Here is a 57,671-nt window from a genome sequence, read left to right on the forward strand (position 1 = left end):
TGCAAAAGGTGTGAAATACAGCCATGAAGAGATAGAAAAAACACTCTCTTCAACAGATTTTTCTGTTATGGCAAAAGGGTTTGAAATGGCTACAGAGGAAATTAAAGCCTCTGGTGGAAAGATTCCTGAAAGTTTGCAGAAAGCAATTTCACAGGCAGTGGAAAAACTGAATAATTTAGGACCGGCTGGCAAAAAGTCACTTGCTTGGAGTTTGTCAGAAATGATGCAGGGAATGGAAGAAAAAATTCCAGAGTTTAAAGGTACTGCATCTATGACGTCTGATGAAATTATAAAAACCTTTGCTACATATTTAAAAGATAGTGGGGCACTTGGTGATGTTGGAACAGAGGCAATTGAACAGCTGATTCAAGGAATTGATGAAGTGGACACACAGACCACTCCGGCACAAAAAGCAAGAGATGCTATTGACTCTACAACAAATCAACTTGAAACCGGTGAAGATTTCATCCGGGCAGCGGCAGGAAACAGTGCAGGTGCAATTACACGAGGATTTACAGAAACAGATTATTCCGGAGCAGTGTTTGCGGCGGCAAAAGCGTGCGGAATGACAGTAGAGGAAGTGCTTGCGCATCAGGAAGAACTGTATATGGCGGCATTAACAGTTGCTCAGTCTGGCGCAACTGGATTTACGGCGGCAGACATGCCGGCAGTGTTTGGCTCAAATGCATCTGCCGCCGCATCGGCAGCGAATACATATTTGTTAAGCAGTGCGGAATCTATGCAGTTGTCAGCATCAGCCCTTGGAAATGCAGCAAATACCGGGATTGTTGCCGGAAATATGCCAGGAACATTTTCAACTCAATCACAAAGCGCAGTATCAGGACTTGTAAATAGCTTGAACAGTGGAGCAGGTAGCGCTTCATCGGCAGCATCAGCTCTTGGAAATGCGGCGAAATCTGGTCTTGGAAATATGTCTGTTGCTGGAAACTATCAGACCGCAGCGACATCAGCAACACAAAATTTTGCAAGGACATTATCTGCAGGGCAGGGAAATGCAAAATCATCAGCATCCGCACTTGGAAACTCTGCAAAAAATTCCTTAAAAGGAACGAACATTCCGAGTAATTTTACTCAGCAGGCAAAAACAGCGACAAATCAGTTTGCGGCTGGAATCCGGAATGGAACAAATAGTGCTTCATCGGCAGCAAGAGGACTTGGAACAGCAGCGACAAAAGGCTTAAGTAGTGTTAATGTAGCAAGTTCTGCAAAGACACAAGGAAGCAATTTAGCATCTAATTTCGTATCAGGAATTAATAGTGGAAAAGGTTCAGCGGATTCCGCAGCGGCATCGCTTGGAAGAACAGCGGTTTCGGGCTTATCAAGTAATTCTGGTGGCAGTTATTCGATTGGAGTAAATTTCTCAAATGGCTTTGCGAATGGTATTCGTGCTGGTAGTTATGGAGTTGCCAGTGCAGCGGCATCCGTAGCAGCAGCTGCAGCTAATGCGGCAAAGGCAAACTTACAAATTCATTCTCCATCACGAGTGGGCGGCTGGATTGGTAAGATGTTTGATTACGGTATCAGTGGAGGAATGGAAGATAATACTTCTGTTGTAACACAGGCTGCGGAAATGGTAACCGATGCCATGCAGGTGGATGTAAAGTCTCTGCTTGGAATGATGAGAGGAGCAGTAAGTGAAACAGTTTCCAGAATCACGACAAACAAAATGCTTGAAAGAGCGCCACAGGCTTACGGATATGCAGCTTCTCAAAATACAGAAGTGAAACAGGAAATTAATTTCTATCAGCCAGTTCAGTCTCCGGTAGAGATGAGCCGTGCACTTAGAAAAGAAGCAAGGAGGTTGGCATTAACTTGAACAGGATAGAGTTTCGTTTTTCAAAAGGAGAAGAGACGCTTGTGTTGGATGAACCGGACTTTGGTGTAACAGAATATTCCGGAATTGAAGCAACAGATTATGAACTGGAAAAAAGCGTAAATTCGAACTTTATTGGAGAACGGTTAAAACGAAAAAAAGTTCTTTCAAGACCGATTGCTATTTCTGCGGATTATCTCGGAAATGAAGATAAATCTGATAAGCGTCAGGAGTTAATCCGTTTTTTTAGTCCGTTCTCTTCCGGAACCTTAACAGTGAATCATCTTGGTGTAGAAAGAGAAATTGAATACGAAGTAGAGAGTTTTCATTTTACAAGCCAGAATATTTATGATGTTCTTGAATTTGAAATAGAACTTTCCTGTATGGATCCAATGTTCCAGGACATTGTGCAGACTGGTGAGGCAATTTCTACATGGGTAAAAGGGTGGGCGTGGAAATTCACGCTCCCTTTTAAACTCAAAGAGAGAGGAGAACCTAAAAAGAACGTCTTTAATTCCGGACATACAGAAGCACCTCTTGAAATTTATTTTCACGGACCGGCAGTTAATCCTAAGATTACGAATTTGTCTACAGGAGAATTTATCCGAATTAAGAGGGAACTGACTTCAGATGATATTTTGTATATCAATACTGCTTTTGGACAGAAGAAAGTTGAAATTATAAGAAGTGGAGTAAGCACAGATGCATTTGATTACATTGATCTGCAGTCTGTATTTTTCTCCTTGCAAGTAGGTGATAACATGCTTGAATATACGTCTGAAAACGGTTTAGACCCTCAGTCCGTGGAAGTACGATATAAAAACAGATATATAGGAGTGTAAAATGGAATATTATGGATTTTTTAATGGGGGTACGGAATATGGTCAGGAAGAATTTAACCGGTATTTTGATAATATCTACGAATCCGGAATTGCAGTAAATTCAGATGGTTCTATGCAGTATCCGATTACAATCTCTTCCGGAAAAGTGACAGTAGGAAAAGGGTTTGCTATTTTGAAGGGTTTTTATCATTATAATGATTCGCCAAAAGAGTTCCAACTTTCTCCGGATGCAAATTATCCAAAAATTTACAGAGTGATATTACAATTAAATGTATCACAATCATCTGTAAAGCTGCTTGTAAGAGCAGGAGGTGCATCTAGTGCACCAAATACACCAGCGCTTACAAGAACAGAAACTATTTACGAATTGTCGCTTGGACAGTATAGAGTTGCTAAAAACGGAGGAATTACGCTTTATAGAGATGAGAGGTCGAATAATCTTGTATGCGGTGCAATTCGACCGAAAACTTTAACTGCTTATAATGCCGCAATGAAAGAAAATCAGCGTCTGTTTGACGAGTGGTTTAAACAACAGCAAGGAACAGGATGGCGAAACATCTATACACAGAGCACAACACCATCAGGGGCGGTGAGTGGAAGTATATGGATAAACGAATTAACGTAAGATTTTTTGATAAAAACTTGAAATTTATCGGTGAACTAGATGCTTATGAGGGTTTGGAATTTATTACACGCTGGACGAAATACGGAACATTTCAGATTTTTGTCTATAAAATTACTGAGCAAATGAAAATAGGCAATTATATTATGTTAGATAATGACAGACGAAAAAGCGGAATCATTAAAAGAATTGAATGCTCGGATGATGATAACAATGTAACTGCAACAATCAGCGGCTATACATTGTTACATTTGTTAACACAACGTATTACATACCCGCCGAGTGCTCCGGCAATGTCACATTATCGTTTTCATGATAGAGCAGAAACAATAATTTGCAACTTAGTAAAACTAAACGCAACAAATGCGGCAGTTGCAAACAGAAATATTCCGTATTTGCGAGTGAAAGAATCAAAAAGAAGAGGCGATGTTGTTTATTTCCAAACCCGATATGACAATTTAGACGAGGCAATAACGACACTATGCGAAGCTTCAGGTTTAGGTGTGAGCATTTCTTTAATACCAGAAGAACAAGAACTTTTGTTTGAAGTTTTAGAAGGTGTAGATCGCTCAGCAAATCAAACGAAACGTCCGCCGATGATTTTTAATGTCGACTATGACAATGTTTCGAATCGTGAATTTATTTCCGATATCACAGAGTATAAAAATACTGCAATTGTGGCAGGACAGGGCGAAGGTGTCAATCGTCGAATTCGTTACGTCGGAAATGAAAATTCCGGCATGAATCGCTATGAACTTTTTGTAGATGCACGAGATATTGAAGATGATACAGCACTTCCGGATAGAGGTAAATCTAAGCTTGCAGAGTGTGCATGTAGCGACACATACTCTTCCGAGGTAGATGCTGCACAGTATAAAACAAAATGGGATTTAGGAGATATAGTTGTTACAATTGACCGTGAATATGCTGTAAACATAAACGAAAGAATTGTTGAAATAACAGAAATGTTTGATGAAAACGGCTATGCCATTTCGCCTACTTTTGGAACAACACAAAAAACAATTTTAGAAAAAATCTCAGGTTCTATGATGGGCTTTGCGGAAAGTAAACAAGGTGAAAAAGGCGAAGATGGAAAAACACCTCAGCTAATGATAAACGCAGACGGACATTTAATTGCAATTTATGAAGATTAGAAGATTAAAGGAGCAAATAATGAGTACAGTTGATTTAGGTAAAGTAATTGGTCCACAAGGACCGCAAGGAGCACAGGGTCCACAGGGACCTCAAGGAAAACAGGGGCTAAAAGGTGACCCAGGAGAGCCGTTTAAAATCGCTAAAATTTACAAAAGTGTATCAGCCATGAACGCTGGATATTCTACAGATGGAGTAAGTGTAGGAAGTTTTGTCATGATTGATACCGGAAGTGTAAATGATGTAGATACCGGTAAATTATATTGCAAAAGTTCAAGTGCCTATACTTATATCGTTGACTTATCTGGTGCACAAGGTATTCAGGGACCGAAAGGTGATAAAGGAGACCAAGGCATTCAGGGACCACAGGGTATTCAGGGTGTAAAAGGTGACAAAGGCGATACTGGTGCGACTGGACCACAGGGACCGAAAGGTGATAAAGGTGAACAGGGTGTTCAGGGACCGGCAGGAAGTACAGAAAGTTATATTCGTTTTGAGAAGATTTTTACCTCTACAGAGGGACAGACTTCTTTTTCTTGGACAGATTATCAGTTTCCGTTAAAAAGAAATGCTCTGGAAGTATATGTTAATGGTGTACGACAGGATGGAACGACATTTACTGAAAACTCAGACGGAAAGGGAATTAAGTTAAAAGCGGGACTTCCGGCAGGGTATAAAGTACATATCTCCGGTTTCCAGATGGTAGTTGACTTACAAGGACCAAAAGGTGACAAGGGTGATAAAGGTGATACCGGTGCAACCGGAGCGACAGGTGCAAAGGGGGCAACAGGTGCAACCGGAGCTAAGGGCGCAGATGGCGCAACATGGTTAACTGGAACGGCTGCTCCAACTACATCGCAGGGAAAAGACGGAGATTTCTTCTTAAATACATCGAATTTTGATGTGTATAAAAGAGCCTCTGGTGCATGGTCGAAGACCGGCAATATCAAAGGAGCAACAGGAGCTACCGGAGCGACAGGTGCAAAGGGTGATACTGGTGCGCAGGGACCGATTGGAGCGCAGGGACCGCAGGGGGCACAAGGTGCAAAAGGTGTGAGCATGCGCTTAAAAGGCGCATGGGCATCTGGAACCGCTTATGTCAATGATGGAACGTATATTGATATTGTAACTTACAACGGCAGTACCTACGCTTGTGCAAAAGGTCATACTGCTTCTTCCAGTATTGTTCCGACAAATACTACATACTGGATTCAAATTGCGGCAAAAGGTGTAACCGGAAATACTGGAGCGACAGGCGCAAAAGGAGATACAGGCGCAAAAGGTTCGGCTGGTGTCAGTATGAGACTGAAAAATACATGGGCATCTGGGACAGCTTATGTGAATGATACATCTTATATTGATATCGTTACATACAATGGCAATACTTATGCCTGCATCAAGAGCCACACAGCTTCTTCTAGCATTACCCCAGCAAATGCTACGTATTGGCTCAAAATCGCTTCAAAAGGCGATACAGGGGCTAAAGGAGATAAAGGTGATAAGGGCGATACAGGAGCAAAAGGTGCGACTGGAGAAAAAGGCGCAACTGGTGCAAAGGGTGATAAAGGTGATAGCCCGACGTTTCAGATTGATTCAAATGGGCATTTAATTGCAATTTATCCGTAAAATGGAGGTAAAAAATGGCAAGCACAGTTGATTTAGGTAAAGTAGTTGGAGTGACTGGACCGAAAGGAGATACTGGACCAAAAGGAGCAACAGGACCGGCTGGTCCTAAAGGCGCAGATGGAACAAAAATTTATACACAAACATCTGCTCCAGTCAGAGTCGCAACTGGAACTGTTTGGATTAATATATAGTAGGAGGCAAAAGAATGGCAATTAAGAAAGCGATTTTTAAAATTTTCAATGGAAGTACATGGGATGAATATCATCACAAAACAGATTCAGCGCAGGTGGCACATACAAACTCAGATAATTCTGCAACAACAGCGGAAGCGATTTTTAACGGAACAACAGCAAAAGCAACATTAGCAAGCGGAAACACAGGAGATATCACACTTAGAAAGCATGGTAATATTGTGGTTGCGCTAGGAAGATTAAAAACAAGTGCAACAGCGGCAGGTGCAACACTTGCAACAATTCCGGCGGGTTATCGCCCGAATCGCTATGTGCGTCTCCTTGCTCCTCGATATGATTTGCGTTACGGAAACATCGGAATTAATACAGATGGAGTAGTAGCTCTTGTAAATGACACACAATTATCAGAGGCTAACAAAGAATATTATATTAATCTTTGCTGGGTATTAGCATAGGAGGTGGCACAATGCAACCAGAGATTGTAGTTGCTGTCTGCTCCTTGCTTGGCACGCTTGCAGGGTCTCTTGCGGGGATTATGACAGCAAATAAATTGACAATTTATCGAATCGAGCAATTGGAAGAAAAGGTAAAAAAACACAACAATTTGATTGAGCGCATGGTAGTAGTGGAACAGTCTACACGCTCTGCTCATCACAGAATTGATAGCTTGGAAGAATTAGAAAGAGAGGTTCAGAATGGACATTAACTTTTTGCTAGAATATATTAATTTACCAATTTTAGGAATTTGTCTGATGGTTGGCTATGTATTGAAAACAGCTTTTGTTAAATTTCCTAATAAATATATTCCGCTTGCCGCATTGACACTTGGAACAATTATTGCAATTGTAGTTAATGTGAAATCTGGAATTAATATAGATGTAGTCCTTGGAGGTATGATTTCAGGGCTTGCATCGACAGGGTTATATGAAATGTTAAGAAATTTATTGAATAAAGATGAAAAGGTTGGATAAAAATATGAAAATTAATGTACACGCAGGACACAACTTTAAAGTTCCAGGCGCAAGCGGAATCTTTAGCGAAACGGTAGAGGATAGAAAAGTAAAAGATTTAGTGATTACAAAGCTTAGAGCGCTCGGACACACAGTCTACGATTGCACGGACGAAACTGCAACAACTGTGCGTGGCAATTTAGAAGCGATTGTTGCAAAATGCAATGCTCACAGCGTAGATTTAGATGTGAGTATTCATTTCAATGCATTTAACAGCTCAGCAAATGGAACAGAAGTGTGTATTTACAGTGAAAATTCTGCATCAAAAAGCACGGCGCAGAAAATTGCGAATGAAATCGAAAAGCTCGGCTACACAAAGCGAAATGGTGGAATCTCTATCCGTAACGGTTTGTATGTGTTGAGGCACACAAATGCGCCAGCACTGCTTGTTGAGTGCTGTTTTTGCGACAATAAAAAAGATGCTGCACTTTACAGTGCTGAGAAAATGGCAAATGCAATCGTAAAAGGTATCACAGGGCAGACTGTAAAAGCATCAACTAACGCATCGGCAAATACAACAACTAAGGAGGAAAAGTATATGTTTAGTCCAGCAACCTGCAAAGTCGGAGATTCTAGCACTAGTGTATTGCTCTTGCAGGAAATTCTGAAAGCGAGAGGATATTATTCCGGAAAGCTTGACAGAAAATTTGAAAAAGAATTAATGACAGCGGTTAACAAGTATCAGATTGAGCGCATGAAGCAAGGTAAAAAACTTGGCAATGGAAAAGGTGACGGCATCTGTGGACAGGACATGTGGCATGACTTGATTGCAATTTGAGTTAAGCTTCTGCTTAGACTAATCTTAGACTACAAAGTCGAGTTTCTACCTATTTAAATAGACGTTTTCAAATAAATTTTTGAGTGAATTGTCTGACAATAGTTGCCAGCATAAAAATTCTGTCAATATGCTGGCAACTAAAAATTGTATCATCTCCGTGTTGCATTTCGTGTTGCATAGTGTTATATTTTAACATAAATAATCATGTTAAAACGGAATTGAAAATCATGAAAATACTGTATTTACGGTACTTTTACGGCTTTCAAATAATTAGTTAAATTTAAACAATATCGCTGTTATGGGTTCGAATCCCTCATCCCCTGCTTTAAAAGTACTGTATTTACAGTACTTTTTTTATTTCGTGTTGCATTTCGTGTTGCATAGTAAAAAAACAGTATTATTATGCAAATTGTATGTGAAATTAGAAAAATTCACATAAAGTTTGTAGAACTTAAAGTATTATATAGTGCATAAAGTTTTGGTATAATAGAACCACGACGTGCAGTTGCAAAACGATCGCAAAATCCTTTGCAACTGCACGTTTTTTTGTTTTTATATATTTTTTGTAGAGAATTGAACGAGAGAAAGGAATTAAAATTATGCCAAAAACAAAGTTTCAGGAAGTAGTATTTACAATTATGATGGTGTTCGTTATGGTTTATGCAATGATTATCTATAACATTGCGCTTAACAAAGGTGGAATGACAAATGAAGTCTTTTTACTTGCTTTTCATGAATTAGTGATTATGGGACCAATTGCGTTTATTTTAGACTTCTTCTTATTTGGATTTTTATCAAAAAAAATTGCATTTGGATTTGTAACACCGGGAAAAGATGCGCAGATTATGATTGTGCTTGCAATTTCAGCGGTAACAGTATGCCTGATGTGTCCAAGCATGAGCCTTGCAGCTACGTTATTGTTTAAACATGCCGGGAAAGATATAATTGCGGTATGGGCAGAAACGACTGCATTAAACTTCCCAATGGCACTCTGCTGGCAGATTTTCTTTGCAGGTCCGTTGGTAAGAAAAATTTTCAGAATGATGTTTAAAGAAGCTTAAGTAAAGAAAAAAAGTAAAGAAAAAGAAAAGGATGTCAGTGTAAATATGGCATCCTTTTGTGGTATACTAAGGGTGTTTGAACGCAGATAAGCATTCCCCCGCTTCAAGTGCGCAGAGCACTAAGCGGCGGGTGAGGGGGATGCTTCTGTCAGTGGGAGCTTTCAACTCCCACTGACAGATCGCAAAGCGACTGCGTTCATGAGCAAGTAGCGAAGCGGATTGCGAATGTCCGCTTTACTGCAGATAAACATTCGAGGATGGCAAAAAATCAAAAGGGTTGCTTTACTATTTCTGATACGCTAGTTATTACAAATTTCTTAACTTTTATTTAGGTTTCGTTAATTTTACCAATAAAGGAAAATTTGTGTTATAATGTACAAGTGTCGAATTTGGATGGAAAAGAAAAGTAGTAGTTGCAGGAGTAGTAGATAATGAAAGATACAACAAAAAAGAATAAAAATCAGCAGCCGTTTCGTTCAGAAGCCCGAAGAAGAAAAGTGGAAGCTGCAAAAAAGCGGGCAATGGAAAAACAAAAGCAGGCACAGCAACATGCTGGTGAAAATCCTGAAATAGAAAAACAGATTGATTCTGCAATGGAAAAAATCATTCAGGAAACAATAGGGGAGGAAATTTCCAAGGAAGAGGCGGTAAGGGAAGCTGTTTCAGCGAAGGAAGAAGCCGGAAAAGAAGAAAACGCAAAACAAGAAGACGAAAACGTAAACCAAGAAAACGTAAAACAAGAGGAAATTTCAAAAGAGGAAATTTCAAAAGAGGAAATTTCAAAAGAGGAAGTTTCAAAAGAAGAAATTCCAAAAGAAGAAGTACCTGTAGAAAAAGAAGAACAGGAAGAAAGCGTTCTCAAGGAAGATGAATATGTTAAAGAAGAACCATCTTCAGAAGAGTCATTTATAGAAGAAGCCGTGGCTTCCTCTATAGCAGTTGAACCAATACCGGTAACAGCAGAACAGATAGTAGATTCCGAAATTTCTGATGAGACAGGTAACGCAAAAAAGAAACTGAAACCTTCGATGATTGCAGGTGCAGCAGTAGCTATTTTGGTTGTGGGATATGCAGCAGGAGCGCTTTATTATACCAATCATTTGTTTGCAGGCAGTAAAATCAATGGAATGGACTGTGCCAATATGACGGAGAAAAAAGCAGATGCGGCATTGAAAAAACAGGTTGAGTCTTACGAAATTGAATTGGATTTCAGAAATAATGAAAGCAGAACGATTTCAGGCAGTGATATCGGATATCAGTATATAGGCAGTGGAGATGTAAAAGATGTAATGAAAAAACAAAATCCGCTGTTATGGGTAAGTGGTCTGTTTTCAAAGAAAAATTATAATGTTGAGATTGATGCAAATTTTGACAAAACTGCGCTTAAAGCGCAGTTAGATGGTCTGGATTGCCTGCAGGAGGCAAATATGGAGGCACCGGCAGATGCACAGATTGCGTTTGTGGACAATCAGTTTGTGATTCAGGATGAGACACAGGGAACAACCATTGACGAAGGAACGCTGCTTACGGCATTAGAAGAAGCTGTTTGTACAAGTCAGACAAAGCTGTCAGTGGAAAAAACAGGAGCTTATGCAAAACCGAGTGTGACAAAAGATGATGAAACATTGATTCATCAAAAAGATATCTGGAACAGTTGTGCAACTGCAACCATTACATATACATTTGGTGATGAGCAGGAAGTATTAGACGGTATGCAGATTAAGGACTGGTTAAGCTATGATGAAGAGGGAAATTATGTAGAAAATAAAGAGGCAGTCATGGCACATATCAAAGAATATGTTTTAGACTTGGCGACAAGACGAAACACGATGGGACGTGACCGTACAATTACAAGTACGATGACCGGAGAGCCTGTGACAGTCAGTGGCGGAAGCTATGGATTTCGAATTGACCAGAGCGAAGAGGCAGAGCAGATTTATGAAAATATTGTGAATCATGATGTGGTAACAAGAGAGCCGGCTTATGCATCAAGAGCTGCTATTTATAGTATGACAGGTGATGATATTGGAAATACTTATGTGGAAGTTGACCTTGGAAATCAGCATTTATGGTATTACAAAGAAGGAACGCTTATCATGGATACTGATTTTGTTTCTGGAACCTACACAATTTCCGATAGAAGAACTCCATCTGGAACTTATTCTTTGATGTATAAGCAAAAAGACCAGGTATTAAGAGGTACGAGAAGGTCAGATGGCACTTATGAATATGAATCACCTGTAAAATACTGGATGCCGTTTAATGGAGGAATTGGATTCCATGATGCCAGTTGGAGATATTCCTTTGGCGGAAGTATTTTTATGTACAGCGGTTCTCATGGATGTGTCAACCTTCCGAGCAGTATGGCATCAGAACTTTATGAAAATATTGAAGCTGGATGCCCGATATTATGTTTTTATTAAAGTGAAATTTTAAATTTGGTAAAAAATAGAAGGAGGCAGAACGGACGAAACTCTTTAAATTTTAGTTTCATTCGTTTTGCTTCTTTTTTGGTAAGCTGGTAAAATAGGATAAATCTTATAGAAAAAAATGGAGAAACGAGCAGATTGAAAGATAAAACAGGCAAAACAGCAGAACGTTTAAAATCAAAAAAACTATATTTGTTGGATATGGATGGAACGATTTATAATGAAAATGAAATTTTTGATGGAACACTTGAATTTTTAGAGGAAATCAGACAAAGAGGAGCACAGTATATTTTTATTACAAATAATTCTTCAAAATCGGTGAAAGACTATGTAAAAAAAGTTAATGACATGGGGATTTTTGCGGACGAAGAAAATTTTTATACATCGAGTCAGGCGACAGCAGCCTATATTAAAGAAAATTATCCGGGACAGATTGTCTATTGTATGGGAACACAGTCTTTAGTGGAAGAACTTCGGAGTGCAGGAATTGAAGTGGTAACAGAAGCAGATGACAGAGCAAGTATTGTCTTAATTGGGTTTGACACGGAGAATACGTCAGAAAAAATAAGAAATACCTGCATTATGTTAGGAAAAGAGGTGGCATATCTGGCAACGAACCCGGATTTAGTTTGTCCGGTTAGTTTTGGGTATATTCCAGATTGTGGTTCTATGAGCATTATGCTAAAAAATGCGACGGGAAAAGAACCGTTTTTTATTGGAAAACCAGAGCCGATTATGGTAAACTGTGTATTGAAAAAGCTGGGTGTCGATAAGGAGGATGCAGTGATTGTCGGTGACCGGCTTTATACGGATATCAAAACCGGAATTAATGCAAAGATAGATACCATTTGTGTCTTATCAGGAGAGGCAGAAATGAAAGATATTTTGGAAGGTGAGATAAAACCAGACTATATCTTTGACAGTGTAAAAGAAATTTATGAAGGACTGATAGAATAAAAATATAAAACGGTTGGAGATAAGTTTCTGGCTGTTTTTTAGGAGAAACTGAAATGTTTGAAAACAGAGCAAAGCCACTGCTTGAATGGTACAAAAAAGAGAAACGGAGCCTACCCTGGAGAGAAGATGCGACTCCTTATCATATCTGGGTATCGGAAATTATGCTTCAGCAGACAAGAGTAGAAGCAGTAAAGAGATACTATGCGCGATTCTTAGAAAAACTTCCTACAATAGAAGCACTTGCAGAGTGTGAAGAAGAAATACTTTTGAAGTTGTGGGAAGGACTGGGATATTATAATCGGGTCAAAAATATGCAGAAAGCAGCAAAAGTCATTGTAGAAAAGTATGACGGAGAAATGCCTTCTGATTACGATAAAATTCTGGAGTTGCCTGGAATTGGAAGTTATACGGCAGGAGCAATTGCGTCGATTGCATTTGGAGTCAGAAAGCCTGCCGTAGATGGAAATGTGCTAAGGGTTCTGGCAAGGCAGGAAGAGTGGGAAAAAGATATTGCAAAGACGTCAACGAAAAAAGAAGCTGAGTATATTTTAGAAGAACAGATGCCGGAAAATGATGTCGGTGAATTCAATCAGAGTCTAATGGAACTTGGAGCAACCGTCTGTCTGCCCAATGGGATGCCAAAATGTGAAAAATGTCCGATTTTAAACTGTTGTAAATCAAAAAAACATGGTACAATTGAACAATATCCGAAGAAGAGTGGAAAAGTAAAACGGAGAATTGAAAAAAAGACAGTACTGTTGATTCAGAAGCAAGAATATTTTGCAGTTAGAAAACGTCCGGATGAGGGACTTTTGGCAGGGTTATATGAGTTTCCGAACCAGGAGGGATTTCTGTCTGAAAAAGAAGTGCTTTTTTTTGTAGAAAAACAGAATCTGGTCCCCATTCAGATTAAGAAAATTGAAAATGCAAAGCACATTTTTTCACATGTGGAATGGCAGATGCAGGGATACTTTATTTTAGTAGAAGATACAGAGCTAAAAAAAAGCAAAGATTTTATTTTTATTGATAAAGAAGAAGCATCTGAAAACTATCCGATGCCATCTGCATTCTCGGTATATAAAAAATATATGGATAAAAAATTAGAATGAAAATACAGCAAATGCCAGATGAAGGATGAAAGGAGTTTATTATGAAATTACTGTCAATAGCAGTTCCGTGTTATAATTCACAGGATTATATGAGAAATTGTGTTGATTCATTATTAAAGGGAGGAGAACTTGTCGAGATTTTGATTGTTAATGATGGTTCAAAAGACGATACTGCAAAGATTGCAGATGAATATGCCGAAAAGTATCCGACCATTGTAAGAGTCATTCATCAGGAAAATGGAGGACATGGAGAAGCCGTTAATACAGGAATCCGCAATGCAACAGGATTTTATTTTAAAGTAGTAGACAGTGATGACTGGGTCAACGAAGAAGCCTTTGAGGCAATTTTGAAAAAACTGCAGGAATTGATTGCAGGTCCGCAGACTCTGGATATGATGATTAGCAATTTTGTGTATGAAAAACAGGGCGTAAAACGAAAGAAAATCATGCGTTATCGTAAATATCTTCCTCAGAATCGTATTTTTACATGGGATGAAGTGTCGAATATGCCGGTCGGAAAATATATCTTAATGCATTCTGTTATTTATCGTACAGAATTATTAAGAGAGTGTGGACTGGAACTTCCAAAACATACATTTTATGTAGATAACCTGTTTGTGTATCAGCCATTAATGTCCGTAAAAACAATGTATTATATGGATGAAAATTTCTATCGTTATTTTATTGGACGTGAAGACCAGTCAGTACATGAGGACGTCATGATTCGCAGGATTGACCAGCAGTTGTTAGTGAATCGTCTGATGGTAGATACCATTGCCGGAAAGAAAATTTCAAATAAACATTTAAGACAGTATATGTTGAGATATCTGGATATCATTACGACTGTTTCTTCTGTTATGCTGATTCGTTCAGGCACAGAAGAAAACCTGAACAAAAAGAAAGATTTATGGAAATATATTAAAAATGCAGATATAAATATTTATAGTAAATTAAGACTTGGAATCTTAGGAAGGGCAGTCAATCTTCCGGGAGCAGGTGGAAGAAATATTATTATTGCGGTATATCACGTAGCACAAAAATTTTACGGATTTAATTAGATTTAAAATTAGATTTTTAATTAAAAGAAAAAGCAAGAGAGTTGTAAATGATACAGTTCTCTTGCTTATTTTTGTTTGTCATTATTTTAAAAAAATCTGTTCCGGCTGTTTCTGACGGACAGGATGTGGTTTATAGAACATCTGGTAAGCAACGATATTCAGCGCAAATGCAGAAAATACATCAATTAACGTATGTTGTTTTAAGAACACAGTTGCCAGTATAATTAAAACGGATAAGACAAATGTAACTATTTTTACCGTACGTGGATGTTTAAAGGAGTTATGTCTGCAAATTGCGATACAGCAGGCAACTGAGTTAAACACGTGAATACTTGGTAAAATATTAGTTGGTGTATCAATCCGGTACAGATGCCGTACCAAACTGATAAAAAATCCATCTCCGGTTAAGTGTGGTCTTAAATCCTGACCATTTGGATAAAAATAGGAAACAACTAAAAACAATGTCATTCCGAGTCCTAATGTAAAGATAAGCTGGTAATATTCCTGCTTATTTTTATTGATGAAAGCAAAATAACCAACGGTTAATGCAATATAAAGAAACCACATTAGATAAGGAATAATAAAATACTCACAGAAAGGAATCATGTCATCTAATTTTAAATGAATGATATGAGCTTTTACATTGCGCTGTTCGAGATATTGAAAAGCCCATAAATAAAAAATGCCATATACAGGTACAATCCAAACATGCTGGTATTTTTTTAATAGCTTCATGAAATTCACCTCTTCTCCAAGTATTAAGTATTGACATTATAGCATAGTCAAATTCCAATAACAATGGGGTTCATGTTAAATTTAGAAAACATTTACACATCATTCATTTTTGGGAATGAAGCTGTCGAAAATGAAGGAATCGAAGCGTTTTTTAGAAGCTTCAAATGTTTCCGGAGAGCGCAAAGTCCATGCAAAAACCGGTGTTTTATAAAGACATTTATTTAAAGTAAAGCTTAAGTTTTTATAGTCTTTATAGGAATAAGCGATAAAATCAGGTCTGCCAATGCAATTAATTAACAAATGTTTTACAAGAAAACTTAATAAAAATCCACCTTCTGCCACAGGATTGGTCAGATTGGAAGAAAGCTGTCCGCGGACAACCTCTGGTCTGTGACGACGATACCACAATAAGGCAAGTGAATTAAAGGATTCGATGCAGTAGCTTCCATGATATTCTTGTAATAGCTGATCCACGAGAGCGCAAGGGTATGTATGGAAAGAATGTAATTTGATTTCGACTAAAAGTGGAACCTGACCATTTACCAGTTTTAAGACATCACTTAAAAGAGGAATGGTTTCCCTGGTATTCTGAAGGCAGAGCTCCTGTAATTCTGCATAAGTTTTGGTTTCAAGCGGAATATCAATTCCACACATCCGGCCAAGGGAATAATCATGAAAAACAACAATCCGGTTATCTTTTGTAACCTGTACATCAAGTTCAATCCCGTATCCTTTTTCAATGGCACGTGAAAATGCCGGCATAGAATTTTCAGGGATTCCCAATTTTGGATTAAATAATCCACGATGGGCAAAGAGCTGATGGGCAAAACGCTTGGTTTGTTCTTTTCTGGTAAAACGTGGCATAATACAGTAAAAATAAAGTGCCGGACAAAGAACAAGAAACAGTAAAATTAAAAACAGTACTTTCATATGAATTTCCTTCTTTCTTGTCAAATTAAAGGCTTCTGTCTTCTCACTTATTGTAGCAGTTTCTTATTGAGAGAACAAGTGAAACATGATATAATTGACAGAGATAAAAATTAGGAGGAAACTATCATGGAAAATGAATACATCAAATTTACAATCGGCGAGAAAAAAGACATTGCGTTAATTGCCCATGATAATGAAAAACCAAAGTTAATTGAATGGTGTAAAGAAAACTATGATATTTTGAAAAAACATAATCTTTACGGAACCGGAACAACTGCAAGATTGATTGCGGATAAAACGGGGCTTACGATTAAAGGCTATAACAGTGGTCCGCTTGGCGGAGACCAGCAGATTGGGGCAAAAATTGTAGAGGGCGTCATTAATTTTGTTGTATTCTTTTCAGACCCGCTTACTGCACAGCCACATGACCCGGATGTAAAAGCATTGATGAGAATTTCTCAGGTTTATGATATTCCGATGGCGGTCAGCAAGGCAACCGCAGATTTTATGATTCACTCTGAATTTATGGATAAAGAATATGTACATGAAGTGATTAATTTTAAAAAAAATATCCAGGAACGTGCAGAATCTATGTAATCGGTGTATCTGAAGTTTCGATTTGAATAAATATAAAAATGGATGTCGGTTTTCCGGCATCCATTTTTGTTGAGAAATAGTAAAGCGGACATTCGTAATCCGCTTTGCTGCGTTCAAGTTAAATAAAATTATCGTGTTGTAATCCAGGTTGAATACCCGTCCAAGCGCAGTCTGCGTTCCATTTTAATTGCATTTTCTAATTGATGAAATGCCCCAACCTGTACTTTATAAAATCCATCTTCTTCAAGGATAAAAGCGGGATAACCCATATCCTGTAATTCATAGAGCTGATTATCGGCATTTGCTTTTTGACGGAATTGTCCGGTCTGAACTCGATATAGAACAGAGGAAGAATGTTCCGGTTCTTCGGTCTTTGTTTCGTCAAGTGTGCCAAGAATAGCATAAGCAATTGCTTCGGCAATATCATCAAATTTTTCATCAAACAGGGCATTGTCTGAATCGTTATTAATAAAACCTGTTTCAATTAAAACTGCCGGCATACGGGTGCGTCTTAAAACAACAAGCCCAGGTCTGGCACTGACTCCTAAATCCTTAAATCCAAGCTCGCCAAGTGCACCATTAATATTTTTTGCAAGTTCCGATTTTGTTCCTGATAAATCATAGACGAGAGATTCTGCTCCGGAATACTGATTTGGCAGGGGACTGGAATTTCGATGAAAAGAAAGAAAAAAGTCAGCTCCATCTTCATTTGCAATCTGTGCTTTTTCAAAAGGGGTCTGATAAGTATCATCGGTTCGGGTGTAGACAACATCAACTCCATTTTCAGATAAAATCTTACCGACAGCCATAGCAAGATTCAGGTTGTCATTTTTTTCTTCTCTTCCTTTATAAACAGCTCCAGGGTCAACACTGCCACCGTGGCCTGCGTCAATTACAATCTTTGTTGCCAAAATGAAAACTCCTAAGAATTGCTTTCGATATTAGTATACGCAGAGGGATAGAAGGGGTTCATACCCGATACGCCTGACTGGTGCGGACAAACTTTACAATCAAAGGAATTACCATAAAACACCAGATAATCGGTTCGGCAATAATAATTCCCATATATCCAAGTACTGGTGCAAGTAAAAAGGCAATCAAAATTTTTCCGACCAGTTCAATTAAACTTGAAAAGACCGGAGTAATATGGTCGCCGATTGCCTGAAGTCCATTTCGTAAGATGGAAATTCCGGAAGATACAAAGTAAAACAGGGAATTTACTTTTAAGTATAAGGACGCAGGGGCTGTGACGGTAGTTTCTTTTGTTCCGGTAACCAGATAAATAAAAAATGGTGCACAGGTATAAGCGAGAAAAATAATAACAAGCACCCATAGCCAGCATAAAAGCAGTGACTGTCGGATTCCTGTTTTTACACGGTTAAACTGTCCTGCTCCAAAATTTTGACTGCAAAACGTAGACATAGTAATTCCCATAACAGAAATCGGTAAAAAGTTAAATTCCGTTACTTTTCTTGCAGCGGTATGGGCAACGATGATATCTGTTCCAAAAGTATTGATAGTGCACTGCAGGGCAAGAGTTCCAAAGAAAACCAGAGACATCATAAGTGCCATCGAAAAACCGGAGGAGTACAGTTTTTTCACCATTTTTGAATCAAGATGAAAATCTGCTTTTTCCAGATGGAAAATCGGATAGCGTTTCCACATATAAGTAAAACACAGCACAACCGAAACCATCTGGGATAAAATGGTGGCATAAGCCGCTCCACGGACTCCAAGATGAAAGACCAGAATAAAGGTTAAATCCAGTACAATGTTTAATAAAGAAGCACAGATTAAAAATAACAGCGGTGCAACGGTATCTCCAACTGCACGCAAAATTCCTGCGAGGGCATTATAAAGCATGGTAATCAACATTCCGATAAGCAGGATGCGGATATAAGCAGATGCAGAATCAAATAAATCCTGTGGCACATTCAAAAGATGCAGCAGAGGATTTAGGAAGAGTAAAGCAAGTGCCGTTAAAAGGATGGTTGTGATAAAACTTAATAAAAAAGTGCCGGCAGAAGCTTTTTTTAGCTGGTCAGTCTGTTTTGCACCAAAGCATTGGGCGACGATAATGGAAAATCCATTGGTCAGTCCCTGTAAAAAGCCAATTAATAAAGTAGTGATTGCCGTTGTCGCGCCGATTGCCGCAAGGGCTTCGTTTCCAAGGGTGCTTCCTACGATTCGAGTGTCTGCCAGACTGTAAAAAAGCTGAAAAATATTTCCAAGACAGACTGGAAGAGCAAACGAAAGCATTAAACGGGTCGGGTTGCCTTTTGTTAAATCTTTCATAGATAACTCCTTTTTTATAAAACTTCATAAATTATAACGCTTCTGGATGTCTGGATACAAGAGAAAAGTAAGGAAATGTGAAGAAAATCTAAAAACAAAATAAAGATATAAGGAAAATACTTTTCATAAGTCGGCAGAAGTGCTAAAATCGTAATCAGCATAAAAAAAGGATGGACAAGTATGAAGAAACCACAGATGAAAGAGGAAACCAGAAAGAAGATAGATAATTTCTGGTATTATTACAAAATCCATGTACTGGTCGTTGTATTTATTTTATTTGTTGCAAGTGCTTTTATCAAAGATATCGTAACAAAAGTAGATTATGACTATTCCGTGGCATTTGTAACAGAGGAAATGATGACGAATGAAGAAATCTCTTCGATTCAAAGTGTATTTGAAAGAGAGGCAGAAGATTTAAATGGAGATGGTGAGATACACGTTGAAGTGCAGAATTATACAATTCCACAGGGAGACAGTGCAGACCCTCAGTTGGTTGCAGCAGGACAGACAAAACTTACGGTAGATATCCAGGAGGGAACGAGTATGATTTTCTTTTTAAGTCCTGGATGTTATGAAAGCTATAAAGACAGTGGCGTACTTCCGGCAGATGAATCAGAGTATATAAAGTTTTCGGATTGTACGGGTTATGAAGAAGCAGGAAGTCCAAAAGAGTTAGGTGATTTGATGGGAGCACTGCGCTTGGTAGAAGATACCAAACTGAAAAAAGACCAGAATAAAATGGACTATTATGAGGCGAACAAGGAATTGTTTGAAAAATTCACTGAAAAAACATTACGGGGCGAATAAGAGGGAGGTCATTCTATCAGAGATATCTAATAGAATGGCTTTTTTTCAAAATCTGTAGTATAATAACAAAGATTATGTCGAAAGAAAAGAAAGGCAGATAAAACTATGTTTGGATATATTACAGTGGATAAGCCGGAGATGAAAGTAAAAGATTTTTATCGATATAAGGCTTATTACTGCGGGCTTTGCAAAAGTCTTCAAGAGAATTATGGATTAAAGGGAAGAGTGACACTTAGTTATGACGTTACCTTTCTGGTTTTGGTGTTGACTTCCTTATATGAACCGAAAGAAGAAAAAAGCGAGTCGAGATGTCCGGTACACCCGATAAAAAAAATTCCGGTTTTGCAAAATGAAATTTCAAGATACGGTGCAGATATGAATCTTTTATTGACCTATTATCATTTTGAAGATGACTGGAAGGATGAAAAAAGTTTAAAAGGAATTGCGGGAATCCATTTCTATAAAAAGCAGGCAAAGAAAATCTGTAAGGAATATCCAAGGCAGAGCCGTGTCATCTGTAAGAGATTACGAGAACTTGCCGTATATGAACAAAAAGGAGAGACAGATATTGACCTTGTAGCCGGAACTTTTGGGCATCTGATGGAAGAATTGTTTGTTTTGAAACAAGACAGATGGGAACCGTATTTAAGAAAGTTTGGTTTCTTCCTTGGAAAGTTTATTTATATTATGGATGCTTATGATGACTTGGAAAAAGATTTAAAGAACGGAAGTTATAATCCATTAAAACCGTTTTATCATTCACGAACAAAAGAAGAGTATGAAAACAGTGTACGTGAAATGCTGGTTATGATGATGGCAGAGACCGGAAATGCCTTTGAACATCTTCCATGTGTTGAGGAAAGCCAGATTATTAAAAATATCATCTATTCAGGTGTATGGTCTAATTATAATAAAATTCAGAAAGAAAAACAGGAGAAGGAAAAAAATGTTAAATAATCCTTATGAAGTGCTTGGAATTTCTCCAAATGCTTCCAATGATGAAGTGAAAAAAGCATATCGCGATTTAAGCAGAAAGTATCATCCGGATTCTTATGTGGATAATCCGCTTGCAGATTTGGCAGAAGAAAAATTTAAAGAGGTACAGGAAGCTTATGACCAGATTATGAAAGAAAGAGACGGCGGATATCAAAGCGGATATCAGAGTGGTTCTTATCAGCAGAATTCCGGTTATCAGTATCAGGGAGCTTCTGAAGAAGAACAACGTCAGTATCAGGTAGCAAGTAATTACTTAAATGGACGCCAGTATCAACAGGCATTAAATGTACTCTCTGGCATGAAAAATCGAGGAGCTCACTGGTATTATTTAAGTGCAATTGCCAATATGGGACTTGGAAACAATATGAATGCATTGAATTTGGCAAAACAGGCGGTCAGTATGGAACCTGGAAATGCAGAATATAATAATCTGGTAAATCGTCTTCAGTGGAATACGCAGCGTTATCAGGGAATGGGAAATCCTTATGGAGCGGGCAGTGGAAGTGCTTGTGGAACTGGAAACTTCTGTTGCGATTTATGGTGTGCAGATAGTCTGTGTGAATGTATGGGAGGAGACCTTTGTTCATGCATATAAATGCAAAAAAAATGGCTGTTTCGGGTATTTTAATGGCAGTGACAGTTTTGCTGGTGTGTTTTGGAGGGATTTTGGAATCCAATACCTTGTTTTTACTTGCCGGAGCAGCGTTTTGTGTAGGAATTATCATAAAAGAATACGGACTAAAAACGGGAGTTGCATTTTTTATCGGAAGTGTGATTTTAAGTTTGCTTTTTACCCCTCAAAAACTGCATTGTATTACTTTTGCTTTGATGGGAGGTTACATTGTTTTAATTGAGGCGGTATTTCGGATACTTGGAATGCATCCGGACTGGAAACAAAGAAAGCTTTATTTTAACCTGTCAAAGGTTTTGGTTTTTAATCTGCTCTATCTTCCGGCACTTTTTATTGCACCGAAGCTGTTTTTTGCCGGAAAATTGTCAGATAAAGCCAGGCTTATTTTAATACTGGGAGGACAGGCTGCACTTTTTATTTATGATAAAGCTTACGAGTATTTTTTAGTACAGATATGGGAAAAATTGAGAAATAAATTATTTGGAAAACAAAATTAAGATGAAAAAAGAGGAAGAATATTGATGCATATTTTAAAAATACTGTCAGGTCCGTTAATTGGAGCTGTCATCGGATATTTTACAAACTACCTTGCGGTAAAAATGCTGTTTCGTCCCTTGCATCCGGTTAAAATCGGAAATTGGACGCTTCCGTTTACTCCAGGTGTAATTCCAAGAGGAAAAGCGCGTCTGGCAAGGGCACTTGGAAGTGCAGTAGGGGAACATCTGCTGACAAAAAAAGATTTAGAACAGATGCTGTTATCAGATGGAGTCAAGCAGGCAGTAGTAAGCCGTGTCAAGGAAGAAGTACGAAAAACTGCAGAGAGTGATGAAACGATAGAGACATTTTTACTGCGTTATGTAGAATCGGAACAGTATAATGAGACGAGAAAGAAATTAGAAGATTTTATTACCGGGCGGATTTTAGATGGACTCGATAAAATGGATGTCGGAAAGGTAATTGCAGAAGAGGGCGCAAAAGAAGTGAAGAAGAAATTTGAGGGTTCTATGGTGTCCATGTTTTTAAATGATGATTTAATTCATTCGATTGCCGAGCCGATTGGAAATAAAGTGGGCGAATACATTAAAGAAAATGGTCAGGAAAAAATCCATCCGATTGTAGTCGGTGAAATTGCAGTGGCAGAAGAAAGACCAGTCAGTGAGGTACTGGGAGGGCTTGTTTCAAGAGAAGAAAAAATTGGAATGGTAGTAGAAGCGGTATATGAAAAATTTGTCAGTGAGGAAGCTGGCAGATTTGCCGAACAGTTCCATATTGCAGAAGTGGTAGAAGAAAAAGTAAACCAGATGGATGTACTGGAAGTAGAAAATATTTTAATGAGTATTATGAAAAAAGAACTTCATACGGTAATCAACCTGGGAGCACTGATTGGATTTGTCATTGGTTTATTGAATCTATTATTGTAGGAGATTTATTCGAATTTTACAAAATGTGGGTACAAACTTGGCGGATGGTATGATATGATATGGATGGAAAAAATGCTCGGAAAACATGAAAATCCACCAAAAGAAGTAATTCCGATACAAAGACTGGATGCTAAATCTTTGCTGGAAAGAATGGACTCTGAGAAATAAGTTCTTATAATTTTTCCCAAAAAAGATTTTGATGGTACATAAAATCAAAGGAGGCAATTATGGCAAAATCAACGGTTTATTTTACAGATTTTCGCTGTCCGGTAGGGACAAGCCAGTTGGACAAACTGAAAAAACTTTGTATTGCAGCAGGAATCAAAGACATTGATATGGAAGGAAAATTTGTTGCAATTAAAATGCATTTTGGAGAGCTTGGAAATATGGCATTTCTGCGTCCAAACTACGCAAAAGTAGTGGCAGACCTTTGTAAAGAACAGGGAGGACTTCCATTTTTGACAGACTGTAATACGTTATATCCAGGCAGTAGAAAAAATGCACTGGAACATTTAGACTGCGCAAATCTAAATGGATTTAACAGTGTTACAACAGGATGTCAGATTATCATTGGTGATGGTCTTAGAGGAACAGATGAAATGGAAGTTCCGGTTGTAAATGGAGAATATTGTAAAACTGCCCTGATTGGACGTGCAATTATGGATGCAGATATTTTCATCAGCTTAAGCCATTTTAAAGGACATGAAGCAACCGGATTTGGCGGTGCAATCAAAAACATTGGAATGGGATGCGGAAGCCGTGCAGGAAAGATGCAGCAGCATGCCAGTGGGAAACCGGCAATTAATGAAGAATTATGTCGTGGATGTCATCGCTGTTCAAAAGAGTGTGGCAGTGATGCGATTATTTATGAAAATAAAAAAGCAGTGATTGACTATGATAAATGTAAGGGCTGTGGACGCTGTATTGGTGCATGTAGTTTTGATGCCGTTTATAATCCAAACAGCAGTGCAAATGAATTGTTAGACCGCAAGATGGCAGAGTATGCACAGGCAGTCTGTCATGGACGTCCATGCTTCCACATTTCACTGGTACAGGATATCAGTCCAAACTGTGACTGCCATGGAGAAAATGATGCACCGATTCTTCCGGATATCGGAATGTTTGCAAGTTTTGACCCGGTTGCATTGGACCAGGCATGTGCGGATGCCTGCTTAAAGGCAAAACCAATTGAAAACAGTCAGCTTGGAGAACATCTTTCACAGGAAGACTGGCATTGCCATCACGACCACTTTAAAGATTCCAATCCGAATATTGAGTGGAAAGCAACACTGGATCAGGCAGAAAAAATTGGTCTGGGAAGCAGAGAATATGAATTAAAAATTTTAAAATAAAAAAGAAATCTGCACAGAACATGTTTCAATGCTCTGCGCAGATTTTTTAGATGCTCTGCTAACTTAGTTGCCGAGTAGTTCACTATAATTCTTTTAACAGCACGTAACGTGGCAGTCCGCCATAAAGTGTGGCAGTTAACTGAATTTCATATCCATTTTTCAGCATATTATTTAAACTGAATCGGTTATCTGGATGTACGGTTGCCAGACACAGGCAATGCTGAAACTGATGTTTTAATTGTGCTTCGGCATTTTGAAGCATACGAGATTGCAGATGATTTCCCTGAAACTCAGGAGAGACAACGGCAGAATCCATATAGACTGTCTGCTGCATCTGAGTATCAGAAAAATTCAGTATCTGTCCAAGATAATTTTCTGATACAGCAGGATATTTAATGACAAAGAAACCGGCAAGTGTTTTATTATTTGTCCGTGTTGTGACAATAAATCCGTGTTTTTCAAGATGCTTTTTTAAATAAACATCATCATCGGTGGCAAACCATTCAGGGTGTTCCATTGTCTTATGTGCCTGATTCATCAATAGGCTTAGTTCGTTTAAATCTTCTAATGTGGCATTTTGCATAGTAAAATCCATAGCATAAACCTCCTAAAATAAAATAGTGGTATGATAAATTTCATATAAAAAATAAGTTAAGGCAAGTAAATCTGCGCTTCCGCCGGGACTTAAATTTGCTTTGACAAATTCTTTATCAATTACAGGAAGAACTTCAAGCTGTTTTTCGTAACTGCTGTTTTCTAAAAAAGAGGCAAGCTGTGTACGAATCGTTTGTGCAGTCTGATAATCAGAGCGGGTAATTAAATTGCTGTCCTGTGTGTAAGCAATATAGTGCAAAAGTAAAATACAGCCGGCATCATTTCTGGAAAAACCTGCTTGTAAAAGTTTTTTGTAAAGTGGAAGTCCAAGCTGAACTAAAGAAGGAAATCCTTTTTGGGCTTCTCCACGGATTCCGGTAACTTGATACTTCAAATAAAGTTTCTCTCCGTGAGTAAGAGAGGCAGAATCTTTTTTAGAAAGCGGTTTCAAATCATCAAGGAGATGAACTAACATTTCTTTGATGATTTCTGACAACTCGTCTGTTGTATCATCCAAAAAAGAAAGAGAAGGTATGGTTTTCTTTGAAACAGTATATCCAAGGGTGCAGCATAAAATCCCACCGGAAAAGACGGCTCCTTTATGGGTATTGACTCCATTTGTTGCCTGATACATGGTCTGTTCTGCTTCTAATCCAAGTACACGAAGAGAAGAAAAGACTTCAGGAAGAGGTGTGCCAAGACATCCTGCTTCCAGACCAAGGCGTGCACTTTGACAGAAATAAGGAAACAGACTGTCTGCACTTTTTAAGAAAAGTTCCCGATTCATGTCTTTATGGGAACCATTGTGACTGCGATCAACCAGCCCTGGCTTTAAGGTAGTATTGACTTCTGAAATCAGTGCCTGTGTCATCTGTGTTCCGATATAAGAAGAAAACACTTCAAAAAAATGCGCTTCAATGATAGAAAGAGTTTTTTTGGAAAGTTCCTTTGCAGAATGAGTGCGGGAACGGGAACAAACAAAAACAGGATTGTCACAGAGTAGGCAGGTGCGCCCAGAGAGTCCAAGCTCAGTGCGGGAGACTTTGGTAGAATCAGGGCGTAAAACATCCAAATCAAAGATACGGCCAAAAGAAGAGCCATCTTCAAATGCAGTCATATAGGATTTTAAAGTTTCCGGTGTGGTTCCTTTGATTAGAAAAAATGCTTGATATCCGGTATTTTCTTCCATGATTTTTTTAGTTAATAACGTAAGCTGATGCGTTGTTAAACAGGATTCGATAAAATGAATTCCCTCATAAAAGGCCCATACGGTATAAGGAAATACTTTTATTGGACCAGGAATATTTAAAGTAAAGCTGATTAAAGCGCAGTCTGATTCGGAAGTATGGTCTGAAAGCAGTTCCTGTTGAATCCATGCACGGTGTTCTCTTGCATCAAGAATTTCAGCCATAGTAGTTTGCACTCCGGTACTCCAGTTTTTATTGAGTAAATCCGACATCTTATAAGCCCTCCTTTTGCGACAGGATAGAAGCTCGCAGTTTTTGTCCGTCTTCAGAAACCAGGTATTCGTAAGTTGAAACCGGAACAAAATTTTTTAATGCCTCCAGCTGATTTTCAAGAAACAGTTTGCGAACAAGAGTGGCACTGATAATAGTGTCATCATTTTGCTTTCTTGGCAATTCAAAAACATCAATGCCATACTCCGGAAGGAGTGTTTTCATTTGCTGATTATAGGCATTTGTAACTTTAGAAAAAGGTTCTTCTCCAACAAAACGTGCAGTAATATGAAAGGCAGGCGCATAGTAATGTGCAAAAATTTCGAGGTCAAGTTTTGCGGTATCATTATTGATAACAGCGCGCTCTTTTAAAAAATAATCCGGAAAAGTAGCGTGTGAAATTAAATAATCGGAACTTCCATGTACAGAGACGTTAGAAAACTGAGTACAGCCTTTTTTTACAAGTTCAAGACGAACATCGGATGGAAATTCTGAGGCATCCTCCGATAAAACAAACACATGTAAGAGACTGCTTTTTTTGGCAGCTGTCTCTACCAGATATTGATGACCTTTGGTAAATGGGTTGGCGTTCATAACAATTGCACTGACAGGATGTGAAACATCGGAAGGAACAGCAGAAAATGGTTCGGCTTCTGATTTTAAATACTGTACAATTCCATCTTTTCGGTTTTCTAAAAGAAGCATGGTATCAGTTGCGATAATCTTATAAAATCCCATGTCGGTAAATACTGTCTGATAGGAAGGTTTGGTAAATAAAAACAGGTGAGAAATACCAGATTGTGCTGCCTGTTTAACAAGCTGGGTGACAATTTTGGCAAGGAGACCTTCTCCTTGATAAGTCTCGTCAATTGCGATACATTTTAAGACGTTTTCATAACGCGATCCACAGCCTAAAACAGAACCGTTTTGGTCTGTTAATAGAACAGAGTAGGAATAAAAGGAATCTGGAGTCAGACCGCTTTTTTTAAGAAAAGCTTCCATCTGTTTTTGCTTTCTCCCATGAAAAGGAAAACCTTCTTCGAGATAAGTATTTGAAAGATACATAAAAAAATCCCCCTTGATAAATAACATATACTTTATGTAAGGGTATCATATTTTTGGGAGGGCTGACAAGGTTGAAAGTTGAAACCGTAGAAATTTTGCGGTATAGTAAAGATATCTTGGATGATAGAGAAGGAGAACAAAAATCATGAGCGAAAAAATGAGTGTAAAAAAAGCAGAAGAATTTTCAACCAGTAACTGGTCAGGGGGAACTACCACCCAGCTTTACATTTATCCGGAGGATGGAAATTATGCAGAAAGAAATTTTCAGGCAAGAATCAGCAGTGCGACCGTAGACGTTGTGAAATCAGAGTTTACCAGCCTGCCAAATGTGAAACGTTATCTGATGATTTTTGAAGGACACCTGGATTTGATTCATGGTGTCAATACAAGAGTAGAATTAGAACCATATCAGGTGGATAAATTTGACGGTGGAATCCCGACTGTCAGTTATGGAAAGGTCGTAGATTTTAATCTGATGTTAAAAGATGGAGCAGATGGTGTAATGGAAACCGCACAGCTTAAAACTGCACAGCAGGCTGTGATTGAAAGAGAAAAAGATTATAATCTGTTATGTATTTATGTAAAAGAAGGCAGCATGAAGATTGCAAATCAGGAAGTGAGTGCCGGAGAACTTGCAGTAATCGAGGACTGGGAGCATCCCGTAGAATTAAAAAATGAGGCAGAAGCGATTGCAAAGGCCGGAATCTGTAAAGTGAAAACCGTGTAGATAATATAAGAAAGGAAAAAATTATGATAGAGATACTGGTACTTCAAAATCCGAAAGTGCTGGTAAATAAACAGGAGATGATGTTTCCATATAAAAAAGTAGAAGCTTTGTTGTATTATATGGCAGTGGAAAAATCGGCGACAAGAGACCAGATTGCAACGCTTTTATGGGAGGACTGTGATGAAAGTTCGGCAAGAAAAAACGTACGTCATGCGCTTTATACGATTCGTAAAGTGTTCGGAGAAGAGCTGATTACATCACCTACCAGACAAAATCTGGAATTAAATCAAGAACTGGAAATTGAAAGTGATTATGACCGTTTTTTAGAGGAAAATGAGAAAGACAGAACGGAAGTCTATAAAGCAGATTTTCTGCAAAATTTTTATTTGAAAAATGCGGGTGCATTTGAAAATTGGATGAATTTCAAAAGGGGAAAATTAAAAGAGATTTATTTAAACCGCCTTTACGAAAAGATGCAGAATGTTGAACATCTTTCCCTGAAAAAAAGGGAAAAATTATTTGAACGGTATACAACAGCAGAGCCAATTGATGAGAGGATTTATATGATGATGATGCAAATCTATGCAAAAGAAGGTTTGTATTATAAAGGAATCCGAATTTATCAACAACTGTCGGAAAAACTTCATACAGAATTTGGAATTCTTCCCGGAAAAGAAATTCAGGAATTTTATAATGAGCTGATGGAAAACTGGGTCAGTGAAAGCGAGCATAAGGAAGATGAGACACAAGGCGATGGACGAGAGAGGGAGCGATGTCTGCTTCGTGGAATTTACCGTAAATTTTTAGCAGGGGAAGAAGAGACGGTATTCTTAGCAGGTGAGAGTGGAATTGGAAAAACTTATCTGGCGGAGAGTTTTTTGAAAGAAATTCAGGAAGAATCGGTATTGATTATGCGTACCTCCTGTCTGGCAACAGAAAAAAATATGACACTTCAGGCGTGGAATACGTTGATGATGGAATTAAATACTTATTTGAAAGAGAAAAATATGACACTGCCGACAGAATATTTAAGAGCGGCAGACCAGCTGTTTCCACTTTTTTCAAGAAAAGAAGAAATTGTTCCGTTTGAAGATGTCGAAATTTCCTATAGTTACCGTACAGCGAGAAATTTGATTTTAAAATTATTTGAAGAACTTGGAAGACAGATACCGGTTGTCCTGTTTTTAGATAATATTCAAAATATGGATGCATCAAGTCTGGATTTTTTATCTTTGCTGATTCGTTCTCGAAATAAAAATCTGTTTATTCTGGGTACTTGTCCGGTAAACTGGGAAGATAGATTAAAGAAGAGTCTGTCGGTGCTTGTAAAGGAAAAGCAGATTACAAAAATTTTTGTTTCGCCTTTCAGCCGAAAAAATGTAGAACAGATGTTAGCAGAACGTCTTGGAAGAAAGAATGTAACAGAAAAATTCGTAAACAGTATTTACGAAGAGACAAATGGAAATCCATTTTTAATTCATACATTATTGGATTATTATAAGGGTATGGATTTAAAAGAAGACGAGGTTGTGCCGATGGCTCAGGTTTGGAAGATGCGTCTGGATTCGCTTCCACATAAAACCAGGAAGGTGTTAGAGCTGATTGCATCCTGTCAGGCATGGTCTGATATGGAGGCACTTGTTGCAATTTTAAGGCAGGATGAACTGGAAATTTTAGAAGCAATTGAAAGGTTAAAAGAAGAACATTTTATTTACGAAAAACAGGAAAAAGAATCGGTTCGTTTTTATTTTATTCATGAAAGTACTCAGCGTTATGTACATATTCAGATGTCCCCATCAAGACGTAGAGTGTTTCACAGTAAACTTGCAGAATATATTGCAAAAAGTCCGATTTATGATTCAAGTCGTTTTGAACGTTTAATTTATCACTATTGTCTTGCAGGAAATAAAGAAAAAACTTTAGAATATAAAATTCTTGCTCTGCAAAATTATGCCTATAAATCGTATGAGCATTATCCAGTTGCACCGCTTATGTCTGGAATAAAACAGGAGAGAGAAGAATCCGTATTAGAATATTGTGACCAGCTGGAAGAAGAATTAAAAGATATCTACGAAGAGAGTGGGCAGCAGGAAAAATATATTCGTTTTCATGTGATTTTAATGGAAACGCAGGCGCAGTATTGTATTCCGCAGGGATATTACAGACGAGGAATAGAATGTATTGAAAAAGCATTAAAATCCATTGGATGTATTGGAGAGGATGCAAAGGAAAAAATCCATTGTTTACGATTTCTGATTTATTATCGTCTGAATATCTGGGAAACAGAAAATTTAGAAGAACTTTTAGAAGAAAGTCTCAAACTGGCACAAAAACAGGGATATCAGGAAGAATATGCAATTACCTGCAGATTGTATGGAAGTTATTATGGCATGATTGGAAAATTTAAAGAGGCAGAAGAAAAACTGGAAGAAGCTTTGGAATATTTTAAAAGAGTTCCATTAAAAGAACGGATTTATGCGTCAAACATTTCCGGATGTTATAATTACATGGGGGAAATTCAGAGAAAACAAAAACATTTTAAAGAAGCGGAAGCGTATTATGAACAGGCAATTGCAGTCTGCCGGAAGAATCATATTCCGTGTACACCGGCTGTTTACTGCAATCTTGCCAGGGTTTATCAGGAACTTGGAGAAGTAGAGAAAGGTGAACTCGTTTTTTATCAGGCAGATTTATTGTACGAAGAATCTTTTATGCTGATTGGACGTTCGATCACGAAGGGAGCTCTGGCGTTGATTGAAGCGAAAAAGGGAGAATTTGAAAAAGCTTCGCTTTATCTGATGCAGGCAAAGAAAAGTGCCAATCAGCTGGATTCCCCTTATGCAAAGGGGCTTTTCGCCTTGCATGAATGGGAGTTAAAAAAGAAATATTCAGAAAAATTAAAAAAACTTTTGACAAAAGAAGCAGAGGAATATCGAAAAGAAGCAGAATATTATTTAAAATCATTAAAAAGTGTATATGAATTAGAAAAAATTTAAAAATATACGAATTTTTTTGCGTTTTTTTGACTACTCTTATGTTAGAGTATAATCACAGTAAAGATACGAATATTCCATTGTTCGTAAAAAGTGAAAGCCGTTGGGTAGACGGGAGTTGTTCATGGATGCTGAGCACGAAAGTATTCTTGAGCACGAAGCTTTCATCCCTGAAATTTTTGATTTCAGGGATGGAAGCATGCCACACCATATCTAGTCATAGATATCATTCCTTGCAAAGAGGCCGTCCTTGGGGCGGTCTTTTTGTATGTGTTCAATGATTCTTTACGCTTTATGTGGAAATTTGACAAATTTTATAGAAGAAGACGATAAAAACTCCTGCTATTGTGAATTGTTGACGATTTTATTACCGGATAGCAAGATTTTTTTGAAAAAATCTTTAATAAATAGACGTTTTTTAGACTTTGAAATGGTAAAATTAAGTCAAATCAAAAACAAATAAAAATAACAAAAAAGGAGAAGATGTGAAATGATGAATAATGCTGAAATCGGAAAAGCAATGGTAATCAAACTGGACCCGGTTCTGCCGGAGTATCCGACCTTCAAAGAAGGCGTAAGAAGAGCTCCAATGAGAGAACTTACTCTGAACAAACGTGAAATCAAACTGGCGGTTGCCAATGCTTTGAGATATGTACCGGAAGAACTGCACGAGCAGCTTGCTCCTGAATTCTTAGACGAACTTCTGACAAGAGGTCGTATCTATGGATATCGTTTCATGCCAAAGGAAAGAATTTACGGAAAACCAATCGATGAATATAAAGGAAAATGCGTAGAAGGTAAAGCATTCCAGGTTATGATTGATAACAACCTTGACCATGAAGTTGCTTTATATCCTTACGAATTAGTAACTTATGGAGAAACAGGACAGGTTTGCCAGAACTGGATGCAGTATCAGTTAATTAAAAAATATCTGGAAGAACTGACAGATGAACATACTCTGGTAATGATGAGTGGTCATCCAATGGGTCTTTTCAAATCTCATAAAACAAGCCCAAGAGTTATCGTAACAAACGGTCTGATGGTTGGTATGTTCGATAATCCGGAAGACTGGGCAAAAGCAACAGCAATGGGATGCTCTTCCTACGGACAGATGACAGCCGGTGGATGGATGTACATCGGACCTCAGGGTATTGTACATGGTACATTCAACACAATCTTAAATGCAGGTAGAAAATTCCTCGGAGTACCTCAGGATGGTGACCTTGCCGGACATCTGTTTGTAACAAGTGGTCTTGGCGGAATGAGTGGAGCTCAGCCAAAAGCAATCGAAATCGCCGGTGGTGTTGGTATCATCGCAGAAGTAGATGCTTCCAGAATTGAAACACGTCACAGCCAGGGATGGGTAAGCCTTGTAATTGAAGATGCAGCAGAAGCATTCAAAGTTGCACAGGAATACATGGATAAGAAAGAAACAGTATCCATTGCTTACCATGGAAATATCGTAGACTTACTGCAGTATGCAGTTGATAACAATATCAAGATTGAACTGTTATCTGACCAGACAAGCTGCCATGTGCCATACGACGGAGGTTACTGCCCACAGGGTCTGACATTCGAAGAACGTACAGAAATGCTTGCAAATGATAAAGATAAATTCTGTGAATTAGTAGATCAGACATTAGTAAAACATTATCACTTAATCAAAACACTCGTAGAAAGAGGAGCTTACTTCTTCGATTACGGTAACTCCTTCATGAGAGCTGTATTTGATGCAGGCGCAAAAGATATCGCAAAGAATGGTGAAGATACAAGCGAAGGATTCATTTTCCCATCTTATGTAGAAGATATTCTTGGACCAGAACTGTTTGATTATGGATATGGCCCATTCAGATGGTGCTGCTTATCCGGAAAACCGGAAGATTTAAGAAAAACAGACCACGCTGCAATGGAAATCATTAATCCGGAAAGAAGAAGCCAGGATAGAGATAACTGGATTTGGATTCGTGATGCGGAAAAGAACAAACTGGTAGTTGGTACTCAGTGCCGTATTTTATATCAGGATGCTCTTGGAAGAAGAGATATTGCTCTGAAATTCAATGAAATGGTAAGAAATGGAGAAATCGGACCGGTAATGCTTGGACGTGACCATCATGATACAGGCGGTACAGATTCACCATACAGAGAAACATCTAACATTTACGATGGTTCTAATATTACAGCAGATATGGCTGTACATTGCTACGCAGGAAACGCTGCACGTGGAATGAGTCTTGTAGCTCTTCACAACGGCGGTGGTGTTGGTATCAGTAAATCCATCAACGGTGGATTCGGTATGGTACTTGACGGAAGCGAAAGAGTAGACGAAATCTTAAAAGCGGCTATTCCGTGGGATACTATGATTGGTGTATCAAGAAGAAGCTGGGGCAGATGCGAACACTCTATCGAAACTGTAGCAGAATACAACAGAATCAGAGAAGGTCAGGATTATGTTACAATGCCTTACCTTGCAAGCGACGAATTAATTGAAAGAGTATGCAAAGATGTAGTGGTAGAACCACATCACCATACACATCACTAAAATTAGGAGATAACAGACATGAAAAAACGCTATATACGTCATGCATCTGAGTTGGTTACCTGTAAAGGTAGTGCACCGAAACATGGAAAAGAAATGTCAGATATTGGTCTGATTAAAGATGGAGCCGTAATCATTCACGATGATAAAATTGTGGCAGTCGGTACAACAGAAGAATTAGACAAACAGATAAATGATGAGTATGAAGTAATCGATGCGACAGGCAAAACTGTAATGCCGGGTTTCGTAGATTCCCATACACACTTTATCTTTGGCGGATATCGAGCAGATGAATTTTCCTGGAGACTGAAAGGCGACAGTTACATGTCTATCATGGAACGCGGCGGTGGCATTAATGCCACCGTAGTTCCAACAAGAGAAGCCTCCTTAGAGGAACTGATGGAAACAGGTGAAGAACGCTTAAACCGTATGCTGGAATTTGGTGTGACTACCGTAGAAGGAAAGAGCGGATACGGTATGGACTGCGAGACAGAATTAAAAATGCTGCGCGCAATGAAAAACCTAAATGAAAAACATCCGGTTGATATTGTTTCCACATTCTTAGGACCTCACAGTGTTCTGCCAGAATGGAAAGGCAAAGAGAAAGAATTTTTGGATGAACAGTTAAATCATGTCATGCCGATTGTAAAAGAGGAAGGTCTTGCAGAATTTGCGGATATCTTTACCGAGAAAAATGTATTTTCTGTAGAAGATTCCGAGTACTATATGACAAAAGCAAAAGAAATGGGATTCAAGCTGAAAATTCATGCAGATGAGATTTACCAGCTTGGCGGTTCTGAACTGGCTGCAAGAGTTGGAGCAGTTTCGGCAGACCATTTATTAAAAGCATCAGATGAAGGAATCCGTCAGATGAGGGATGCAGGAGTCATCAGTACCATTCTTCCGTTAACCGCATTTGGTTTAAAAGAAGAATATGCACCGGCAAGAAAAATGATTGATGAAGGCTGTGCAGTGGCACTGGCTTCTGACTTGAATCCGGGAAGTTGTTTTTCAAATTCCATTCCACTTATGGTGGCACTTGGATGTATTTATATGAACATGTCAATCGAGGAAGTCATTACTGCTCTTACCATTAATGGTGCGGCAGCAGTGGACAGAGCCGATAAAATCGGAAGCCTCGAAGTGGGAAAACAGGCAGATATCATATTCCTGAAATTCCCATCCATTCATTATATGCCATATCACACAGCAATTAACCTGGTTGAGACTGTAATCAAAGCGGGCGAGACTGTATATCACAAAGAATGGAAATAAAAATAAGTGTGTGTTTTAAAAAACGGCAACTTTTAAATATTTACATAATTATAAAGGAGAAAAGAGAACTATGGCAATGGAAAAAATCATTGAATGTGTACCAAATTTCAGCGTTAGTGAGGCAAAGGACAAAAAAACATTTGACGCAATTATCGATTGCTTCCGTGATGTAGAGGGAGTAAAACTTCTTGATTATTCTTCTGATGCAGACCATAACAGAAGTGTTGTAACAGTAATCGGAGAGCCAGAGCCGTTAAAAGAAGTAATGGTAACAGCAATCGGAACAGCAGTAAAATTAATCGACATGACAAAACATGTAGGACAGCATCCTCGTATGGGCTGTGTAGACGTAGTTCCTTTCATTCCAATCCGTGGAACAACAGTAGAAGAAGCAGATGCACTTGCAAAAGAAGTTGCTACAGAAGCAGCAGAAAAATTCGGTCAGCCGTTCTTCTTATATGAAGATTCTGCAAAAGGTTTAAAACACAGTGCAAACCTTGCAACAATCCGTAAAGGACAGTTTGAAGGAATGGCAGAAAAAATTGCAGCTGATCCAGAAACATGGACTCCGGATATCGGACCAAGCACCATTCACCCAACCGGTGGTGCAACTGTAATCGGAGCAAGAATGCCGCTTATCGCATACAACATCAATTTAAGCACATCAAGTGTTGAAATTGCACAGAAGATCGCTGATAAGATTCGTAATATCAAAGGTGGATTCAAATATTGTAAAGCTATGGGCGTTCTGTTAGAGAACAAAGAAGACCCAAGCAAAAATGTTGCTCAGGTATCCATGAATCTTACAAACTATACAAAAACTTCTATTTATACAGTGTTTGAAACTGTTCGTATGGAAGCAAGACGCTACGGTGTAAATGTAATGGGAAGCGAGATTATTGGACTCGTTCCTCTTCAGGCACTGGTAGACTGTGCAGCATACTATCTGGGACTGAACAATTTGGAAGAAAGCAACTGCGGATTTGAAACGAAATTCACAACTGACCAGGTTCTGGAAACACGTTTATAATTAAGAGTAAAACGAAAGAGGTATTGACATGAAAAATATGACCGTTCAAGAATTTGCCATGCAGACTGCCTCAAATGAACCTGTACCTGGGGGCGGAAGTATTTCCGCCCTCGCTGGTTCATTAGCAGCAGCATTAACTGAAATGGTAGCAGGTCTTACCATTGGCAAGAAAAAATATGCAGAAGTAGAAGAAGAAATGAAAGCTGCCATCGAACCGATGCATGCAATCTGTGAACATCTTTTAGATGACATCAAAAGAGACAGTGAATCTTTTGATTTATATATGCAGGCACTGACACTGCCAAAAGAAACAGAGGAAGAAAAGGCAGCTCGTCAGGAAGCAATGCAGAATGGCTTAAAAGCAGCCGTTGCAGTACCGTTATCAGTTGCAAAACGCGCTTATGAGATTATGCCTTATGCAGAAGTAATGGTAACAAAAGGAAATAAAACAGCAGTAACAGATGCTTTAGTAGCAACTATGATGGCAAGAACCGCAGTTCTTGGAGCACTGTTTAATGTAAAAATTAATCTGGAATCCATCAAAGATGAAGCATTTGTGGCGGAAACAACAAAAGAAGTAGAAGTGCTTGAGAAAAAAGCAATTGAACACGAACAGAAAATTCTGGCCAAGGCCGGCGTTTCAAAAAGTGTTGTAGAATAATCACAAAATAAAAAATTAAGCTTTAAGATAGATAAAAAAGAGGGAAAGACAAGAGGTGACAGCCTGTGAAAATTTTAAAAAATGCAGTAGCAGGAACCCTGGAATCCAGTGATTTGTTTATTCAGATTGAACCAGATGACAAAGAACTGACTCTGGAAATTGACTCTGTTGTAGCCAATCAGCATCTGGATTCTATTCGGGGAGCTGTGGTAGATACACTAAATGAATTTGAGATATCTACAGGAAAAATTTATATCAAAGATAAAGGTGCACTCGATTGCGTTATTCGAGCACGAATGGAGACAGCATTAAAAAGAGGGGGAGTTTTAGAATCATGAGACGAACCATGTTATTTTTACCAGGCAATACACCAAACATGCTGATTAATGGTGATACATTAGGAGCTGACACCATCATTTTCGATTTGGAAGATGCAGTATCTCCGGATGAAAAAGATGCAGCCAGAGTTCTTGTCAGAAATACATTAAAGTATCAGTCATTTGATGCCTGCGAGACAGTTGTACGTATCAATCCGACGGATACAAAATTCTGGAAAGAGGATTTGGAGGCCATCATTCCTTTAAAACCAGATGTTATTATGCCGACAAAAGTAAGCGGAGCCGAGATGATTCAGGAAGTTTCCGCATACATGGCAGAGGTAGAGAAGAAAGCGGGAATAGAAGAGGGAACTGTAAAAATTCTTCCGTTAATCGAGACAGCACTTGGTGTGGAAAAATCTTTTGAAATCGCTTCCGCAGATAAAAGAGTCATTGGAATCTTCTTAGGAGGAGAAGATTTTACGGCTGACATGCATTGTAAGCGAACAAAAGAAGGACAGGAAATCTTTTATGCAAGAACAAGATTGGTGCTTGCAGCAAGAGCTTGTGGAATTGAAGCCTACGATACACCGTTTACCGATGTAGAGGATATGGAAGGGCTTAGAAAAGATACTGAATTTGCCAAGAGTCTGGGATTTGCAGGAAAAGCAGTCATTTCTCCGCGACATGTTGATATTGTTAATGAAGTATTCTCTCCTACAGAAGAAGAAATCGCTTATGCACATGATGTCATGGATGCGATTGAAGAAGGAAAGAGACAGGGAAAAGGAGTTATTTCTCTTAGAGGAAAAATGATTGATGCACCGATTGTAAAACGTGCTTCCCAGGTACTTGAAATGGAAAAAGCAATTTACGGAGGTGCGTTTGATGAGTAAATTATTAGCGTCCGTAAGAGAAGCAATTGAAAAAACTGGCTTAAAGGACGGAATGACAATCTCCTTTCATCATCACATGAGAAATGGAGACTATGTGTTAAATATGGTACTCGAAGAAGCAGCCAGTATGGGAATCAAAGACTTAACAGTCAATGCAAGTTCCATCTTCGATGTACATAAACCAATTATTGAACATATTAAAAATGGAGTAGTTACAGGACTTGAGTGTAATTATATGGGTGCCGAAGTCGGAAAAGCCATTTCGCAGGGCATCTTGGAAAAGCCGGTTATCTTCCGAAGCCACGGAGGCAGAGCCGGAGATATGGAAAATGGTTCTTCTAAAATTGACATTGCATTTTTAGCAGCACCGTGTGCAGATAATATGGGTAACTGCAGCGGAAAATATGGACCATCAGCCTGTGGTTCTATGGGATATGCGTTTTCAGATGCAATGCATGCAGATAAGGTTGTCGTACTGACAGATAATTTGGTACCTTATCCATTAAAAGATACTTCCATCGCAGAAGGTTATGTAGATTATGTGGTAGAAGTAGAACAGATAGGGGACCCAACAAAGATTGTTTCCGGAACAACAAAAATTACAAGAGACCCAGTTGGGCTTAGAATTGCAGCACTTGCAGCAAAGGTAGTAAAAAATTCCGGATATTTAAAAGATGGATTTTCTTTCCAGACAGGTGCTGGTGGAGCCTCACTGGCAGTTGCAAAATATGTGGAAGAAATGATGGAAAAAGACCATATCAAAGGTAGTTTCTGTATGGGCGGTATCACCGGGTATTTAGTAGATATGGCAAACAAAGGTTATTTTGATACAATTCTGGATGTACAGTGTTTTGATTTAAAAGCCATTGAATCAATCCGTGAAAATCCAAAACATCAGGAGATTTCAGCCATGCGTTACGCATCTCCGGCAGCAAAAAGTGCTGCAGTGGACAGTCTTGATGTAGTCATTCTGGGAGCCACCCAGGTTGACACTGATTTTAATGTAAATGTACACACTGATTCCAACGGAAACATTATGGGAGGTTCCGGTGGACATTGCGATACAGCAGCAGGTGCAAAACTAGCCATTGTTGTAGCACCGCTGATTCGTGCAAGACTTCCTCTTATCGTAGACCAGGTGTTATGCAAATCTACACCGGGTGATACCATAGATGTAATTGTAACGCAGAGAGGAATTGCAGTCAATCCAAAACGGAAAGAATTAAAAGAAAAATTAATCAAAGCCGGTCTTCCGGTTAAAGAAATTACCGAGTTAAAAGAAATTGCAGAGAAAATTACCGGTGTTCCGAAGAAGGTAGAATTAGGCAACAGGGTAGTAGCAAACGTATTATATAGAGACGGAACACTGTTAGATACAATAAAAAATACATTATAAATAACCGGAAGGGAGCGGTTTTACAATGGATAAGAAGAAATTAGTAATCGGCGTAATCGGCGCAGATGTACACGCTGTCGGAATCAGCATTTTACAGCATGCGTTTGAAGAAGCAGGATTTGAAGTCGTAAACCTGGGTGTTATGGTTTCTCAGGAAGAATATATTGCAGCAGCAATTGAAACAAATGCGGATGCAATTTTAGTTTCATCTCTTTACGGTCATGGCGAATTAGATTGCCGTGGACTCCGTGATAAATGCGATGAATCCGGATTAAAAGATATTCTTTTATATGTAGGCGGAAATATTGTAGTTGGAAAACAGCCATTTGATGAAGTGGAAAAACGTTTCAAAGCAATGGGCTTTGACCGTGTATTTGGACCTGGTACAGCACCGGAAACAACAGTAGCTGCTTTATACGAGGATTTAAAAGTAGAAAAACCGGAAGCGGTATTAGCATAACATCGGGGTGGTGAAAAAAATGAAACCGATTTTGTTGGTGGATTTTGGAAGTACAAATACAAAAGTAACAGCGGTTGATGTAGAAGCATGCGAGATTCTTGGAACAGCAGCAGCTTACACAACCGTAGAGACCGATATTAACGAAGGTCTTGAAAATGCAATCAAGATTCTGGAACAGACCACGGGACACCTTGAATTTGAAGAAAAATATGCCTGCTCAAGCGCAGCCGGCGGATTAAAAATGGTTTCAATTGGTCTTGTGCCAGAGCTGACTGCTCAGGCATCAAGGGAAGCATCTCTTGGAGCCGGAGCAAAAGTATGGAAAACGTATTCTTTTGAACTTACAAAAGGAGATTTAAAAGAAATAGAAGATTATCATCCGGATATTATTTTGTTATCGGGAGGAACAGACGGAGGAAACTCCGAGTGCATTTTATACAATGCAAAAATGCTTGCAGGATTAAGCTATGATTGTCCGATTGTGCTTGCAGGGAACAGAAACGCAGCAGATGAGTGCGAAGAGATTTTAGAAGGACGTACTGTCTATATTTGCGAAAACGTAATGCCAAAACTGGGAGAAATTAATATAGAGCCGACGCAGAAACAGATACGTGAAATTTTTCTGAATCGGATTGTGCAGGGCAAAGGGCTTACAAAAGCAATGGATTTGGTTTCCGGAATTATCATGCCGACACCATCCGCAATGCTTGTTGCAATGGAGCTGTTATCCGATGGATGGGAAGAAGTTCCGGGAATAGGGGAATTAGTTGGTGTAGACCTGGGTGGTGCGACCACAGATGTCTATTCTGTAGCAGATGGAAATCCGGCAAATGCTTCCACTGTAATAAAAGGGCTTCCGGAACCTTATACCAAACGAACGGTGGAAAGCGATATCGGAATGCGTTACAGTGTAAAGGGTATTTTAGAAGCTGTCGGAGAGCGCAGACTGAGTAAAATTTCCGGTATCAATAAAAATCGTGTAGTTGAACTGGTAAGCTGGCTGGAACAGCATACAGATTACATACCGGATAATGAAGAAATGGAAAAAATGGATTATGCACTTGCCTGTGCAGCAGTAGAAACAGCAGTAGAACGTCACTCCGGTTCGCTGGAGCAGGTCTTTACTCCTTGTGGTCTGACTTATGTACAGAGTGGAAAAGACTTAAGAAGAGTAAAATACGTGGTTGCAACAGGTGGAGCGTTAATTCATGCAAAACATACAGAAGAAGTTGCAAAATATGCACTGTTTGATGAGAGCAAGCCTGGTTCATTAAGACCGGAAAAGGCTGAAATCCTGATAGACAGAAAGTATATTCTGGCAGCAATGGGACTGCTTTCTCAGCATTATCCGCTTGCTGCGCTGGAGATTATGAAGAAGGAGATTGCTTATTATGGACTTGAGAAATAAAAAAATGTCGGATGACGAATTTTACGGAATCCGCAAAGAGATTTTAGAGCAGTGGCCAACAGGAAAAGAAGTTGACTTTGATGAATCTGTTGCCTATCATAAAGCAATGCCAGAAAGCAAGAGCTTTTCAAAGAAACTGGCAAAAGCAAAAGCAGAGAGAAGAACTCTGATTCAGCCAAGAGCCGGAGTCGCTTTAATTGATGAACATGTAAAACTGCTTCAGTATCTGCAGGATAAAGGAGAGGCAGATTTACTTCCGACAACGATTGATTCTTATACCAGACAGAATCGTTATAAAGAAGCTGAGGATGGAATTAAAGAATCTGTTCGTACTCAGAAATCTATGTTAAATGGTTTTCCGGCAGTCAACCATGGTGTATCCGGTTGCCGTACGATTATCGAAAACCTTGATATTCCGGTTCAGGTTCGTCATGGTACTCCAGATGCCAGACTGTTAACTGAAATCTGCTATGCAGGTGGATTTACCAGTTATGAAGGCGGCGGTATTTCTTACAACATTCCTTATGCAAAAGATGTTCCGCTTGAAAGAACTATTTATGACTGGCAGTATGTAGACCGTCTGACCGGTATCTATGAAGAAGCAGGTATCTCGATTAACCGTGAGCCTTATGGTCCATTAACCGGTACATTAGTTCCGCCGTCCATGTCAAATGCAGTAGCGATTATCGAAGCGCTGCTTGCGGCAGAACAGGGTGTAAGAAATGTAACCGTTGGATATGGTCAGTGCGGTAACCTGGTACAGGACGTTGCAGCACTTCGTGTACTGGAAGAATTGACAGAAGAGTACTTAGACCGTTACGGATATTCAGATGTTGTTGTAACAAGTGTTCTTCATCAGTGGATGGGTGGATTCCCACAGGATGAAGCAAAAGCATTTGGTGTTATTTCATGGGGAAGTTCTGTAGCAGCACTTGCAAAAGCAACAAAAGTTATCGTAAAAACACCGCATGAAGCAATGGGTGTTCCGACAATGGAAGCAAATGCACAGGGTCTTCGTTGTACTAAGCAGGCAATTTCTCTGTTAGCTGACCAGGAGTTAAAGAGTTCTGCTCTTGAACTGGAAAAAGCAATCATTAAAGGGGAAACTTGTGCGATTGTAGATAAATGCTTTGAACTTGGAATGGGAGATTTGGCACTTGGTGCTGTTCGTGCAGTAAAAGCCGGAGTTCTTGATATTCCGTTTGCTCCAAGTAAATACAATGCAGGAAAAATGCTTCCGGCTCGTGACTTTGAAGGTGCAGTTCGTTACTTAAATGTAGCTAATGTTCCACTTCCAAGAGAACTTGCTGATTTCAACAGAGGCAAAATCGAACACAGAGCAAAAATGGAAAAGAGAAAAGCTTCTTTCCAGATGACAATCGATGATGTTTATGCAATCAGTAAAGGACGTCTGGTAGGTAAACCAAAAAATTAAGTTAGATGAGATATCAAAATTGAAATACCAAAATTAGTCTCAAAGAGACTATAAAGACAAAGAAAAAATCAAAAAACAAATTTTACATAAAAAATAGGAGAAGAATATTATGAAAATTGTGGATGTAGTTTGCTCAAAAGCAAGAACAGGATTTTTCTTTGATGACCAGAGAGCCATCAAAAAAGGTGCAGTAGCAGATGGTGCGGCTTATTTTGGAGAAACCGTAACACCGGGATTTAAATCCGTAAGACAGGCAGGAGAAGCAATCTCTGTTATGTTAATCCTTGAAGACGGACAGATTGCGTGGGGTGATTGTGCAGCCGTTCAGTATTCAGGAGCAGGCGGAAGAGACCCTCTCTTCCTTGCAGAAGATTTCATTCCGATTATCGATAAATATATCAAACCAGAACTGGTTGGAAAAGAAGCAGACAGCTTTAAAGGACTTTGTGAAATGGTAGAAAACCTTCAGGTAGAAGGAAAGAGACTTCACACAGCAATCCGTTATGGTGTCAGCCAGGCGATTCTTGATGCAGTAGCAAAATCTACAAAACGTCTGATGTGCGAAGTAGTAGCAGACGAATATGGTACAACTGTATCTGATAAACCAATTCCAATCTTTACACAGTCCGGTGATAACCGTTATGATAACTCTGATAAGATGATTTTAAAAGGTGCAGCCGTTATGCCTCATGCATTAATCAATAATGTAAAGACAAAACTTGGCGAACATGGTGAAATCTTAAAAGAATATGTAGAATGGTTGAGAGATCGTGTATTAAAACTTCGCCATGATGAAAGTTATATGCCGGTATTCCATATCGACGTATATGGAACAATCGGTGCAATCTTCGGAGTAGATAACTTTACCGCTATGGCAGATTATCTTGCAGAGCTTGAAGAAGCTGCAAAACCTTTCCATTTGAGAATTGAAGGACCGATGGATGCAGAAGAAAGAGAAAAACAGATGCTTTGCTTAAAAGGCTTAAGAGAAGAAGTTGATAAGAGAGGCATTAATGTAGAATTGGTTGCCGACGAATGGTGTAATACATTAGAAGATGTAAAATATTTCGCAGACAATAAAGCAGGTCATATGGCTCAGATTAAAACACCAGACCTTGGTGGAATCAATAATATCGTAGAAGCAGTTCTTTACTGCAAAGAAAAAGGATTTGGAGCTTACCAGGGTGGTACTTGTAATGAAACAGACCGTTCTGCACAGGTTTGTGTAAACTGCGCAATGGCAACACAGCCAGACCAGATTCTTGCAAAACCAGGTATGGGTGTAGATGAAGGTTACATGATTGTTTATAATGAAATGGAAAGAATTATTGCGCTTCGTAAAGCAAGAAGTTAATCGAATCAGGAAAGTCCCCTGCTTCAATTGTGAAAAGCAATAAGTAGTGGAGACTTAAAGAAAAAAAAGATGCCAGACTGTCCTGAAGCGTTTGTTTTGGGGCGGTCTGGCTATTTTTATTAAGAGGGAAAAGATATGGCATATTCAAAACAAATGCAGGAAGGAAATCTGTACAGTTTTTATTTTGCGCCAAGAGGCAGTAGAAGAATGACAGATTTAGGAATCCAGCTAAGCCAGATGTATTTAAGTCCGTTTGATCATATTATTGGGATTATCGGGGATGCGGGAGCAGGAAAAAGTCTTTTAATTAAAGGAATGTTTCCTGGGATCGATTTGACAAATGATGATGAGGGAGTCAATATTCGTCCGCTTCCGCTTTTATCAGAAGATTTAACAGACCCGTTTGCACCGCACACTTATCATCTGGACATTCGGTTTGAATCTGCATTTACCCAGATGCATGAACTGGCAGAGGCAATTTTAGAGGCAGCAAACAATGGAAAAATGGTGATTGTGGAGCATTTTGATTTGATTTATCCTTTGCTTCACAGAAATGCAGACTTGTTAGTCGGAATTGGGGAAGAAATTATTATTACCAGACCAAGCATGTTTGGTCCATTACCGGAAAATATAGCAGGCATTGTACATAAATCTGTAAAATACAGAAAAATGGCACATACGTTGGAAGATTTATGTGTTCATTTTATGGGAGATGGGTATGCACAGGATGGACCAAGATCGGATGTTCGTCATGGATTCGTGTTGGAATTTGAAGAAAAACCGGATGTAGATTTGTATGAACTGGAAGAGAAAGTAAGAGAAGCAGTGGCAAAAGATTTATCGGTTTCTTATTATGATGAAAAGCATGTACAAATCGGAGACTGGATATTAGAATGTTTAGGACCGCGTATGCATGTAAGCAGTACAGGCAAAATCGAAGATTTTACACTTGTAAAAGAGTATCCGGTAGATCCAAGAACCGGTTATTATATGTTGATTGGTCTGATGGGCAAACATCAGGGAGAAAGTTTAAAAGATTTTAACCGTATTGAAGTGAAAAATCAATTGAAGTAAAAGAAAGAGGAGAAAAGAATCGTGCGTACAGTAAATGTAGAGACATTAACAACAAACATAAAAGAAATGTGCATTCAGGCAAACCACTATCTGGCACCGGATATGGCACAGGCAATGAAAAATGCATATGAAAAAGAAACAAAACCGCTTGCAAAACAGATTTTAGGTCAGTTATTGGAAAATCTTGATATTGCAGGAAAAGATATGATTCCGATTTGTCAGGATACCGGAATGGCAGTTGTATTTTTAAAAATCGGACAGGATGTACATTTTGAAGGTGGAAGCGTGGAAGATGCAGTCAATGAAGGAGTGCGACAGGGTTATACAGAAGGATATTTAAGAAAATCGGTAGTGGGAGATCCTCTTGAGCGTGTAAATACAAAAGATAATACTCCTGCAATTATCCATTATGAACTCGTTCCTGGAGACAAAGTAGAAATTACAGTTGCTCCAAAAGGATTTGGAAGTGAAAACATGAGTAAAATCATCATGTTAAAACCGGCAGATGGAATTGAAGGAGTAAAAGAAGCAATTATCGGTGCTGTAAAAGAAGCAGGTCCGAACGCTTGTCCTCCGGTTGTTGTTGGTGTTGGAATTGGTGGAACATTTGAGAAAGCAGCAATTCTTGCAAAGAAAGCACTGACAAGAGAAATCGGTGTTCATTCTGAACTTCCTCACGTAAAAGCACTCGAAGAAGAACTGCTTGAGAAAATCAATCAGATTGGTCTTGGACCGGCAGGTCTTGGTGGAGATACAACAGCACTTGCAGTCAACATCAATACTTATGCAACTCACATTGCAGGACTTCCGGTAGCAATTAATATCTGCTGTCATGTAAACCGTCATATTGTAAGAGAAATCTAATACGGAGGAATAGAAGAATTATGGATAGACATATCAAAGCACCTCTCGACAGAGAAGAAGTAAAAACTTTAGAAGCAGGGGATTATGTATATATTACAGGAACGGTATATACGGCAAGAGATGCAGCGCATCTTCGCATGGACCAGGCACTTGACAGAGGAGAAAAACTTCCAATTGAATTAGAAGGAAATGTGATTTATTATATGGGACCGACACCGGCAAGAGAAGGACGTCCAATTGGTTCGGCAGGTCCTACAACTGCAAGCCGTATGGATAAATATGCACCACGTTTATTAGATTTAGGTTTAACAGGAATGATTGGAAAAGGAAAACGTAAAAAAGAAGTAACGGATGCAATCGTAAGAAATGGTGCGGTATTTTTTGCCGCAGTTGGCGGTGCAGGAGCTCTGCTTTCAAAATGTATTAAAAAAGCAGAAGTCATTGCTTATGATGACCTTGGAACAGAAGCAATCCGTAAACTTGAAGTAGAAAATCTTCCGGTTATCGTAGTAATTGATTCTAAGGGCAGAAATCTTTACGAAGAAGTATGTAAATAAATAAGAACAGAGGAGAACCAAATGGACGAAAATGGTCTGTTTGGTTCTTTTTCATTTATATTTATAAAAAAATAACGACAAAATTCTTTTATAGGTGTATACTAAAAGAAAGAGGATAAATGAAAAATACAACAGGAGACTTAAGACATGGAAAAAAGCAAAATCGAAAGCCTGCAGAAACTGCAGAAAATGGAGCAGTTCTATCTGCTTATCAATGCGGGAACGCATAACCCGTTTGTAGTTTGTGATAAGGAGAATTTTAATGACCAGGTTTGGATATTTGAAGTCGAGGATGATATGAAAGAGGCTGCAAAGCCTTATATGATAGAGCAGAAACATAAATTAATTCCGGCAAAAATCGAAAATAAAGGATATCTTCCATTTTTTACCAGTTTATTTACGCTTGGCGTCAATGCGGTGGTATTTGTAGAAAAAGAACAGACAACAGAATTTGAGCTGACAGAGATTGTCAAACGTCCAATATTAGAAAAAATTCCAGAGGATAAGAGACCACTTGAGAATCCGGCACTGCAGATTACAGGAACTTATTTTATGCAGGAATTAAGAAGAGAAGTTCCAATGGAAGAAAAAGAGAATATTAAAGAACTGGAAGAAGAGATGGCTGCCAATCTGGTAAAAAGTAAATTTATGATTGCAGTCGAAAAACCTCAGGAAGGGAAAACAGAAGAAGAACAGAAAAAAGAAGCATTAAAGGTGTTCTATTTAAAAAGTAAAGAAGACAAATTTATGCTTCCGATTTTTACTGATACCGTTGAATTTTCAAAATTAAATCGTGAAGGCAAATATCGTGCAATGATGATTGATTTTAAAAATATTAAAAAAATTATTATGCCGGAAGCACTTGGTATGGTAATTAATCCTTATGGATTCAATCTGGTTGTTCAGCTTCAACATTTTGATAATTTACTGGCACGTTTTGGAATGAGTGCAGAATAAGAGAGAGATACAAAAGAGATTGTGTAGGTAAATCGGAGGAGGTGTTGTTTGTTATGAAAATAGACATGCACTGTCACACAAAAGAGGGTTCTATCGATGGGAAAGTTCCAATTGATGAGTATATTACCCTGTTAAAACAAAATGGATTTGGGGGAATGCTGGTTACAGACCATGATTCTTATCGTGGTTACCGGCACTGGAAAAAATTTATTAAAGGTAAAAAGCATGAAGATTTTCTGGTATTAAAAGGAATTGAGTATGATACGTTAGATGCAGGACACATTATTGTTATTATGCCGGAGACCATTAAGCTTCGGCTTTTGGAACTTCGTGGAATGCCGATTCAGATGTTAATTCCGATTGTGCATAATTATGGCGGAATCTTAGGACCGGCGCATCCATGTGGGGAAAAATATATGAGTTTTATGAATGCAAAGGCTTATCAGAGAAATCCGGAGATTTTAAAGGAATTTGATTTCATGGAAACTTTTAATGCATGTGAATCACAGGAAGTAAATGGAAAAGCTCAGAAAATTGCAGATAAGTATGGGTTGACCGGAACAGGTGGAAGTGATGCGCACAGACAGGATTGTGTGGGACTTGCCTATACAGAAATACCGGATGATATTACTTGTGAATCTGATTTAATCACAGAAATCATGAAGGGTACAAAATTTGAATGTGGCGGAACAAACTATACCGGAACGACGAAAGAGAAAATCGGAAAGGTAAATACGGTTTTAGTACATTCTTTCTGGGTATATAATAAGTTGGGTGGTTTAAGCAAAGCGTTTCAGCGAAATACAAAAATGAAAAAAGGATTTGTAGAACATGTACAAAATCCGATTCGTAAAGAGAGAACAAATAAAGTGATAAAGAAAGAGGATAAATTGTGAGCGAGAAAGTAATAAAAGCAGCACTGCTTGGTCTTGGAACAGTAGGAAGTGGAGTTTATAAAGTTTTAAGAAATCAGAAAGAGGAAATGCCGCATAAAATCGGTGCAGTTGTAGAAGTTGAGAAAATTCTGGTGCGCAACTTAAAGAAAGCATCTGCTAAGGTAGAAAATCCGGAAATTCTGACAAATGACTGGAAAACAATTTTAGAAGATGAATCCATTGAAATTGTAATTGAAGTTATGGGCGGAATCGAGCCGGCAAGAACTTATATTTTAGAGGCATTAAATGCGGGAAAACATGTTGTAACTGCAAATAAGGATTTAGTAGCTTCTCATGGACAGGAATTATTGGAGTGTGCCGCAGAGCATAACTGTGATTTCTTATTTGAAGCCGCAGTTGCAGGCGGTATTCCGATTATCCGTCCATTAAAGCAGTGTCTGGCTGCAAATCATATTACGGAAATCATGGGAATCGTAAATGGTACAACAAACTTTATCTTAACGAAAATGACTCAGGAGGGAATGGAGTTTGCACAGGCACTTGCCCTTGCAACCGAGCTTGGCTATGCAGAAGCTGACCCGACTGCAGATATTCAGGGATTAGACGCCGGAAGAAAAATGGCAATTATGGCATCAATTGCATTTAATTCAAGAGTCACATTTGACGATGTTATTACAGAGGGGATTACACAGATTTCCGCAAAAGATATCCGTTATGCAAAAGAATTAGGCTGTGTGATTAAGTTATTAGGTGTGGCAAGAAATACAGAAAACGGAATTGAAGTCAGCGTACGTCCAATGCTGATTCCGGAGACACATGCTCTTGCGACAGTAAATGATTCTTTTAATGCAGTCTTTTTAACCGGAGATGCCGTAGGTGATGCGATGTTCTATGGAAGAGGAGCAGGCGAATTGCCGACAGCCAGTGCAATTGCAGGGGATGTTTTTGATGTAGCAAGAAATATTGTATTTGAATGTACGGGACGAATTGGTTGCACCTGCTATAAACAGCTTTCTCTGAAAAAGGCAGATGAGATGGAAAGCCGTTTCTTTTTAAGAATGCATGTATCGGATTGTGCCGGTACACTCGCAAGTATTGCAAGTGTATTTGGAAATAATAATGTAAGTATTGCTCAGGTTATCCAGAAAAACAAAGAGGGCGAATTAGCAGAACTTGTTGTTGTAACTTCAAAAGTAAAAGAAGGAAACTTCAATGATGCCATGATGATTATTGAAGGCATGAGTGTTGTGCAGAAAGTTTCAAAAGTAATTCGTGTATACGGGGACTAAAGGATTTTAGTAAAATGACAGAAAAATTATTTTATCAGGATAGCAGTATCAAAGAATTTACAGCAACAGTTGAAAGTTGTATGCAGGGAAAAGACGGTATGTTTGAAGTCATACTGGATCAAACAGCATTTTTTCCGGAAGGAGGCGGTCAGTATGCAGATACAGGAGTCCTTCTTGTGGGAGAAAAAGAAGTAAAAGTCGTTGATGTACAGGAAAAAAATGAGATTGTAACCCATTATGTAACAGACGCAATTGAGCAGGGAAGCAAAGTTACAGGAAGATTAAATTATAAAGAACGATTTTCAAAAATGCAGCAGCATACCGGAGAGCATATTGTATCTGGAATCGTGAACCGTCGTTTTGGCTACAACAATGTAGGATTTCATCTTGGAAATGAAGAGGTAACGATGGATTTTGACGGCATGCTTACAGAAACTGATTTAAAAGAGATAGAATGGGAAGCAAATCAGGCAGTTGCCGATAATGTAAAAATTCAAGTGTTGTATCCGACAAAAGAAGAACTTGAAACGATGACTTACAGAAGCAAAATAGAAATCGAAGGACAGGTTCGTATCGTAGTGATTCCGGGCTGGGACAGCTGTGCCTGCTGTGCACCGCACGTAGATGCTACCGGTCAGATTGGCTTAATTAAATTAATCGGTGCAATTAAATACAAGGGTGGAATGAGAGTTTCGATGGTCTGCGGTTTCCGTGCGCTTTTGGATTATAATCAAAAAGAAGCAAGTGTCGTAACAATTTCAAGAAAACTTTCTGCAAAACCGGATTCCATTGCGGAAGCAGTGGATCGTCTGCAAAAAGAAGTGGAGGCACAGAAAGAAAAAATTCGGATTTTGCAGGAACAGTACTTAAAAGGAGTATTAAAAGAGATAAAGCCGGAGGATACCTGCGTGCTCTTATTTGAAGAAACATTAGATGCCGTGGCAGTAAGAAATTTTGTCAACGATGTAATGAGAATAACAGATGGAATCTGCGGAGCATTTATTGGGACAGATGCGGAGGGGTATCGTTATATTCTTGGTTCTTCAAAGAAAGAGATTACGAATATTTCAAAAGAAATGAATCAGACCTTAAATGGAAGGGGTGGAGGAAAACCTCCAATGGTTCAGGGGTCTGTGAAAGCAAAACAAAGTGAAATCGAAGCATTTTTAAAAGCGCAGTCTTAATAAGTTAATCTAAGTTGAGAGTCTTTAAAAATCAGCAAAAAAAGCTGATTTTTAAAGACTCTTTTAGTTTTCTGATAAGTTTACTATGTTTTTAATGAAAAAATGAAAGATAAGTGTTGACAAATCAAAAAAAGAGGTATATGATGTAAAACATAGAAAACATATTAAAAGAGTATGTTAAAGGGAGTTAAGCTTAGCGATAAAAAAATAAAAAGAATTGTTATGGAAAGGCGGAAAGAGTTATGTCAAACATTTATAAAGGAACATTAGGATTAATTGGAAATACGCCACTTGTAGAATTTGTAAACATTGAAAATGCATTAGGTCTGGAAGCAACCATTCTTGGTAAAATGGAATATTTTAATCCGGCAGGAAGTGTAAAAGACAGAATTGCAAAAGCAATGATTGAAGATGCTGAAGAAAAAGGAATATTAAAAGAAGGTTCTGTTATCATTGAGCCGACATCAGGAAATACCGGAATCGGTCTTGCAGCAATCGCAGCAGCGAAAGGTTACCGTATTATCTTAACCATGCCGGAAACCATGAGTGTTGAAAGAAGAAACATCTTAAAAGCTTATGGTGCAGAACTGGTACTGACAGAAGGCGCTCAGGGTATGAAAGGTGCAATCGCAAAAGCAGATGAGCTTGCAAAAGAAATTCCGAACAGCTTCATTCCTGGACAGTTTGTAAACCCGGCAAATCCGAAAACACACAGAGAAACAACCGGTCCTGAAATCTGGAAAGATACAGACGGAAAAGTGGACTTCTTTGTAGCAGGTGTCGGTACAGGTGGAACACTGACAGGAACAGGTGAATACTTAAAATCTCAGAATCCGGATGTGAAAATCGTAGCAGTTGAACCGGCAAGCTCTCCAGTCCTTTCAGAAGGAAAAGGTGGTCCTCATAAGATTCAGGGAATCGGTGCAGGATTTGTACCAAAAGTATTAAATACTGATATCTATGATGAAATTATCAAAATTGAAAATGACGATGCATTTAAGACAGGAAAACTGCTTGCTAAGAAAGAAGGAGTTTTAGTAGGAATTTCTTCCGGTGCAGCACTGCACGCAGCAATTGAACTGGCACAGCGTCCGGAGAATAAAGGAAAAACAATCGTAGCATTGTTACCGGATACAGCAGACAGATATTACTCTACACCACTGTTCACAGAATAATTTAAATAAAAAAGAGAAGAAGAGGATATTAAACTATGAGTGAAAAAATTACAAGAGAAAATAGAAAATTCAAATTTGAAACATTACAGCTTCACGTAGGTCAGGAAAAACCAGACCCAGTGACAGATGCAAGAGCAGTTCCGATTTATCAGACATCATCTTATGTATTCCGCAACTGCGACCATGCAGCAGCAAGATTTGGTCTTGCCGATGCAGGTAACATCTATGGACGTTTAACAAACCCGACAGAAGATGTATTTGAACAGAGAATGGCAGCACTGGAAGGTGGTGTAGCAGCATTAGCAGTCGCATCCGGAGCAGCTGCTATCACATATACAATTGAAAATCTTGCACAGAATGGTGACCATATTGTATCAGCAAAAAATATTTATGGTGGTTCTTTCAACCTGTTACTGCATACTCTGCCACAGTACGGTGTAACAACAACATTTGTAGATATTTTTAACTATGATGAAGTAGAAGCTGCAATTCAGGAAAACACGAAAGCAATTTATATTGAAACACTTGGAAACCCGAACTCGGATGTTGTTGACATTGAAGCTCTGGCAAATATTGCACACAAACATAAAATTCCGCTTGTTGTAGATAATACATTTGCAACTCCATATCTTGTAAGACCAATCGAATACGGTGCAGATATCGTTGTACATTCTGCTACGAAATTTATCGGTGGACATGGTACAACAATCGGTGGTGTCATCGTAGACAGTGGTAAATTTGACTGGGAAGGTTCAGGAAAATTCTCATCTTTAACAGAGCCAAACCCAAGTTATCATGGAATCAGCTTTACAAAAGCAGTAGGACCGGCAGCTTTCGTTACAAAAATCCGTGCAATCTTACTTCGTGATACAGGGGCAACAATTTCTCCGTTCCACTCATTTATTTTCCTTCAGGGACTTGAAACATTATCTCTTAGAGTAGAACGTCACGTAGAAAATGCATTAAAAGTAGTAGAATACTTAAATAATCATCCACAGGTAGAAAAAGTACATCATCCATCGGTATCTGATGATGCAACACAGAAAGAACTGTACGCAAAATACTTCCCGAATGGCGGTGGTTCTATCTTTACATTTGAAATTAAAGGAGATGCTCAAAAGGCAAAAGACTTTATTGATAATCTGGAATTATTCTCCTTACTGGCAAACGTTGCTGACGTAAAATCTCTGGTTATCCATCCAGCAACAACAACACACAGCCAGTGCACAGAAGAAGAACTGTTAGACCAGGGAATTAAGCCAAATACAATTCGTTTATCCATTGGTACAGAAAACATCGACGATATTATCCAGGATTTGGATGAAGCATTCAAAGCTGTACAGGACTAAGAATGAGCTTTTCTAAAAAGACCAGATATGGTTTAATTTCGTTGATTGATTTGGCAGTGAATTCCCAAAATGGACCAGTTTCTCTGGGAAGTATTGCGAAGAGAAATGGAATTTCACAACAGTTTTTAGAACAGATTTTTGCTGCCTTTCGAAGTGCCAGAGTTGTGCGGAGCGTAAAAGGTCCACAGGGAGGTTATCAGTTGGCAAAAAGTGCAGCTGAAGTTACAGTGGCAGATGTCTTACAGGTTTTGGAAGGAACATATCACTTAGATAACCAGGTAGCCCAGCCAAACAGTGAGTACGTGGGAATTGCAGATACGATTCAGCGTCTTGTGATTGACAAAGTGAATCATGAACTGGATGAGATACTGGAAAATCTGACAATCTCACAACTGGTCTTGTATTATTCTGAGCACTATGACAGGCAGGAAATGTATTATATTTAAAAAGAGCACCGGAGAGTTTTCTTTTAAGAGAACTCTTCGGTTTTTGTTTCTAAATCTCGCAGTTTGTGTCGCTTTCTTGCTTTGAACGCAGATAAGCATTCCCCTGCTTCAAGTGCGCAGAACACTAAGCGGCGGGTGAGGGGGATGCTTCTGTCAGTGGGAATTGAAAGCTCCCACTGACAGATCGCGAAGCGACTGCGTTCATGAGCAAGTAGCGAAGCGGATTGCGAATGTCCGCTTTACTACATAGTAAGACCATGGTAAAATAGGAAATATGGATGGAAGGGTGCAGTTTAGAAATTTTTGGATACTGCATTGTTAAAAGATGGAGGTAGTTATAGATGAAAATATCAACAAGAGGACGTTATGCAATTCGGGTAATGCTGGATTTGGCAGAACATAACACAGGAGAATATATTCCACTTATGGATATTGCAAAGAGACAGGAAATTTCGGAAAAATATCTGGAGGCGATTGTGGCAGCTCTTAGTAAAAATGGATTTGTGCGCGCCCAGAGAGGAAAGGGCGGTGGCTATAAACTGATAAAAGCGCCGGCAGATTATTCGATTGGAAGTATTTTAAAAGTGACAGAAGGTTCCCTTGCACCGGTTGCCTGCTTAGAAGGAGAAGTAAATACCTGTGAGCGTGTAGATACGTGCAAAACATTAAAAATGTGGAAAGACTTTCATAAGTTGGTTCAGGACTATTTTGATAAAATTTCTTTGCAGGATTTAATTGGAAATAGTGAAGATGTAGGAAACTATGTCATTTAAAGAAAAAAGGCAAAGGGAAGAAAGCAAAAATGAACATATTAAATATTGAACATGTCAGCAAAATATTTGGAGATAAAAAGATTTTTGATGATGTCTCTTATGGAGTACAGGAAGGGGATAAGATTGGAATCGTTGGTTTAAATGGAACGGGGAAAACAACGATGCTCAATATAATTGCCGGAGTGGAAGAGGTAGATGAAGGGCAGATTATTATGCAAAATGGAATTCGTCTTGCGTATCTGTCACAAAATCCATGTTTTTTGGAACATGCAACGGTTTTGTCTTATGCGCTGGATGGAATAGATGAGACAGACTGGACGGCGCAAAGTGAGGTAAAAAGTGCTTTAAATCAGCTTGGAATTAAAAACCATGAACAGAGGGTGAGTGAGCTTTCCGGTGGACAAAAGAAAAAAGTTGCGCTTGCAAAAGTATTGACAGGGTCGTTTGATATTTTATTATTGGACGAGCCGACGAACCATTTAGATAGTGGTATGCTTGTATGGCTGGAGGATTATCTAAAGAGCTATAAAGGTGTAGTAATTATGGTAACGCATGACCGTTATTTCTTAGATAAAGTGACGAATAAGATTCTTGAAATTTCTCGTGGGAATTTATATAGTTATGAATCCAATTATTCTGGATTTCTCGAATTAAAAGCGCAAAGAGAAGAGATGGAACTTGCATCCGAGCGGAAACGCCAGAGCGTGCTTCGAATGGAACTGGAATGGGCAAAACGTGGTTGTCGTGCCAGAAGTACAAAGCAGAGAGCAAGATTAGAGCGTCTGGAAGCATTAAAAAATGGAAAAGCACCGGTTCAGGAACAGGCATTAGAACTTGATTCTGTAGAGACAAGAATGGGAAAGAAAACGGTAGAGCTTCATCATATCAGTAAGAGGTATGGAGAAAAAAATCTGGTGGAGGATTTTGATTATATTGTGCTTCGAAATCAAAGACTTGCATTTGTCGGACCAAATGGCTGCGGAAAATCAACCATTTTAAAAATGATTGCAGGGCTTGTAGAGCCGGATTCTGGTCAGATTGAGGTTGGAGAGACTGTGAAAATCGGATACTTTGCGCAGGAAGTACCGGATATGAATACCAATCAGAGAGTGATTGATTATATCAAAGATATTGCAGAGTATGTTCCGACCCGTGATGGAAGGATTACAGCGTCACAGATGTTAGAGCGGTTTTTATTTACTCCTGATATGCAGTATGCACCGGTATCCAAACTTTCCGGCGGAGAGCAAAAAAGGCTGTACTTGTTAAGTGTATTGATTTCTGCTCCAAACTGCCTGGTTTTGGATGAGATTTCTAATGATATGGATATTCCGACGTTGACAATTTTAGAGGATTATCTGAACTCTTTTTCCGGGATTGTAATTACGGTGTCCCATGACCGTTATTTTTTGGATAATGTAGTGGATCGAATTTTTGAATTGGATGGTTGTGGTCACTTGCAGCAGTATGAAGGTGGATATACGGATTATGTTGAAGCAAAACTGGAGAGAATGGGAAGTAGTGTAGATGGGCTTCTAAAATCAGAGAAGAAAGAAAAGAAAGAAACGGCACAAAAAAACTGGAAACAGAATCGTCCACAGAAATTAAAATTTTCTTATAAAGAGCAAAGAGAAATTGAGACAATAGATGATGACATTGCAGAATTAGAGGAAAAAATAGAAACATTGGATGCTGAGATGGTAAAAAATGCAACAAATTCCATGAAGCTTTCAGAATTAATGAAAGAAAAAGAGGAAGCAGAACAGGAGTTAGAAGAAAAAATGGATCGCTGGGTGTATTTAAATGATTTAGCGGAGAAAATAGAAGCACAGAAGTAAGAAAATCTGAATTCAGATAAGCATTCCACAGCTTTACTGAAAATAGGATAATGAGAGCAGCAGGAAATGAGAGAACAGTCGAATTTCCTGCTGCCTTTTATTTTACGAAGCAAGTTCTTTTATTGACAAAGAATTTATTCAGTTTTATAATGATTTCACAACTGACTGACGAGTCAGTCGGAAAAATTCAACTTAAAAGAAAGCGAAATGGAGGAGGCTATGATATCAAAATTCAGTGTGAAAAAGCCGTATACTGTGATAGTTGCAGTTGTGCTGGTTATCATTCTTGGTGTTGTCTCATTTACAAAGATGAGTACGGACTTACTGCCAAGTATGGATCTGCCTTATGCAATTGTTATGACTACCTACCCAGGGGCAAGTCCTGAAACCGTAGAACAGACCGTTACCAAACCGATTGAACAGAGTATGGCAACGGTAAGCAATATTAAAAATGTAAGTTCAATGTCAAGTGAAAATGCATCGGTTGTAATTCTGGAATTTGGGGAGTCCACCAATATGGATTCCGTGACATTGGAGATGCGGGAAAATTTAGACCAGATAAAAGGATATTGGGACGATTCCGTAGGAAATCCGATTATCATGAAATTAAATCCGGATATGATGCCGGTATTAGTTGCAGCAGCTGATGTGGACGGAATGTCTGCCGCAGAGGTAACAGATTATATCGAAAACAATGTTCAGTCAGAGTTAGAAAGTATTGACGGAGTTGCCAGAATCAGTGTCAGTGGAAATGTCACAGAGAGTATTCAGGTTCAGATCAGTCAGGAAAAGTTAGATGCTGTAAATCAAAAAGTTCAGGATGCAATCAATGGACAGTTTGAAGAAAAAGAACAGGATTTAGCGGATGCACAGGAAGAATTGAACAGTAATAAAGCAAAGCTTGAGGATGGAAAGCAGGAATTAGAAGCAGGGCAAAACGAGGCAGCTTCTCAAATTGGAGAGGGAAGCGCAAAATTAAATGAAGCGCAAAGTGAATTGACAAAAAATGCTGCTGAAGTGGATGTCCAGCTTCAAAATCTGGAAAGTAAGCAGGCAGAGCTTGATACACAGAAACAGTTATTAGAAAAGACAGAAGCGTTATTAAATCAGACGATTGAGCAGTTGACAGAGGCAAAGGGACAGCTTTCAGAAGCAGAAAGTGGTCAGTCACAGTTAGAAGATGCGATTTCAAAGATTGATGCGCAGATAGAAAATCTGCAGGGGCAGTTAGA

The 57,671-nt window shown here is 38.8% G+C and carries 54 protein-coding genes and 1 pseudogene (1 of these 55 running past the window's edge); 48 read left to right on the forward strand and 7 right to left on the reverse strand.

Going from position 1 to position 57,671, the window contains the following annotated elements:
* The 15 genes and pseudogenes from ACYQ2D_RS16000 to ACYQ2D_RS16070 all read left to right on the forward strand — a co-directional run.
* Nucleotides 1-1,837, forward strand: a pseudogene (locus ACYQ2D_RS16000) (hypothetical protein); the annotation flags it as partial.
* The gene (locus ACYQ2D_RS16005) at nucleotides 1,834-2,676 is read left to right on the forward strand and encodes a phage distal tail protein (protein WP_459786208.1); all 843 of its coding nucleotides are present in this window, start codon (nucleotides 1,834-1,836) and stop codon (nucleotides 2,674-2,676) included. The pseudogene ACYQ2D_RS16000 and the gene ACYQ2D_RS16005, both read left to right, overlap by 4 nt.
* A 1-nt stretch (nucleotide 2,677) precedes the next feature.
* The gene (locus tag ACYQ2D_RS16010; RefSeq protein ID WP_459786210.1) at nucleotides 2,678-3,301 is read left to right on the forward strand and encodes a hypothetical protein; all 624 of its coding nucleotides are present in this window, start codon (nucleotides 2,678-2,680) and stop codon (nucleotides 3,299-3,301) included.
* Nucleotides 3,280-4,452 (forward strand): siphovirus ReqiPepy6 Gp37-like family protein, encoded by a 1,173-nt coding sequence (locus tag ACYQ2D_RS16015; protein ID WP_459786211.1) that lies wholly within the window; start codon nucleotides 3,280-3,282, stop codon nucleotides 4,450-4,452. The genes ACYQ2D_RS16010 and ACYQ2D_RS16015 overlap by 22 nt, the downstream gene beginning before the upstream one ends.
* A 19-nt stretch (nucleotides 4,453-4,471) precedes the next feature.
* A complete protein-coding gene (locus ACYQ2D_RS16020; RefSeq protein ID WP_459786213.1) occupies nucleotides 4,472-6,076 on the forward strand; it encodes a carbohydrate-binding protein in 1,605 nt (534 codons plus the stop codon).
* Nucleotides 6,077-6,090: 14 nt separating this feature from the next.
* A complete protein-coding gene (locus ACYQ2D_RS16025) occupies nucleotides 6,091-6,267 on the forward strand; it encodes a hypothetical protein (RefSeq protein ID WP_459786215.1) in 177 nt (58 codons plus the stop codon).
* A 14-nt stretch (nucleotides 6,268-6,281) separates the two neighbouring features.
* Entirely contained in the window at nucleotides 6,282-6,722 is a 441-nt protein-coding gene (locus ACYQ2D_RS16030) for a hypothetical protein (protein ID WP_459786216.1), read from the forward strand.
* An 11-nt stretch (nucleotides 6,723-6,733) separates the two neighbouring features.
* Complete coding sequence (locus ACYQ2D_RS16035; RefSeq protein ID WP_117456124.1) at nucleotides 6,734-6,973, forward strand: hypothetical protein; 240 nt, start codon at nucleotides 6,734-6,736, stop codon at nucleotides 6,971-6,973.
* The gene (locus ACYQ2D_RS16040) at nucleotides 6,963-7,238 is read left to right on the forward strand and encodes a phage holin family protein (RefSeq protein ID WP_117456122.1); all 276 of its coding nucleotides are present in this window, start codon (nucleotides 6,963-6,965) and stop codon (nucleotides 7,236-7,238) included. The genes ACYQ2D_RS16035 and ACYQ2D_RS16040 overlap by 11 nt, the downstream gene beginning before the upstream one ends.
* A gap of 4 nt (nucleotides 7,239-7,242) precedes the next feature.
* The gene (locus ACYQ2D_RS16045; RefSeq protein WP_459786217.1) at nucleotides 7,243-8,055 is read left to right on the forward strand and encodes an N-acetylmuramoyl-L-alanine amidase; all 813 of its coding nucleotides are present in this window, start codon (nucleotides 7,243-7,245) and stop codon (nucleotides 8,053-8,055) included.
* Between the two features lie 599 nt (nucleotides 8,056-8,654).
* Nucleotides 8,655-9,116, forward strand: a complete 462-nt coding sequence (locus ACYQ2D_RS16050; protein WP_022303316.1) for a DUF2798 domain-containing protein — start codon at nucleotides 8,655-8,657, stop codon at nucleotides 9,114-9,116.
* 431 nt (nucleotides 9,117-9,547) lie between these two features.
* Entirely contained in the window at nucleotides 9,548-11,539 is a 1,992-nt protein-coding gene (locus ACYQ2D_RS16055; protein WP_459786218.1) for a L,D-transpeptidase family protein, read from the forward strand.
* A 144-nt stretch (nucleotides 11,540-11,683) separates the two neighbouring features.
* On the forward strand, nucleotides 11,684-12,502 hold the full coding sequence (locus tag ACYQ2D_RS16060; protein ID WP_459786219.1) for an HAD-IIA family hydrolase: 819 nt from the start codon (nucleotides 11,684-11,686) through the stop codon (nucleotides 12,500-12,502).
* 53 nt (nucleotides 12,503-12,555) lie between these two features.
* On the forward strand, nucleotides 12,556-13,611 hold the full coding sequence (gene mutY / locus ACYQ2D_RS16065; RefSeq protein WP_459786220.1) for an A/G-specific adenine glycosylase: 1,056 nt from the start codon (nucleotides 12,556-12,558) through the stop codon (nucleotides 13,609-13,611).
* Between the two features lie 41 nt (nucleotides 13,612-13,652).
* The gene (locus ACYQ2D_RS16070; protein ID WP_117456109.1) at nucleotides 13,653-14,669 is read left to right on the forward strand and encodes a glycosyltransferase family 2 protein; all 1,017 of its coding nucleotides are present in this window, start codon (nucleotides 13,653-13,655) and stop codon (nucleotides 14,667-14,669) included.
* 81 nt (nucleotides 14,670-14,750) lie between these two features.
* Here the strand turns inward: ACYQ2D_RS16070 and ACYQ2D_RS16075 are convergent, their stop codons facing one another.
* Both ACYQ2D_RS16075 and ACYQ2D_RS16080 read right to left on the reverse strand, forming a co-directional pair.
* Nucleotides 14,751-15,404 (reverse strand): phosphatase PAP2 family protein, encoded by a 654-nt coding sequence (locus ACYQ2D_RS16075; protein ID WP_022303311.1) that lies wholly within the window; start codon nucleotides 15,402-15,404, stop codon nucleotides 14,751-14,753.
* A 99-nt stretch (nucleotides 15,405-15,503) separates the two neighbouring features.
* Nucleotides 15,504-16,334, reverse strand: coding sequence for a glycerophosphodiester phosphodiesterase family protein (locus ACYQ2D_RS16080; RefSeq protein ID WP_117456107.1), 831 nt, complete (start codon nucleotides 16,332-16,334; stop codon nucleotides 15,504-15,506).
* A 126-nt stretch (nucleotides 16,335-16,460) separates the two neighbouring features.
* On the opposite strand from ACYQ2D_RS16080, the gene ACYQ2D_RS16085 reads away from it, so the two are divergent.
* On the forward strand, nucleotides 16,461-16,931 hold the full coding sequence (locus ACYQ2D_RS16085) for a methylglyoxal synthase (protein ID WP_022303309.1): 471 nt from the start codon (nucleotides 16,461-16,463) through the stop codon (nucleotides 16,929-16,931).
* A gap of 128 nt (nucleotides 16,932-17,059) precedes the next feature.
* Here ACYQ2D_RS16085 and ACYQ2D_RS16090 read toward each other — a convergent pair whose 3' ends face one another.
* Nucleotides 17,060-17,842: an N-acetylmuramoyl-L-alanine amidase gene (locus tag ACYQ2D_RS16090; RefSeq protein WP_459786221.1), complete on the reverse strand. Its 783-nt coding sequence runs from the start codon at nucleotides 17,840-17,842 to the stop codon at nucleotides 17,060-17,062.
* Between the two features lie 58 nt (nucleotides 17,843-17,900).
* On the reverse strand, nucleotides 17,901-19,226 hold the full coding sequence (locus ACYQ2D_RS16095; protein ID WP_459786222.1) for an MATE family efflux transporter: 1,326 nt from the start codon (nucleotides 19,224-19,226) through the stop codon (nucleotides 17,901-17,903).
* 180 nt (nucleotides 19,227-19,406) lie between these two features.
* Between ACYQ2D_RS16095 and ACYQ2D_RS16100 the strand changes: the two genes are divergently transcribed.
* From ACYQ2D_RS16100 to ACYQ2D_RS16125, 6 genes are all read left to right on the forward strand, one after another.
* The gene (locus ACYQ2D_RS16100; protein ID WP_459786224.1) at nucleotides 19,407-20,033 is read left to right on the forward strand and encodes a hypothetical protein; all 627 of its coding nucleotides are present in this window, start codon (nucleotides 19,407-19,409) and stop codon (nucleotides 20,031-20,033) included.
* A gap of 105 nt (nucleotides 20,034-20,138) precedes the next feature.
* A complete protein-coding gene (locus ACYQ2D_RS16105) occupies nucleotides 20,139-20,990 on the forward strand; it encodes a DUF5685 family protein (RefSeq protein ID WP_117456099.1) in 852 nt (283 codons plus the stop codon).
* Nucleotides 20,980-21,624: a J domain-containing protein gene (locus ACYQ2D_RS16110; RefSeq protein ID WP_117456097.1), complete on the forward strand. Its 645-nt coding sequence runs from the start codon at nucleotides 20,980-20,982 to the stop codon at nucleotides 21,622-21,624. The genes ACYQ2D_RS16105 and ACYQ2D_RS16110 overlap by 11 nt, the downstream gene beginning before the upstream one ends.
* Nucleotides 21,615-22,157 carry a hypothetical protein gene (locus tag ACYQ2D_RS16115; RefSeq protein ID WP_117456094.1) on the forward strand — a complete coding sequence of 181 codons (543 nt, stop codon included), beginning with the start codon at nucleotides 21,615-21,617 and terminating at the stop codon, nucleotides 22,155-22,157. Before ACYQ2D_RS16110 ends, ACYQ2D_RS16115 begins: the two co-directional genes overlap by 10 nt.
* Nucleotides 22,158-22,181: 24 nt before the next feature.
* A complete protein-coding gene (locus tag ACYQ2D_RS16120) occupies nucleotides 22,182-23,081 on the forward strand; it encodes a DUF445 domain-containing protein (RefSeq protein ID WP_459786225.1) in 900 nt (299 codons plus the stop codon).
* Between the two features lie 227 nt (nucleotides 23,082-23,308).
* Nucleotides 23,309-24,433, forward strand: coding sequence for a DUF362 domain-containing protein (locus tag ACYQ2D_RS16125; RefSeq protein ID WP_459786226.1), 1,125 nt, complete (start codon nucleotides 23,309-23,311; stop codon nucleotides 24,431-24,433).
* A gap of 82 nt (nucleotides 24,434-24,515) precedes the next feature.
* Here the strand turns inward: ACYQ2D_RS16125 and ACYQ2D_RS16130 are convergent, their stop codons facing one another.
* The 3 genes from ACYQ2D_RS16130 to citC are packed head-to-tail and all read right to left on the reverse strand — an operon-like array spanning nucleotide 24,516 to nucleotide 27,549.
* Nucleotides 24,516-25,028: a GNAT family N-acetyltransferase gene (locus ACYQ2D_RS16130; protein WP_459786227.1), complete on the reverse strand. Its 513-nt coding sequence runs from the start codon at nucleotides 25,026-25,028 to the stop codon at nucleotides 24,516-24,518.
* A gap of 12 nt (nucleotides 25,029-25,040) precedes the next feature.
* On the reverse strand, nucleotides 25,041-26,486 hold the full coding sequence (gene citX, locus ACYQ2D_RS16135) for a citrate lyase holo-[acyl-carrier protein] synthase (protein ID WP_459786228.1): 1,446 nt from the start codon (nucleotides 26,484-26,486) through the stop codon (nucleotides 25,041-25,043).
* Between the two features lies 1 nt (nucleotide 26,487).
* The gene (gene citC / locus ACYQ2D_RS16140) at nucleotides 26,488-27,549 is read right to left on the reverse strand and encodes a [citrate (pro-3S)-lyase] ligase (RefSeq protein ID WP_459786230.1); all 1,062 of its coding nucleotides are present in this window, start codon (nucleotides 27,547-27,549) and stop codon (nucleotides 26,488-26,490) included.
* Between the two features lie 145 nt (nucleotides 27,550-27,694).
* On the opposite strand from citC, the gene ACYQ2D_RS16145 reads away from it, so the two are divergent.
* The 26 genes from ACYQ2D_RS16145 to ACYQ2D_RS16270 all read left to right on the forward strand — a co-directional run.
* On the forward strand, nucleotides 27,695-28,276 hold the full coding sequence (locus ACYQ2D_RS16145; protein WP_459786231.1) for a HutD family protein: 582 nt from the start codon (nucleotides 27,695-27,697) through the stop codon (nucleotides 28,274-28,276).
* A 23-nt stretch (nucleotides 28,277-28,299) separates the two neighbouring features.
* The gene (locus tag ACYQ2D_RS16150; protein ID WP_459786232.1) at nucleotides 28,300-31,272 is read left to right on the forward strand and encodes an ATP-binding protein; all 2,973 of its coding nucleotides are present in this window, start codon (nucleotides 28,300-28,302) and stop codon (nucleotides 31,270-31,272) included.
* A gap of 490 nt (nucleotides 31,273-31,762) precedes the next feature.
* Entirely contained in the window at nucleotides 31,763-33,808 is a 2,046-nt protein-coding gene (gene hutU / locus ACYQ2D_RS16155) for a urocanate hydratase (protein ID WP_117456220.1), read from the forward strand.
* Between the two features lie 18 nt (nucleotides 33,809-33,826).
* Entirely contained in the window at nucleotides 33,827-35,080 is a 1,254-nt protein-coding gene (hutI, locus tag ACYQ2D_RS16160; protein ID WP_022303294.1) for an imidazolonepropionase, read from the forward strand.
* A gap of 70 nt (nucleotides 35,081-35,150) precedes the next feature.
* Nucleotides 35,151-36,110, forward strand: a complete 960-nt coding sequence (gene ftcD, locus ACYQ2D_RS16165) for a glutamate formimidoyltransferase (protein ID WP_022303293.1) — start codon at nucleotides 35,151-35,153, stop codon at nucleotides 36,108-36,110.
* 28 nt (nucleotides 36,111-36,138) lie between these two features.
* Nucleotides 36,139-36,771 carry a cyclodeaminase/cyclohydrolase family protein gene (locus ACYQ2D_RS16170; protein WP_022303292.1) on the forward strand — a complete coding sequence of 211 codons (633 nt, stop codon included), beginning with the start codon at nucleotides 36,139-36,141 and terminating at the stop codon, nucleotides 36,769-36,771.
* Nucleotides 36,772-36,836: 65 nt separating this feature from the next.
* Entirely contained in the window at nucleotides 36,837-37,109 is a 273-nt protein-coding gene (gene citD / locus ACYQ2D_RS16175) for a citrate lyase acyl carrier protein (protein WP_117456076.1), read from the forward strand.
* Nucleotides 37,106-37,984 carry an HpcH/HpaI aldolase/citrate lyase family protein gene (locus ACYQ2D_RS16180; protein WP_117456074.1) on the forward strand — a complete coding sequence of 293 codons (879 nt, stop codon included), beginning with the start codon at nucleotides 37,106-37,108 and terminating at the stop codon, nucleotides 37,982-37,984. Before citD ends, ACYQ2D_RS16180 begins: the two co-directional genes overlap by 4 nt.
* Nucleotides 37,977-39,380 (forward strand): citrate lyase subunit alpha, encoded by a 1,404-nt coding sequence (gene citF, locus ACYQ2D_RS16185; RefSeq protein WP_022303289.1) that lies wholly within the window; start codon nucleotides 37,977-37,979, stop codon nucleotides 39,378-39,380. The genes ACYQ2D_RS16180 and citF overlap by 8 nt, the downstream gene beginning before the upstream one ends.
* A 25-nt stretch (nucleotides 39,381-39,405) precedes the next feature.
* Nucleotides 39,406-39,840 carry a methylaspartate mutase subunit S gene (glmS, locus tag ACYQ2D_RS16190; RefSeq protein WP_022303288.1) on the forward strand — a complete coding sequence of 145 codons (435 nt, stop codon included), beginning with the start codon at nucleotides 39,406-39,408 and terminating at the stop codon, nucleotides 39,838-39,840.
* Between the two features lie 19 nt (nucleotides 39,841-39,859).
* Nucleotides 39,860-41,248, forward strand: a complete 1,389-nt coding sequence (gene glmL / locus ACYQ2D_RS16195; RefSeq protein ID WP_459786233.1) for a methylaspartate mutase accessory protein GlmL — start codon at nucleotides 39,860-39,862, stop codon at nucleotides 41,246-41,248.
* Complete coding sequence (locus ACYQ2D_RS16200; RefSeq protein WP_022303286.1) at nucleotides 41,232-42,683, forward strand: methylaspartate mutase subunit E; 1,452 nt, start codon at nucleotides 41,232-41,234, stop codon at nucleotides 42,681-42,683. Before glmL ends, ACYQ2D_RS16200 begins: the two co-directional genes overlap by 17 nt.
* A gap of 109 nt (nucleotides 42,684-42,792) precedes the next feature.
* Nucleotides 42,793-44,037, forward strand: a complete 1,245-nt coding sequence (locus tag ACYQ2D_RS16205; protein ID WP_022303285.1) for a methylaspartate ammonia-lyase — start codon at nucleotides 42,793-42,795, stop codon at nucleotides 44,035-44,037.
* Between the two features lie 135 nt (nucleotides 44,038-44,172).
* A complete protein-coding gene (locus ACYQ2D_RS16210) occupies nucleotides 44,173-45,111 on the forward strand; it encodes an alanine-tRNA synthetase second additional domain-containing protein (RefSeq protein WP_459786234.1) in 939 nt (312 codons plus the stop codon).
* An 18-nt stretch (nucleotides 45,112-45,129) separates the two neighbouring features.
* The gene (locus ACYQ2D_RS16215; protein ID WP_187558549.1) at nucleotides 45,130-45,975 is read left to right on the forward strand and encodes a fumarate hydratase; all 846 of its coding nucleotides are present in this window, start codon (nucleotides 45,130-45,132) and stop codon (nucleotides 45,973-45,975) included.
* A 20-nt stretch (nucleotides 45,976-45,995) separates the two neighbouring features.
* Nucleotides 45,996-46,532 (forward strand): Fe-S-containing hydro-lyase, encoded by a 537-nt coding sequence (locus ACYQ2D_RS16220; protein ID WP_022303282.1) that lies wholly within the window; start codon nucleotides 45,996-45,998, stop codon nucleotides 46,530-46,532.
* A 147-nt stretch (nucleotides 46,533-46,679) separates the two neighbouring features.
* Nucleotides 46,680-47,489, forward strand: coding sequence for an SseB family protein (locus ACYQ2D_RS16225; RefSeq protein ID WP_022303281.1), 810 nt, complete (start codon nucleotides 46,680-46,682; stop codon nucleotides 47,487-47,489).
* Nucleotides 47,490-47,542: 53 nt separating this feature from the next.
* On the forward strand, nucleotides 47,543-48,385 hold the full coding sequence (locus tag ACYQ2D_RS16230; protein ID WP_022303280.1) for a PHP-associated domain-containing protein: 843 nt from the start codon (nucleotides 47,543-47,545) through the stop codon (nucleotides 48,383-48,385).
* Complete coding sequence (locus ACYQ2D_RS16235; protein WP_459786236.1) at nucleotides 48,382-49,674, forward strand: homoserine dehydrogenase; 1,293 nt, start codon at nucleotides 48,382-48,384, stop codon at nucleotides 49,672-49,674. Before ACYQ2D_RS16230 ends, ACYQ2D_RS16235 begins: the two co-directional genes overlap by 4 nt.
* Nucleotides 49,675-49,688: 14 nt before the next feature.
* Entirely contained in the window at nucleotides 49,689-50,858 is a 1,170-nt protein-coding gene (locus ACYQ2D_RS16240; RefSeq protein ID WP_459786238.1) for an alanyl-tRNA editing protein, read from the forward strand.
* A gap of 242 nt (nucleotides 50,859-51,100) precedes the next feature.
* The gene (cysK, locus tag ACYQ2D_RS16245) at nucleotides 51,101-52,033 is read left to right on the forward strand and encodes a cysteine synthase A (protein ID WP_022303277.1); all 933 of its coding nucleotides are present in this window, start codon (nucleotides 51,101-51,103) and stop codon (nucleotides 52,031-52,033) included.
* 35 nt (nucleotides 52,034-52,068) lie between these two features.
* Nucleotides 52,069-53,382 (forward strand): O-acetylhomoserine aminocarboxypropyltransferase/cysteine synthase family protein, encoded by a 1,314-nt coding sequence (locus ACYQ2D_RS16250; protein ID WP_459786240.1) that lies wholly within the window; start codon nucleotides 52,069-52,071, stop codon nucleotides 53,380-53,382.
* A gap of 2 nt (nucleotides 53,383-53,384) precedes the next feature.
* Entirely contained in the window at nucleotides 53,385-53,828 is a 444-nt protein-coding gene (locus ACYQ2D_RS16255; protein ID WP_117456061.1) for an RrF2 family transcriptional regulator, read from the forward strand.
* A gap of 341 nt (nucleotides 53,829-54,169) precedes the next feature.
* Nucleotides 54,170-54,601: an RrF2 family transcriptional regulator gene (locus ACYQ2D_RS16260; protein ID WP_117456059.1), complete on the forward strand. Its 432-nt coding sequence runs from the start codon at nucleotides 54,170-54,172 to the stop codon at nucleotides 54,599-54,601.
* Nucleotides 54,602-54,630: 29 nt separating this feature from the next.
* On the forward strand, nucleotides 54,631-56,439 hold the full coding sequence (locus tag ACYQ2D_RS16265; RefSeq protein ID WP_459786243.1) for an ABC-F family ATP-binding cassette domain-containing protein: 1,809 nt from the start codon (nucleotides 54,631-54,633) through the stop codon (nucleotides 56,437-56,439).
* A 219-nt stretch (nucleotides 56,440-56,658) separates the two neighbouring features.
* Nucleotides 56,659-57,671 carry the start of an efflux RND transporter permease subunit gene (locus ACYQ2D_RS16270; protein ID WP_117456054.1) on the forward strand. It continues 2,998 nt past the right edge of the window, so only the first 1,013 of its 4,011 coding nucleotides appear in the window; its start codon is at nucleotides 56,659-56,661; the stop codon falls past the right edge of the window.

Source organism: Blautia stercoris (assembly GCF_054657695.1).

Excerpts from the sequence above, each read along its gene's own strand:
- citF (WP_022303289.1), top strand. The coding sequence starts at position 37,977 with ATGAGTAAATTATTAGCGTCCGTAAGAGAAGCAATTGAAAAAACTGGC.
- ACYQ2D_RS16040 (WP_117456122.1), top strand. The coding sequence starts at position 6,963 with ATGGACATTAACTTTTTGCTAGAATATATTAATTTACCAATTTTAGGA.
- ACYQ2D_RS16055 (WP_459786218.1), top strand. The coding sequence starts at position 9,548 with ATGAAAGATACAACAAAAAAGAATAAAAATCAGCAGCCGTTTCGTTCA.
- cysK (WP_022303277.1), top strand. The coding sequence starts at position 51,101 with ATGTCAAACATTTATAAAGGAACATTAGGATTAATTGGAAATACGCCA.
- ACYQ2D_RS16010 (WP_459786210.1), top strand. The coding sequence starts at position 2,678 with ATGGAATATTATGGATTTTTTAATGGGGGTACGGAATATGGTCAGGAA.
- citC (WP_459786230.1), bottom strand. The coding sequence starts at position 27,549 with ATGTATCTTTCAAATACTTATCTCGAAGAAGGTTTTCCTTTTCATGGG.
- ACYQ2D_RS16230 (WP_022303280.1), top strand. The coding sequence starts at position 47,543 with ATGAAAATAGACATGCACTGTCACACAAAAGAGGGTTCTATCGATGGG.
- ACYQ2D_RS16170 (WP_022303292.1), top strand. The coding sequence starts at position 36,139 with ATGAAAAATATGACCGTTCAAGAATTTGCCATGCAGACTGCCTCAAAT.
- ACYQ2D_RS16035 (WP_117456124.1), top strand. The coding sequence starts at position 6,734 with ATGCAACCAGAGATTGTAGTTGCTGTCTGCTCCTTGCTTGGCACGCTT.
- ACYQ2D_RS16225 (WP_022303281.1), top strand. The coding sequence starts at position 46,680 with ATGGAAAAAAGCAAAATCGAAAGCCTGCAGAAACTGCAGAAAATGGAG.
- ACYQ2D_RS16075 (WP_022303311.1), bottom strand. The coding sequence starts at position 15,404 with ATGAAGCTATTAAAAAAATACCAGCATGTTTGGATTGTACCTGTATAT.
- glmS (WP_022303288.1), top strand. The coding sequence starts at position 39,406 with ATGGATAAGAAGAAATTAGTAATCGGCGTAATCGGCGCAGATGTACAC.
- mutY (WP_459786220.1), top strand. The coding sequence starts at position 12,556 with ATGTTTGAAAACAGAGCAAAGCCACTGCTTGAATGGTACAAAAAAGAG.
- ACYQ2D_RS16150 (WP_459786232.1), top strand. The coding sequence starts at position 28,300 with ATGATAGAGATACTGGTACTTCAAAATCCGAAAGTGCTGGTAAATAAA.
- ACYQ2D_RS16085 (WP_022303309.1), top strand. The coding sequence starts at position 16,461 with ATGGAAAATGAATACATCAAATTTACAATCGGCGAGAAAAAAGACATT.
- ACYQ2D_RS16200 (WP_022303286.1), top strand. The coding sequence starts at position 41,232 with ATGGACTTGAGAAATAAAAAAATGTCGGATGACGAATTTTACGGAATC.
- ACYQ2D_RS16070 (WP_117456109.1), top strand. The coding sequence starts at position 13,653 with ATGAAATTACTGTCAATAGCAGTTCCGTGTTATAATTCACAGGATTAT.
- ACYQ2D_RS16255 (WP_117456061.1), top strand. The coding sequence starts at position 53,385 with ATGAGCTTTTCTAAAAAGACCAGATATGGTTTAATTTCGTTGATTGAT.
- ACYQ2D_RS16130 (WP_459786227.1), bottom strand. The coding sequence starts at position 25,028 with ATGGATTTTACTATGCAAAATGCCACATTAGAAGATTTAAACGAACTA.
- ACYQ2D_RS16015 (WP_459786211.1), top strand. The coding sequence starts at position 3,280 with ATGGATAAACGAATTAACGTAAGATTTTTTGATAAAAACTTGAAATTT.
- ACYQ2D_RS16080 (WP_117456107.1), bottom strand. The coding sequence starts at position 16,334 with ATGAAAGTACTGTTTTTAATTTTACTGTTTCTTGTTCTTTGTCCGGCA.
- ACYQ2D_RS16100 (WP_459786224.1), top strand. The coding sequence starts at position 19,407 with ATGAAGAAACCACAGATGAAAGAGGAAACCAGAAAGAAGATAGATAAT.
- hutI (WP_022303294.1), top strand. The coding sequence starts at position 33,827 with ATGAAAAAACGCTATATACGTCATGCATCTGAGTTGGTTACCTGTAAA.
- ACYQ2D_RS16030 (WP_459786216.1), top strand. The coding sequence starts at position 6,282 with ATGGCAATTAAGAAAGCGATTTTTAAAATTTTCAATGGAAGTACATGG.
- ACYQ2D_RS16050 (WP_022303316.1), top strand. The coding sequence starts at position 8,655 with ATGCCAAAAACAAAGTTTCAGGAAGTAGTATTTACAATTATGATGGTG.
- ACYQ2D_RS16020 (WP_459786213.1), top strand. The coding sequence starts at position 4,472 with ATGAGTACAGTTGATTTAGGTAAAGTAATTGGTCCACAAGGACCGCAA.
- glmL (WP_459786233.1), top strand. The coding sequence starts at position 39,860 with ATGAAACCGATTTTGTTGGTGGATTTTGGAAGTACAAATACAAAAGTA.
- ACYQ2D_RS16095 (WP_459786222.1), bottom strand. The coding sequence starts at position 19,226 with ATGAAAGATTTAACAAAAGGCAACCCGACCCGTTTAATGCTTTCGTTT.
- ACYQ2D_RS16125 (WP_459786226.1), top strand. The coding sequence starts at position 23,309 with ATGGCAAAATCAACGGTTTATTTTACAGATTTTCGCTGTCCGGTAGGG.
- hutU (WP_117456220.1), top strand. The coding sequence starts at position 31,763 with ATGAATAATGCTGAAATCGGAAAAGCAATGGTAATCAAACTGGACCCG.
- ftcD (WP_022303293.1), top strand. The coding sequence starts at position 35,151 with ATGGCAATGGAAAAAATCATTGAATGTGTACCAAATTTCAGCGTTAGT.
- ACYQ2D_RS16120 (WP_459786225.1), top strand. The coding sequence starts at position 22,182 with ATGCATATTTTAAAAATACTGTCAGGTCCGTTAATTGGAGCTGTCATC.
- ACYQ2D_RS16145 (WP_459786231.1), top strand. The coding sequence starts at position 27,695 with ATGAGCGAAAAAATGAGTGTAAAAAAAGCAGAAGAATTTTCAACCAGT.
- citX (WP_459786228.1), bottom strand. The coding sequence starts at position 26,486 with ATGTCGGATTTACTCAATAAAAACTGGAGTACCGGAGTGCAAACTACT.
- ACYQ2D_RS16045 (WP_459786217.1), top strand. The coding sequence starts at position 7,243 with ATGAAAATTAATGTACACGCAGGACACAACTTTAAAGTTCCAGGCGCA.
- ACYQ2D_RS16260 (WP_117456059.1), top strand. The coding sequence starts at position 54,170 with ATGAAAATATCAACAAGAGGACGTTATGCAATTCGGGTAATGCTGGAT.
- ACYQ2D_RS16250 (WP_459786240.1), top strand. The coding sequence starts at position 52,069 with ATGAGTGAAAAAATTACAAGAGAAAATAGAAAATTCAAATTTGAAACA.
- ACYQ2D_RS16240 (WP_459786238.1), top strand. The coding sequence starts at position 49,689 with ATGACAGAAAAATTATTTTATCAGGATAGCAGTATCAAAGAATTTACA.
- ACYQ2D_RS16210 (WP_459786234.1), top strand. The coding sequence starts at position 44,173 with ATGGCATATTCAAAACAAATGCAGGAAGGAAATCTGTACAGTTTTTAT.
- ACYQ2D_RS16220 (WP_022303282.1), top strand. The coding sequence starts at position 45,996 with ATGGATAGACATATCAAAGCACCTCTCGACAGAGAAGAAGTAAAAACT.
- ACYQ2D_RS16110 (WP_117456097.1), top strand. The coding sequence starts at position 20,980 with ATGTTAAATAATCCTTATGAAGTGCTTGGAATTTCTCCAAATGCTTCC.
- ACYQ2D_RS16180 (WP_117456074.1), top strand. The coding sequence starts at position 37,106 with ATGAGACGAACCATGTTATTTTTACCAGGCAATACACCAAACATGCTG.
- ACYQ2D_RS16115 (WP_117456094.1), top strand. The coding sequence starts at position 21,615 with ATGCATATAAATGCAAAAAAAATGGCTGTTTCGGGTATTTTAATGGCA.
- ACYQ2D_RS16025 (WP_459786215.1), top strand. The coding sequence starts at position 6,091 with ATGGCAAGCACAGTTGATTTAGGTAAAGTAGTTGGAGTGACTGGACCG.
- ACYQ2D_RS16105 (WP_117456099.1), top strand. The coding sequence starts at position 20,139 with ATGTTTGGATATATTACAGTGGATAAGCCGGAGATGAAAGTAAAAGAT.
- ACYQ2D_RS16265 (WP_459786243.1), top strand. The coding sequence starts at position 54,631 with ATGAACATATTAAATATTGAACATGTCAGCAAAATATTTGGAGATAAA.
- ACYQ2D_RS16205 (WP_022303285.1), top strand. The coding sequence starts at position 42,793 with ATGAAAATTGTGGATGTAGTTTGCTCAAAAGCAAGAACAGGATTTTTC.